The organism is Pseudomonas sp. LBUM1664, assembly GCF_059695895.1.
Genome location: NZ_CP166791.1, coordinates 1 through 57671, shown reverse-complemented (window position 1 = coordinate 57671; position 57671 = coordinate 1). Strand labels below are relative to the sequence as shown.

Annotated in this window: 52 protein-coding genes (1 of these 52 running past the window's edge); 25 read left to right on the top strand and 27 right to left on the bottom strand. The window is 60.0% G+C overall.

From position 1 onward, the window contains the following. The 6 genes from ACA047_RS00260 to ACA047_RS00235 all read left to right on the top strand — a co-directional run. Positions 1-1047: the 3' portion of a M16 family metallopeptidase gene (locus ACA047_RS00260; RefSeq protein ID WP_497355615.1), read on the top strand. The gene continues 327 nt to the left of window position 1, outside the view; the window shows 1047 of its 1374 coding nt (coding positions 328-1374); the start codon falls outside the window, past its left edge; its stop codon occupies positions 1045-1047. Positions 1048-1240: 193 nt separating this feature from the next. Continuing rightward, complete coding sequence (locus tag ACA047_RS00255) at positions 1241-2269, top strand: DUF5924 family protein (protein WP_497355613.1); 1029 nt, start codon at positions 1241-1243, stop codon at positions 2267-2269. Between the two features lie 53 nt (positions 2270-2322). Next, on the top strand, positions 2323-3471 hold the full coding sequence (locus ACA047_RS00250; RefSeq protein ID WP_497355612.1) for an ABC transporter permease: 1149 nt from the start codon (positions 2323-2325) through the stop codon (positions 3469-3471). Continuing rightward, a complete protein-coding gene (locus ACA047_RS00245; protein ID WP_497355610.1) occupies positions 3465-4271 on the top strand; it encodes an ABC transporter ATP-binding protein in 807 nt (268 codons plus the stop codon). The genes ACA047_RS00250 and ACA047_RS00245 overlap by 7 nt, the downstream gene beginning before the upstream one ends. A gap of 1 nt (position 4272) precedes the next feature. Then, positions 4273-5211 carry an MlaD family protein gene (locus ACA047_RS00240; RefSeq protein WP_497355608.1) on the top strand — a complete coding sequence of 313 codons (939 nt, stop codon included), beginning with the start codon at positions 4273-4275 and terminating at the stop codon, positions 5209-5211. Continuing rightward, the gene (locus tag ACA047_RS00235; protein WP_497355606.1) at positions 5208-5843 is read left to right on the top strand and encodes an ABC-type transport auxiliary lipoprotein family protein; all 636 of its coding nucleotides are present in this window, start codon (positions 5208-5210) and stop codon (positions 5841-5843) included. The genes ACA047_RS00240 and ACA047_RS00235 overlap by 4 nt, the downstream gene beginning before the upstream one ends. Before the next feature lie 40 nt (positions 5844-5883). Here ACA047_RS00235 and ACA047_RS00230 read toward each other — a convergent pair whose 3' ends face one another. From ACA047_RS00230 to ACA047_RS00210, 5 genes are all read right to left on the bottom strand, one after another. Then, positions 5884-7113 (bottom strand): nucleoside recognition domain-containing protein, encoded by a 1230-nt coding sequence (locus tag ACA047_RS00230; protein ID WP_497355604.1) that lies wholly within the window; start codon positions 7111-7113, stop codon positions 5884-5886. A 153-nt stretch (positions 7114-7266) separates the two neighbouring features. Further along, entirely contained in the window at positions 7267-8598 is a 1332-nt protein-coding gene (gltP, locus tag ACA047_RS00225) for a glutamate/aspartate:proton symporter GltP (protein ID WP_497355603.1), read from the bottom strand. A gap of 701 nt (positions 8599-9299) precedes the next feature. Beyond that, a complete protein-coding gene (locus ACA047_RS00220; protein WP_497355602.1) occupies positions 9300-9764 on the bottom strand; it encodes an inhibitor of vertebrate lysozyme family protein in 465 nt (154 codons plus the stop codon). 2 nt (positions 9765-9766) lie between these two features. Continuing rightward, positions 9767-9931 carry a DUF1328 domain-containing protein gene (locus ACA047_RS00215; protein WP_003177151.1) on the bottom strand — a complete coding sequence of 55 codons (165 nt, stop codon included), beginning with the start codon at positions 9929-9931 and terminating at the stop codon, positions 9767-9769. A 78-nt stretch (positions 9932-10009) separates the two neighbouring features. Further along, the gene (locus ACA047_RS00210; protein ID WP_497355600.1) at positions 10010-10297 is read right to left on the bottom strand and encodes a hypothetical protein; all 288 of its coding nucleotides are present in this window, start codon (positions 10295-10297) and stop codon (positions 10010-10012) included. Positions 10298-10732: 435 nt separating this feature from the next. Here ACA047_RS00210 and algB point away from each other — a divergent pair, with 435 nt between their 5' ends. After that, on the top strand, positions 10733-12079 hold the full coding sequence (gene algB / locus ACA047_RS00205) for a sigma-54-dependent response regulator transcription factor AlgB (RefSeq protein WP_497355598.1): 1347 nt from the start codon (positions 10733-10735) through the stop codon (positions 12077-12079). Between the two features lie 10 nt (positions 12080-12089). Next, entirely contained in the window at positions 12090-13880 is a 1791-nt protein-coding gene (locus ACA047_RS00200) for an ATP-binding protein (RefSeq protein ID WP_497355596.1), read from the top strand. A 6-nt stretch (positions 13881-13886) separates the two neighbouring features. Here ACA047_RS00200 and ACA047_RS00195 read toward each other — a convergent pair whose 3' ends face one another. The 7 genes from ACA047_RS00195 to ACA047_RS00165 all read right to left on the bottom strand — a co-directional run bounded on the left by ACA047_RS00195 (position 13887) and on the right by ACA047_RS00165 (position 21206). Then, a complete protein-coding gene (locus ACA047_RS00195) occupies positions 13887-15500 on the bottom strand; it encodes an EAL domain-containing protein (protein ID WP_497355594.1) in 1614 nt (537 codons plus the stop codon). 75 nt (positions 15501-15575) lie between these two features. After that, positions 15576-16355: an N-acetylmuramoyl-L-alanine amidase gene (locus ACA047_RS00190; protein WP_497355592.1), complete on the bottom strand. Its 780-nt coding sequence runs from the start codon at positions 16353-16355 to the stop codon at positions 15576-15578. A 103-nt stretch (positions 16356-16458) separates the two neighbouring features. After that, positions 16459-18525 carry a GGDEF domain-containing protein gene (locus ACA047_RS00185; protein ID WP_497355590.1) on the bottom strand — a complete coding sequence of 689 codons (2067 nt, stop codon included), beginning with the start codon at positions 18523-18525 and terminating at the stop codon, positions 16459-16461. Further along, entirely contained in the window at positions 18522-19400 is an 879-nt protein-coding gene (locus ACA047_RS00180; protein WP_497355588.1) for an endonuclease/exonuclease/phosphatase family protein, read from the bottom strand. The genes ACA047_RS00185 and ACA047_RS00180 overlap by 4 nt, the downstream gene beginning before the upstream one ends. Before the next feature lie 14 nt (positions 19401-19414). Continuing rightward, complete coding sequence (locus ACA047_RS00175) at positions 19415-20059, bottom strand: thiol:disulfide interchange protein DsbA/DsbL (protein ID WP_497355586.1); 645 nt, start codon at positions 20057-20059, stop codon at positions 19415-19417. 198 nt (positions 20060-20257) lie between these two features. Further along, complete coding sequence (locus tag ACA047_RS00170; RefSeq protein ID WP_497355584.1) at positions 20258-20869, bottom strand: c-type cytochrome; 612 nt, start codon at positions 20867-20869, stop codon at positions 20258-20260. Between the two features lie 46 nt (positions 20870-20915). Then, on the bottom strand, positions 20916-21206 hold the full coding sequence (locus ACA047_RS00165; RefSeq protein ID WP_003196231.1) for a c-type cytochrome: 291 nt from the start codon (positions 21204-21206) through the stop codon (positions 20916-20918). A 191-nt stretch (positions 21207-21397) separates the two neighbouring features. Here ACA047_RS00165 and yihA point away from each other — a divergent pair, with 191 nt between their 5' ends. Further along, positions 21398-22039: a ribosome biogenesis GTP-binding protein YihA/YsxC gene (gene yihA / locus ACA047_RS00160; RefSeq protein ID WP_497360596.1), complete on the top strand. Its 642-nt coding sequence runs from the start codon at positions 21398-21400 to the stop codon at positions 22037-22039. A gap of 281 nt (positions 22040-22320) precedes the next feature. On the opposite strand, the gene polA is transcribed toward yihA, so the two are convergent. Further along, complete coding sequence (gene polA, locus ACA047_RS00155) at positions 22321-25089, bottom strand: DNA polymerase I (protein WP_497355582.1); 2769 nt, start codon at positions 25087-25089, stop codon at positions 22321-22323. A gap of 74 nt (positions 25090-25163) precedes the next feature. Between polA and ACA047_RS00150 the strand changes: the two genes are divergently transcribed. Further along, the gene (locus ACA047_RS00150; protein WP_497355580.1) at positions 25164-25451 is read left to right on the top strand and encodes a DUF2782 domain-containing protein; all 288 of its coding nucleotides are present in this window, start codon (positions 25164-25166) and stop codon (positions 25449-25451) included. A 62-nt stretch (positions 25452-25513) separates the two neighbouring features. Then, complete coding sequence (locus ACA047_RS00145) at positions 25514-26464, top strand: homoserine kinase (RefSeq protein ID WP_497355578.1); 951 nt, start codon at positions 25514-25516, stop codon at positions 26462-26464. Positions 26465-26560: 96 nt separating this feature from the next. Here ACA047_RS00145 and znuA read toward each other — a convergent pair whose 3' ends face one another. Then, positions 26561-27490: a zinc ABC transporter substrate-binding protein ZnuA gene (gene znuA, locus ACA047_RS00140; protein ID WP_497355576.1), complete on the bottom strand. Its 930-nt coding sequence runs from the start codon at positions 27488-27490 to the stop codon at positions 26561-26563. Positions 27491-27556: 66 nt separating this feature from the next. Here znuA and zur point away from each other — a divergent pair, with 66 nt between their 5' ends. Genes zur through ACA047_RS00120 form a run of 4 tightly spaced genes read left to right on the top strand, consistent with a single transcriptional unit; the run spans position 27557 to position 30353 of the window. Then, entirely contained in the window at positions 27557-28039 is a 483-nt protein-coding gene (zur, locus tag ACA047_RS00135; protein ID WP_497355574.1) for a zinc uptake transcriptional repressor Zur, read from the top strand. Then, on the top strand, positions 28039-28821 hold the full coding sequence (gene znuC / locus ACA047_RS00130) for a zinc ABC transporter ATP-binding protein ZnuC (RefSeq protein ID WP_497355572.1): 783 nt from the start codon (positions 28039-28041) through the stop codon (positions 28819-28821). Before zur ends, znuC begins: the two co-directional genes overlap by 1 nt. Beyond that, positions 28814-29602, top strand: a complete 789-nt coding sequence (gene znuB, locus ACA047_RS00125) for a zinc ABC transporter permease subunit ZnuB (protein ID WP_497355570.1) — start codon at positions 28814-28816, stop codon at positions 29600-29602. The genes znuC and znuB overlap by 8 nt, the downstream gene beginning before the upstream one ends. 37 nt (positions 29603-29639) lie before the next feature. Continuing rightward, complete coding sequence (locus ACA047_RS00120; RefSeq protein WP_497355568.1) at positions 29640-30353, top strand: PA5502 family lipoprotein; 714 nt, start codon at positions 29640-29642, stop codon at positions 30351-30353. Positions 30354-30460: 107 nt separating this feature from the next. On the opposite strand, the gene katE is transcribed toward ACA047_RS00120, so the two are convergent. The 3 genes from katE to ACA047_RS00105 form a co-directional block, all read right to left on the bottom strand. Beyond that, a complete protein-coding gene (gene katE / locus ACA047_RS00115; RefSeq protein ID WP_497360594.1) occupies positions 30461-32602 on the bottom strand; it encodes a catalase HPII in 2142 nt (713 codons plus the stop codon). A gap of 141 nt (positions 32603-32743) precedes the next feature. Beyond that, positions 32744-33343 (bottom strand): NADPH-dependent F420 reductase, encoded by a 600-nt coding sequence (locus tag ACA047_RS00110; protein WP_497355566.1) that lies wholly within the window; start codon positions 33341-33343, stop codon positions 32744-32746. Positions 33344-33415: 72 nt separating this feature from the next. Continuing rightward, positions 33416-34150: an SDR family NAD(P)-dependent oxidoreductase gene (locus ACA047_RS00105; RefSeq protein WP_497355564.1), complete on the bottom strand. Its 735-nt coding sequence runs from the start codon at positions 34148-34150 to the stop codon at positions 33416-33418. A 113-nt stretch (positions 34151-34263) separates the two neighbouring features. On the opposite strand from ACA047_RS00105, the gene ACA047_RS00100 reads away from it, so the two are divergent. The 5 genes from ACA047_RS00100 (at position 34264) to ACA047_RS00080 (ending at position 38624) form a co-directional block, all read left to right on the top strand. Beyond that, positions 34264-34683 carry a winged helix-turn-helix transcriptional regulator gene (locus ACA047_RS00100; protein WP_497355562.1) on the top strand — a complete coding sequence of 140 codons (420 nt, stop codon included), beginning with the start codon at positions 34264-34266 and terminating at the stop codon, positions 34681-34683. 106 nt (positions 34684-34789) lie between these two features. Beyond that, positions 34790-35797, top strand: coding sequence for a methionine ABC transporter ATP-binding protein (locus tag ACA047_RS00095; RefSeq protein ID WP_497355560.1), 1008 nt, complete (start codon positions 34790-34792; stop codon positions 35795-35797). Continuing rightward, positions 35797-36471: a methionine ABC transporter permease gene (locus ACA047_RS00090; RefSeq protein WP_497355558.1), complete on the top strand. Its 675-nt coding sequence runs from the start codon at positions 35797-35799 to the stop codon at positions 36469-36471. Before ACA047_RS00095 ends, ACA047_RS00090 begins: the two co-directional genes overlap by 1 nt. A 78-nt stretch (positions 36472-36549) precedes the next feature. Further along, entirely contained in the window at positions 36550-37320 is a 771-nt protein-coding gene (locus ACA047_RS00085) for a MetQ/NlpA family ABC transporter substrate-binding protein (RefSeq protein WP_497355556.1), read from the top strand. 179 nt (positions 37321-37499) lie between these two features. Continuing rightward, positions 37500-38624 (top strand): GGDEF domain-containing protein, encoded by a 1125-nt coding sequence (locus ACA047_RS00080; protein WP_497355554.1) that lies wholly within the window; start codon positions 37500-37502, stop codon positions 38622-38624. Between the two features lie 133 nt (positions 38625-38757). Here ACA047_RS00080 and ACA047_RS00075 read toward each other — a convergent pair whose 3' ends face one another. The 4 genes from ACA047_RS00075 to tag all read right to left on the bottom strand — a co-directional run bounded on the left by ACA047_RS00075 (position 38758) and on the right by tag (position 42506). Then, entirely contained in the window at positions 38758-39546 is a 789-nt protein-coding gene (locus tag ACA047_RS00075; protein ID WP_497355552.1) for an SDR family NAD(P)-dependent oxidoreductase, read from the bottom strand. A 491-nt stretch (positions 39547-40037) separates the two neighbouring features. After that, a complete protein-coding gene (locus tag ACA047_RS00070; protein WP_497355550.1) occupies positions 40038-40388 on the bottom strand; it encodes a DUF6124 family protein in 351 nt (116 codons plus the stop codon). 629 nt (positions 40389-41017) lie between these two features. Next, the gene (locus tag ACA047_RS00065; protein ID WP_497355548.1) at positions 41018-41905 is read right to left on the bottom strand and encodes a lysophospholipid acyltransferase; all 888 of its coding nucleotides are present in this window, start codon (positions 41903-41905) and stop codon (positions 41018-41020) included. Between the two features lie 43 nt (positions 41906-41948). Continuing rightward, positions 41949-42506, bottom strand: coding sequence for a DNA-3-methyladenine glycosylase I (gene tag / locus ACA047_RS00060; protein WP_497355546.1), 558 nt, complete (start codon positions 42504-42506; stop codon positions 41949-41951). An 81-nt stretch (positions 42507-42587) separates the two neighbouring features. Here tag and glyQ point away from each other — a divergent pair, with 81 nt between their 5' ends. From glyQ to ACA047_RS00040, 4 genes are all read left to right on the top strand, one after another. Beyond that, the gene (glyQ, locus tag ACA047_RS00055) at positions 42588-43541 is read left to right on the top strand and encodes a glycine--tRNA ligase subunit alpha (RefSeq protein ID WP_003177094.1); all 954 of its coding nucleotides are present in this window, start codon (positions 42588-42590) and stop codon (positions 43539-43541) included. Continuing rightward, positions 43538-45592 carry a glycine--tRNA ligase subunit beta gene (gene glyS / locus ACA047_RS00050; RefSeq protein WP_497355543.1) on the top strand — a complete coding sequence of 685 codons (2055 nt, stop codon included), beginning with the start codon at positions 43538-43540 and terminating at the stop codon, positions 45590-45592. Before glyQ ends, glyS begins: the two co-directional genes overlap by 4 nt. 3 nt (positions 45593-45595) lie before the next feature. Beyond that, complete coding sequence (gene gmhB, locus ACA047_RS00045) at positions 45596-46129, top strand: D-glycero-beta-D-manno-heptose 1,7-bisphosphate 7-phosphatase (protein ID WP_497355541.1); 534 nt, start codon at positions 45596-45598, stop codon at positions 46127-46129. 80 nt (positions 46130-46209) lie between these two features. Continuing rightward, entirely contained in the window at positions 46210-46989 is a 780-nt protein-coding gene (locus ACA047_RS00040) for a lysophospholipid acyltransferase family protein (RefSeq protein WP_497355539.1), read from the top strand. 181 nt (positions 46990-47170) lie between these two features. Here ACA047_RS00040 and ACA047_RS00035 read toward each other — a convergent pair whose 3' ends face one another. Next, positions 47171-48685, bottom strand: a complete 1515-nt coding sequence (locus tag ACA047_RS00035; protein WP_497355537.1) for a sensor histidine kinase — start codon at positions 48683-48685, stop codon at positions 47171-47173. A 273-nt stretch (positions 48686-48958) separates the two neighbouring features. On the opposite strand from ACA047_RS00035, the gene ACA047_RS00030 reads away from it, so the two are divergent. Beyond that, positions 48959-49693 carry a response regulator transcription factor gene (locus ACA047_RS00030; protein ID WP_497355535.1) on the top strand — a complete coding sequence of 245 codons (735 nt, stop codon included), beginning with the start codon at positions 48959-48961 and terminating at the stop codon, positions 49691-49693. 63 nt (positions 49694-49756) lie between these two features. Here ACA047_RS00030 and gabP read toward each other — a convergent pair whose 3' ends face one another. From gabP to dnaA, 5 genes are all read right to left on the bottom strand, one after another. Further along, positions 49757-51151, bottom strand: coding sequence for a GABA permease (gabP, locus tag ACA047_RS00025; RefSeq protein WP_497355533.1), 1395 nt, complete (start codon positions 51149-51151; stop codon positions 49757-49759). A gap of 300 nt (positions 51152-51451) precedes the next feature. Next, the gene (gene gyrB / locus ACA047_RS00020; protein ID WP_497355531.1) at positions 51452-53869 is read right to left on the bottom strand and encodes a DNA topoisomerase (ATP-hydrolyzing) subunit B; all 2418 of its coding nucleotides are present in this window, start codon (positions 53867-53869) and stop codon (positions 51452-51454) included. 5 nt (positions 53870-53874) lie between these two features. After that, positions 53875-54978, bottom strand: a complete 1104-nt coding sequence (recF, locus tag ACA047_RS00015) for a DNA replication/repair protein RecF (RefSeq protein WP_497355529.1) — start codon at positions 54976-54978, stop codon at positions 53875-53877. Positions 54979-54998: 20 nt separating this feature from the next. Further along, the gene (dnaN, locus tag ACA047_RS00010; RefSeq protein WP_497355527.1) at positions 54999-56102 is read right to left on the bottom strand and encodes a DNA polymerase III subunit beta; all 1104 of its coding nucleotides are present in this window, start codon (positions 56100-56102) and stop codon (positions 54999-55001) included. A gap of 39 nt (positions 56103-56141) precedes the next feature. Beyond that, positions 56142-57671: a chromosomal replication initiator protein DnaA gene (gene dnaA / locus ACA047_RS00005; protein WP_497355525.1), complete on the bottom strand. Its 1530-nt coding sequence runs from the start codon at positions 57669-57671 to the stop codon at positions 56142-56144.

Here is a 57671-nt window from a genome sequence, read left to right as displayed (position 1 = left end):
ATCGAGGCGCCGGCGAGCAATCAACGCAAGGTCCTGGACCTGCTGCTGGCGCTGTTGACCCGCACCCACATCGACGCCAAAGCCCTGGACGCGGCCAAACGGGTGGTCGAGCGCGAGGACGGCGGCCACTACACCCACCTGCAACGCTGGCTCGACCGTCAGGACCTGAGCCACAAGGCCAGTAATCAACTGGCGGTGGAGTTGGGCCTGCGCTGCACGGAACGGGCCGAGGTCGAGCGCCTCACCCTCGCCCGGATCGAGCAAGTGCGCAACGCCTGGTACGCGCCGAACAACATGACGCTGATCGTGGTCGGCGATCTCGACCGATTACTGCCGGCCTATCTGGAACGCACCTTTGGCGAGCTCGAACCGGTCGAGCCCACTGCTCACGAGGCGCTGCCGCAGATCCGCTACAGCGCGGTCACCAAGCGCAATCTGGTTCGCGGTTTGGTCGGCAATGGCGCCAAGCTTCATTGGCTGTTCCCGGAGCCGATGCTGGAACAGCAACACGACGAAACCTTCGACCTGCTCAAGGATTATCTGGACTGGGCGCTTTATCGCCAGCTGCGCCTGGCCCGCAGCCTGTCCTATGGGCCGTGGGTGGAGCGGGAAGTGTTCGGCGGCGTCGGCTTCTTCAGCCTGAACGCGGACCTGGCCCGCGAAGACCTGCCGCAAGCCGAACAAGCCCTCGAAGAATTGCGTAAGGCATTGCTCAAGGATGGCTTGGACCCCGAGAGTTTCGTGCGCATCAAACGAGCAGCCATCGCGCATCAGTCCTGGGCCGTTCAAGGTAACAGCGCACTGGCCGATTACTACTGGGGAGCCCTTGGCGATTACGAAGACGGCCGCTTCGCCAACCCGGCCGTCCGCTTGCAAGGGGTAAGCCTGGAACAGGCCAACCAGGCCCTGCGCGAACTGCTCAAAGACCCCGGCTACCTGCGCATCGAGAAACCGTTGTTCAGCGATGATGGACTCATGTGGGGGCTGGGCGGTTTGCTGGCGTTGCTACTGGTATTGGCAGGCTGGCATTTACACCGCAGGGCGTAGGAGCTGCCGAATGCAACGAGGCTGCGATCTTTCCCCAGACAATTGAATCTCAAGCGAAAGATCGCAGCCATCGGCAGCACAGGACATACACAGCCCAGGGGGATAACCCCCTCGCCACAAGAGCGCTCGTCACACCGTTGTCCTGACGATACTCTGTCAAGGATATTTCCTACGACTTACTGTGAACTGCCGAATGCCGAACCTGACTCATTACATCCAGCGCATCCTTGAATTGATGAAGCGCTATCCAGGGGTCATTGCGCTCGGTGGTTTCATCTCGGGGGTCGGCAGTTTCATGCTGGTGGACCGCCAGCAGGGCCTGGCGACCTGGATCGCCATCATGATGCTGGTGAGCTGGCTGTGGTTGATGGTGGAAAACAGCATGACCCGGCTGTTTACCCGGATCTTCAAACGGGAAATACCCCAGCCGCTGTTGCGTTACGCCACGCAAATGATTCACCAGGAAAGCCTGTTTTTCGTTCTGCCGTTCTTCTTCATCACCACCACCTGGAACAGCAGCCAACTGATTTTCACCGGACTGCTCGGTGCGGCGGCGCTGGTCTCGATCACTGATCCGCTGTACTACAAATGGCTGGCGCCCCGGCGCTGGGCGTTCCTGGCGTTGCATACGCTGACGCTGTTCGCGGCCCTGCTCACCGCGTTGCCGGTCATCCTGCACCTGACCACAGACCAGAGCTACAAGCTGGCAATAGTCACTGCCATGCTCTTGTCGTTCCCGAGCCTGGCCTCGATTTTTCCGATCCGCACCGTGCGCAACGCGCTGGCCATTTTGTGCATCACCTTGGGGATTGGCGCCGCCGGCTGGGTGCTGCGCTCCTGGGTGCCACCGGCCACGCTGTGGATGACCGAAGTGGCGATCAGCACTCAACTGGAGGACCGCACGCCGGGCGCCAGCCTGAAAGAAGTCAGCGCTGCCCAGATCCGCAGCAACGGTTTGTACGCCTACACCGCCATCAACGCGCCGCGCGGGCTCGATGAGCGGATCTATCACGTCTGGCAGTTCAACGGCAAAGAAGTCGACCGTATCGCCCTAGACATTCATGGTGGACGCAAGGAAGGCTATCGCGCCTGGACCCACAAGCAGAACTTCCCGGACGACCCGACGGGCAAATGGCAGGTACGGGTGCTGACGGAAAATGGCCAGATGATTGGCGTTTTGCGTTTCAATGTGAGCGCTGCCGCTACGCCTGAAGCAAAATAAGTGTGGTCGTGCTATCAGGTAGCACTGTTTGAAGCCGAACGAGCATGGCGCTTATGACCCCTAGCACCCACATTGGCAGTGCCCGACTGGATACGTCTCGCTCTCCGGCGCAGCTATGGGTCAGCGGCGACTGGACGCTGGCCCATTACACACAGCTCAAGCGCGTGATCGATTCGCTGCGCGGCCAGCACGACGAACACACCCTGATCGACCTCAACGGCCTCGCTGCCCTCGACACCGCCGGGGCCTCGTTGCTGGTAGAACTGCTGGGCTCCGAGCGGCTGGGCAAGACCGCCGAACACCCCGATTGCCAGTTGCCGGCCGCCGAGCGAGCGCTGTTGCAGACGGTCTATTGCTCGCTGACGGACTTCTGCGTACCGGTCAAGGAGCCGGCAGTGAGCGTCGTGACTCAGCTGCTGACGCGCATCGGCCGCGCCGTGGAGAGGGTCTGGCAGGACACCCTGCAATTGCTGGGTTTTGTCGGCTTGATCCTGGAAACCCTGGCCCGAGGCTTGTTTCACCCCAAACGCTGGCGCATAACACCGATGGTCGTTCACATCGAACAGACCGGCCTGGACGCGGCCCCTATCGTCGCCTTGCTGACTTTCCTGGTGGGCGCTGTGGTGGCCTTTCTCGGGGCGACAGTGCTGGCCGATTTCGGCGCCAGCATTTACACCGTAGACCTGGTGGCGTTCTCGTTTCTGCGCGAATTCGGCGTGTTGCTGACGGCGATCCTCATGGCCGGTCGCACCGCCAGCGCGTTCACTGCGCAAATCGGCTCCATGAAAGCCAACGAAGAAATCGACGCGATCCGTACCCTTGGCCTCGATCCCATCGAGTTGCTGGTGCTGCCGCGAGTGCTGGCGCTGTTGGTGTCGCTGCCGATGCTGACCTTTGTGGCCATGCTCTCGGGCATTGTCGGTGGCGGTGTCGTATGCGCCCTGTCGCTGGATATTTCCCCTGCCATGTTCCTGACGCTGTTGCAGTCGGACATCGGCGTGCAGCATTTCGTGGTGGGGATGGTCAAGGCGCCGATCTTTGCCTTTCTGATCGCTGCCGTGGGTTGCCTGGAAGGCTTCAAGGTCAGTGGCAGCGCCGAATCGGTCGGGGCTCACACCACATCCAGCGTCGTGCAGTCGATTTTCGTGGTGATTGTGCTCGATGCCGTGGCCGCGCTGTTTTTCATGGAGATCCAATGGTGAGCCGACCCTCCCCACCACCCACCGAGGCGGTGATTCAAGTGCGTGGCCTGTGTAACCGCTTTGGCCGACAGAGCGTGCATGAAAACCTCGACCTGGACGTGTACAAGGGCGAAATTCTCGCCGTGGTCGGCGGCTCCGGCAGTGGCAAATCAGTGCTGTTGCGCAGCATCGTCGGTTTGCGCCGGCCCAGCGAGGGTTCAGTGCGGGTGTTCGGCCAGGATTTGCCGAGCCTGACCCAGGCGCAACGCTCGCAGGTGGAGCGTCGCTTTGGCGTGCTGTTTCAGAAAGGCGCGCTGTTTTCTTCCCTGACCGTGACAGAAAATGTTGCCCTGCCACTGATCGAACACGCCGGGCTCAGCCGTGCCGATGCCGAGCATCTGGCCGCGGTGAAACTGGCGTTGGCCGGGCTACCGCTATCGGCCGCGGACAAATACCCCGCCTCGCTGTCCGGCGGCATGATCAAGCGAGCAGCCTTGGCCCGGGCGCTGGCCCTGGACCCGGACATCCTGTTTCTCGACGAACCCACCGCCGGCCTCGATCCTATCGGGGCAGCGGCGTTCGACCAATTGATCCTGACGCTGCGCGATGCCCTGGGCTTGAGCGTGTTCCTGGTCACCCATGACCTGGACACCCTCTACACCATCACCGACCGGGTGGCGGTGCTGTCCCAGAAAAAAGTGCTGGTGGCCGATGTCATCGACAAGGTGTCGGAAACCGACGATGCCTGGATTCACGAATACTTCCATGGCCCTCGCGGCCGCGCGGCGTTATCGGCCGCTACACAGTTCAACGAGGTCTGACATGGAAACCCGAGCCCATCATGTATTGATCGGCCTGTTCACCGTGGTCATGGTGGTCGGCGCCCTGCTGTTTGGTCTGTGGCTGACCAAGTCCAACGTGGACAGCGAGTTCAAGGATTACGAAGTGGTGTTCAACGAGGCCGTCAGCGGGTTGTCCAGGGGCAGCGCGGTGGAGTACAGCGGCATCAAGGTCGGCGATGTGGTCAATCTGCGTCTGGACCCGAACGACCCACGTCGGGTACTGGCGCGGGTGCGCTTGAGCGGTGAAACACCGGTCAAGCAGGACACTCAGGCCAAACTGGCGCTGACCGGTATCACCGGTTCCTCGATTATCCAGCTCAGCGGCGGCACCCCCCAAAGCCCGCCGCTGACAGGACACGGTGGTGAACCGCCGGTGATTATCGCCGCCCCCTCGCCTATCGCCCGCTTGCTGAACAACAGCAATGACTTAATGACCAACATCAACCTGCTGCTGCACAACGCCAATGAAGTGTTTTCCCCGGACAACGTCCAGCGCCTGAGCAAAACCCTTGAACACTTGGAGCAAACCACCGGAGTCATTGCCGAGCAGCGCGGCGACATTCGCCAGGCCATGCAACAACTGGCGTCCATCGGCAAACAGGCCAGCGCCACCCTTGAACAGACGACGGCATTGATGCGCAACGCCAATGGCTTGCTCAACGATCAAGGCAAGCTGGCATTGGGCAGCGCCGGGCAGGCCATGCAGTCCCTGGCCCGCAGCACGGCGACCCTGGACAAACTGCTCAACGACAACCGCGACTCGCTGAATAACGGCATGCAGGGGCTCAATGCCCTGGCGCCTGCGGTGCGTGAGCTGCGGGAAACCCTGAGCGCATTGCGCGGTATTTCCCGGCGACTGGAGGCAAACCCCAGCGGCTATTTGCTGGGCACTGACAAGAACAAGGAGTTCACGCCATGAAGCCGTGTAATCGATTGGCCCGCGCTATCCTCTTGCTGGCAGGATTAATCCTGATGGGCGGTTGCTCGATTCTGCCCGAAACCGAACCCTCGAATGTCTATCGCCTGCCCGCCGCTCAGGTGCCGGCCTCCCCTGGCGCGCCGGTGAGCTGGTCATTGCGCCTGGCCAGCCCACAGGCCAGCGAGGTGCTCAACAGCCCGAAAATCGCGGTCATTCCCCAAGGCAATATGCTCAGCAGTTACGCCGCCTCACGCTGGAGCGACCCGGCACCGGTGTTGTTGCGCAACCGCTTGCTCGATGGCTTCACCCAGGATGGACGCGTCGGGTTGTTGAGTGTCACCGACAGCAACTTGCAGGCTGACCTGGAGTTGGACGGCCAATTGCAGGCCTTCCAGACCGAATACCAAGGCGCCGCGGCCAGCGTGGTGATTCGCCTGGATGCGCTGCTGGTACGAGGGTTCGACCAACGCGTACTCGCCAGTCGCCGTTTTGAAGTGCGCCAGCCGTTAAGCGACGTGAAGGTGCCGGCCGTGGTGGACGGTTTTGGCCAGGCCGCTGATCGACTGACGGCCGAAGTGGTGAACTGGACGGTGGAGCAAGGCCAGCGCTTCGCAACGCCGGCCCACCCCTGAAGACCCGCCCGGTCAAATCGGGGGGCCAGGGGATTTGGGTTCAGCCAAAGAACCAGTAACAAACCCCGATCGCCCCCAGGACGCCGGCCAGTTCCGCCAGCAGTGCGCAGCCCACCGCATGCCGCGCCCGCTGGATGCCCACGGCGCCGAAGTACACCGCCAGCACATAAAAAGTGGTTTCGGTGCTGCCCTGGACGGTCGCTGCCACCAGGGCCGGAAAGCTGTCCACCCCGGAAGTCTTCATGGTTTCGATCAGCATCGCCCGGGCGGCGCTGCCGGAGAACGGCTTGACCATGGCGGTCGGCAAAGCATCGACGAAACGCGTGTCCCAGCCGGCCCATTGCACCAAGTGCCGAATACCGTCCAGGCCGAAATCCAGCGCCCCCGAGGCGCGTAGCACACCGACGGCGCACAGCATCGCCACCAGGTATGGCAGCAGGTTCTTGGCAACGTCGAAACCCTCCTTGGCGCCTTCGACGAACGCTTCATACACCTTGACCTTGCGCAGTGCGCCTATCACCAGGAACAGGATGATCAAGCCGAACAGCGTCAAGTTGCCGAGGATCGACGACAGGCCCGCCAGTGCCGTGGCCGAGAGCGTCGCCAACAGCGCCATGAAGCCGCCCAGGGCCAACGCACCCGGAATCAGATAAGCCAGCACCACCGGGTCCCACAGACGCAGGCGCTGCATGAAGGCCACCGACAGCAGCCCTACCAGGGTCGAGCAACTGGTGGCGAGCAGGATCGGCAGGAACACCAGGGTCGGGTCCGGCGCGCCTTGCTGGGCGCGGTACATGAAGATTGTCACCGGCAGCAGTGTCAGCGACGAAGCGTTGAGCACCAGGAAGAGGATCTGCGCATTGCTGGCGATGGTCGGGCTGGGGTTCAAATCCTGCAGGGCGCGCATGGCCTTCAGGCCGATGGGGGTGGCAGCGTTGTCCAACCCCAGGCCATTGGCAGCGAAGTTGAGGGTAATCAGGCCGATAGCCGGATGGCCCGCCGGCACTTCTGGCATCAGCCGCAAAAACAACGGGCCCAGAGCCTTGGCCAACCAATCGACGATACCGGCCTTTTCGGCGATCCGCAGAAACCCCAACCACAAGGTCAAGGTGCCGAACAGCAGGACCATCACCTCCACCGACAACTTGGCCATGGCGAAAATGCTTTCCACCATCGCGGCGAAGATCCCGGTGTTACCGCCGACCAGCCACTGCGCCAGCGCCGACACGGCTGCCACGATAAAGAAGCTAAGCCACAGGCCATTGAGCATCGGTTAAATCCCCCGGAAGATGCCGCGAATGATAACGGGGCTGGCAGAAACGACAAACCCCGGATTTCTCCGGGGTTTGTTTGTTGCTCCAAGAGATCACAAAGATCCTTGTGGGAGCCGAGCTTGCTCGCGATGGCGGCCTCAAGGCATTTATCAATGGCTGGACGTTTCACCCGCCGGCAGCGGCTCTTTGCTGCGCCAGTGCGGCAGGGAGTTCCAGTAGCGCTGGCCCTTGGCATCGTCGTACATGCCTTCCCAACGGGCAATGACCAGCACGGCCAAGGCGTTGCCGATGACGTTCAGCGCGGTACGGGCCATGTCCATGATGCGGTCGACACCGGCGATGAAGGCCAAACCTTCCAGCGGAATGCCAACACTGCCCAAGGTGGCCAGCAGCACCACGAACGACACGCCCGGTACGCCGGCGATGCCTTTGGAGGTCACCATCAAGGTCAGGACCAGCAACAATTGCTGGCTGATGGACAGATCGATGCCATACAACTGGGCGATGAAAATCGCCGCGATGCTCTGGTACAGGGTCGAGCCGTCGAGGTTGAACGAATAACCGGTGGGCACCACGAAGCTGCAAATCGCCTTCGGTGCGCCGTAGGCTTCCATCTTCTCGATCACACGCGGCAGCACGGTCTCGGAACTGGCGGTGGAGTAAGCCAGTACCAGCTCATCCTTGAAGATGCGCATCAGCTTGAGCACTGAGAAGCCGAACAGGCGCGCGATCAGCCCCAGCACCACGAAGGCGAAGAAGAGGATGGCCACGTAAACCAGGATCACCAGTTTCGCCAGCGGCAGCAGGGACGCGAAACCGAAGTTGGCGACCGTCACCGCGATCAGTGCGAAAACGCCGATCGGGGCGTACTGCATGATCATGTGGGTGACTTTGAACATGCTTTCCGACACGCCCTGGAACATTTTCACCAGCGGTTCGCGCAGGTCCGATTGCAGGCTGGACAGACCCAGGCCGAACAGTACAGAGAAGAAAATGATCGGCAGCATCTCGCCACGAGCAACCGCTGCGAAGATGTTCGACGGGATCAGATTGAGAATGGTCTGCACGAACGCATGTTCATGCTGGACTTCGGCGGCCGTGGCCTGGTACTTGGAGATGTCTACCGTCCCCAGGGTGCTCATGTCGATACCGTTGCCTGGCTGGAAGAAGTTGGCCAGCACTAAACCGACGACAATGGCGATGGTGGTGACGATTTCGAAGTAAAGAATGGTCTTGAGGCCGATACGCCCGAGCTTCTTGGCATCTCCGACACCGGCAATGCCGACGATCAGCGAAGAAATCACGATCGGGATCACGATCATCTTGATCAGACGGATAAAGATATCGCCCGCCGGTTGCAGCACGTTGCTGATCCACCAGGCCTTCTCGGCACTGAAATGGTTAAGCAGCGCTCCAAGTGCAATCCCGAGCACCAGACCGATGAGGATCTGCCAGGCGAGGCTTAGTTTTGCCTTCTTCATATCATTACCCTTACTTCAATTGGACTTGGGCAGTTGCACGAATGAACGCCGAGGGCGATACGAATTCGTGCCTCTGCCCCCGTATAAGGTCACCCCGAGCGCGCGCTGGCGGCTTACTGGCAGGCGAAAAAAGGCGCAACTATTGCGACGCGAGGTGGGCTCGTCTAATGCCGTAAACGCCTACCCTATGCCGAATCGGCATGAGGTTTTCCAAGCCAAACGCGCATCCCAACCGGTTCGAATGCGACATTTTAGCAGGCATAAGTGCCGTCAGCCGGCCATTTCAGCGTAGTTTTGCTTTTTGGGCAAGCTTGGGAAACCGATGAAACGGGGACGAATCCAGGCGTGGTCCAGAGAAGAGATAGCGCAGGCGTTCTCCGATATACGGTCCTGTGCAGGGAATGCAATAGATTGGGGACGGGGATAAGTCGGTTCGACCGCTTGGCTACAGCGTGCGAGGAACAAGCCGCTCTGGCACAAGCCTTTTGAAGTACAAGCCCTACGCAAGTTCGCCAAGCCTTCGTGACTTTGCGAACTTGCGTCGCAGCTTTTACCTGACCCGGCCCTTTCGCAGGCACCCCCTGTGCCCGTAGGTCACTCCGACTCTAACAGTCAGAACGTCCCGGCCCCCTGGTCATGCATCGGCCCTCCTCGGGCTGTGCAGAAGAGAAAAGCAGGGCTGCTTTTCTCGTTTTCAGCGCTCAATACCAGTTGGGATCTTTCTTGAGCTGCTCCATTAACAGTTTTTGCATACCTTCATCGGGTTTGCCGAGGAAACGGTAGTCCGCGTGACGGGTCGGCGACTTGTCGGCCGGCAGTCCGGCGGGGACCTCAACCAACATGGCGTAAGCCTCATCCTTATCAAAACTGAACGCGACGATCAGGCGTTTGTTGCGGCACGTCGCTTGGGTTTCGCACAACGGCCCAACCAGATACTTATCGCCATCTTCCACTACAGCGTTCATCTGTTGCGAATCGCCTGACAGGTTCATCACCCATTCCGGCAGGCGTTCTTCCTTTTTCACGACGTGCTGCCAGGTCTCGCGGTACTGCGGGTCAGCCTCAAGCAACTGGTTGGCCCGCATTTGTCCGTCATTGGCAGCCATCGCGATGGTACTGCCGCCCAGCAATAGGGCGGCGACCAGTCCTTTAAATGAAACGCTCATGGTCAGCCTCGACCGCGACGGCCAAAGAAGAACGAAGCAATGAACATCACCAGGAATACGACAAAGAGAATCTTGGCGATACCCGTGGCAGTGCCTGCGATACCACCAAAGCCCAGTACGGCGGCGATGATGGCAATGATCAGGAAAGTAATTGCCCAACTCAACATGGTGATTCTCCTTACGCTTTTCTATTTAGTTTGGATCTGACGGTGATGGTGCGGTGCGCCAGGCACCCGCTCATCGGGTTAAAACACCCAGCGCTGCTGACGGGGCATGTCGGTCATGGGCTGAGCCTGATCGACGTCCATCATTCGCATCGAAGCAGAAGCTTCAGCAATGCTGCTGACAGCGCTGAAATGGGTCTGAGGGGCGCGATGAATCGTCACCTGTTGCGCCTCGGGCTGTTGGCCCTGGTACCAGAGAAGCAATTGCTGGCCCGCCACAAGGGTGATCAGCAGCGCTACAACTGCCCACAAACCCTGCTGAATAGGCAGGGAGGAGATCCGAAACCGGGCGGTACTTTGACGATTCATCCTGGAATTCCTCCCCACCCGAGTGGTGATCTGGTTGAGGCGCTATCACGCCACGTTGATCAGACTATTGCAGCCGGCATGCCAGAAACCGTTTCAGAAAAAACTATTTAAAATCAAATAGTTATCATGTCTACATGAAACACCGAGGGCGCATCCTGCACGATGGCCCTGCTGGGAGTCGTGCGTAATGCACGAACGGAGGGAAGGGGACGTTAGATTTTTTTTGAATTGCCCACTGCCACCGAATGTCGGAATGGGCGTAGTGAACCGTCTGACGCGGGCCAACAATAAAAAAAGGAAATCAAATCAATCTTTTAGGAGTCAGAAGTCCACACGGGCCCTCTCGGTGGTTAATATCCCCTCAGAATTGACCATGCAACTTGCCCGATTTTTCTGACACTAACCAACATCATTCATTAAAGGAGCGTAGGAAAAATGGAATCCGCCACTGAGAACCAAGGCCGCATTCTGCTGGTAGACGATGAGTCCGCCATCCTGCGTACGTTCCGTTACTGCCTGGAAGACGAAGGCTATACCGTCGCTACCGCCAACAGCGCCGCCCAGGCCGATACCCTGCTGCAACGGCAGGTGTTCGACCTGTGTTTTCTCGACCTGCGCCTGGGAGAGGACAACGGTCTCGATGTCCTGGCACAGATGCGTATTCAGGCACCGTGGATGCGAGTCGTGATCGTCACGGCGCACTCGGCCGTGGACACCGCCGTCGACGCGATCCAGGCCGGCGCCGCCGATTATCTGGTCAAGCCTTGCAGTCCGGATCAATTGCGCCTGGCGACCGCCAAGCAACTGGAAGTGCGTCAGCTGTCGGCCAGGCTGGAAGCCCTCGAAGGGGAAGTGCGCAAACCCAAGGACGGCCTCGATTCCCACAGCCCGGCGATGAAGGTTGTTCTTGAAACCGCCCGCCAGGTCGCCAGCACCGACGCCAACATCCTGATCCTCGGCGAGTCCGGCACCGGTAAGGGTGAGTTGGCCCGGGCCATCCATGGTTGGAGCAAGCGCGCTAAAAAGTCTTGCGTCACCATCAACTGCCCGTCGCTGACCGCTGAATTGATGGAAAGCGAACTGTTCGGCCACAGCCGTGGCGCGTTCACCGGCGCCAGCGAGAGCACCCTGGGACGGGTCAACCAGGCCGACGGCGGAACGCTGTTTCTCGACGAGATTGGCGATTTTCCCCTCACATTACAGCCAAAGCTGCTGAGATTTATTCAGGACAAGGAATACGAACGAGTCGGTGACCCGGTCACCCGCCGTGCCGATGTACGCATTCTCGCGGCCACTAACCTCAACCTCGAAGACATGGTGCGCGACGGGCGTTTTCGTGAAGACCTGCTGTATCGCCTGAATGTCATTACCCTGCATCTACCGCCACTGCGCGAGCGCACTGAAGACATCCTGACCTTGGCCGACCGCTTCCTGGCGCGCTTCGTCAAGGAATACGCCCGCCCAGCCCGTGGCTTTAGCGACGAGGCTCGCGAAGCGCTGCTAGGCTATCGCTGGCCAGGCAATATCCGGGAACTGCGTAACGTGGTCGAGCGCGCCAGCATTATCTGCCCTCAGGAAAAAGTCGAAATCAGTCACTTGGGGATGGCCGAGCAGCCGATCAACAATGCGCCGCGAATCGGCGCCGCACTGAGCCTCGATGAATTGGAGAAGGCCCACATCGGCGCGGTGCTGGCCACGGCCGACACCTTGGACCAGGCGGCCAAGACCTTGGGTATCGATGCGTCCACGCTGTATCGCAAACGCAAGCAGTACAACCTGTGAGCGGTACCTTATGAAACTGGCGATGAAGCTGCGCACACGACTGTTTCTCAGTATCTCGGCCCTGATCACCGTGGCGTTGCTGGGGTTGGTGCTCGGCCTGGTCAGCGTCATGCAGATGGCCAACACCCAGGAACAATCGGTACGCGACAACTTCATCCTGCTGGACCTGGGCCTCAAGCTGCGCCAGACCCTTGGCGACCAGCTGATCATCATGCTCGACGACCAGCCCGACCTGGCTGCGCTGGAAGCGTCCAAGCAGCAATACCTGGCGTTGATCGAAGAGGGCATTGCCCACGAACCGGGGCTGAATGATTCGGCAATCAGCTTCAGCAAGGCCAAAGCCGACTATATGGAGTTTCTGCAAGCCTTTGCAGCGTCTCGCCAGCAGCCGGCCCAGCTCACAGGCATCCAGGACCTCACCGAAAAATTCAACGTGCTGCGCAATGGCCTGATCGAAGGGTACCGGCACGCCTTGAATAACATCAGCGAAACCCAGAACCGCGCCCGCGAACGCGCACTGTTGATTTCCGGACTGCTGGGGCTGGTCGGACTGGCGGTGCTAATCATCGGTTTCATCACAGCCCATGGTATCGCCCGGCGATTCGGAGCCCCGATCGAGGCGCTGGCGGCCGCGGCGGATAACATCGGCCAAGGCAATTTTGAGGTGACGTTACCGATTTCCTCCGCCGCCGAGTTGAATCTGCTGACCCGCCGGTTCGGCATCATGGCCCAGGCCTTGCGTGAGCATCAGGCCACCAACGTCGATGAACTGCTCGCAGGCCAGCAACGCTTGCAAGCGGTGCTCGACAGCATCGACGACGGCTTGCTGATGATCGACCGCCAAGGCCGCCTGGAACACCTCAACCCAGTGGCCCAGCGTCAATTGGGCTGGGATGAAGAGCGCCTGGGCCTGGGATTGGGTGAGGCACTGGGACGCCTTGAACTGGATGAAGAACTGCAACTGGTGCTTCGCGGTGGAACACAGGACCGGGCACCGGACGATCTGAGCATCGAGGTGGATGGAGAGTCACGCTTGCTGACTTACAGCCTCACGCCCGTCTGCCATACCCAAGGGCATATCCTCGGGGCCGTAATGGTGTTGCACGACGTCACCGAACAGCGCGCTTTCGAACGCGTACGCAGTGAGTTCGTGTTGCGCGCTTCCCACGAGCTGCGCACACCGGTGACGGGCATGCACATGGCATTCGGCCTGTTGCAGGAGCGCCTGCATTTCTCAAAAGAGTCCCGCGAGGCCGACCTGCTCAACACCGTCACTGAAGAAATGCAGCGCCTGATGCAGCTCATCAATGACCTGCTGAACTTCTCTCGCTACCAGAACGGCCTGCAAAAGCTGACCCTGGCGCCTTGTTCCATCGAAGATTTGCTGGAAGCAGCCCGGCTGCGGTTTGCCGACCAGGCCCAGGCCCAGGGTATCGAATTGCTCGTGGCGATCCAGGGCCCACTGCCGCGCTTGCATGCTGACGAGGCGCAGCTGGACCGAGTACTGGATAACCTCATCGACAATGCCATGCGTCACACCGGCGACGACGGCCAGATCCGCCTGCAGGCCCGGCGCCACGGCGAGCGGGTGATCATCAGCGTCGAAGACAACGGTGAAGGCATTGCCTATGGCCAACAGGGAAGGATCTTCGAACCTTTCGTCCAGGTCGGACGCAAGAAGGGCGGCGCGGGTCTCGGCTTGGCGCTGTGCAAGGAGATCGTCCAGCTACACGGTGGGCGCATGGGCGTTTATTCCAGGCCGGGGCAGGGCACGCAGTTCTATATGGCGCTGGCGGTCTGAGACGACTCAGGCTTCGTCGTCCCGGCGTCTGCCGAGCAGGCGCCGCCCGCGCGTGATCAGTTCGATGAGCTGCACCGCACTGAGCGCATGAGCAAATAGCCAACCCTGGCCGAACTTCACCCCTTCACTGCTCAGGTATAACGCCTGGGCTTCATGCTCGATGCCTTCGGCAATCACCTTGAGCTGCAACGCGTGGGCCATGCGAATGATGTGCGGGGCCACGCCGCTGCTGGCGGCATCGTGGCCGAGAGCGTCGATGAAAGCCTTGTCGATTTTCAGGCAGTCCACCGGCAGGGTTTGTAGGTACGCCAGGCTGCAATAGCCGGTGCCGAAATCGTCGATCAGAACCTGATGCCCGACGTCGCGCAGCGATTGCAGGTTATCCCGGGCGACCAAGACATCGACCAGCCCGCGCTCGGTCACTTCAAAGGCAATCTGGCGCGCCGACACCCGATGCAGCGCCAGCAGGCGGGCGATCACTTCGCCAATGCGCGGCACCATCACATCACACGCCGCCAGGTTCACCGAGATGTACAAATGTGGATTGGCCCGCAATAGCTGGCCCAACTGGTCAAACAGCCGCTGCAGCACGAAATCAGTGATCTGGCGGATCTGTCCGGTGTTCTCGGCCATCGGTATGAACAGGTCCGGGCTGGTCAGGGTGCCATCCGGTCGTCGCCAGCGCAGCAAGGCTTCAGCACCGACGCAGTTGCGGCTGCGCAGATCGAAGATCGGCTGGTACAGCACCTGTAACTCACCGCGATGGATAGCCCCGTGCAGCTCAGCGTCCATGGACTGACGCTGGCGCGCCAGCAGAAATACCTGGAACCCAATCCCCAGGCCCAATACCAGGCTGACGGGCAGCATCCACCAGGCATTGGCCGGAATGTGAAAACCGTTGCGCTGAGCGATCAGCACCAGTTGATATTCCGGGCTGTCGGTTAGCATCCGATAGATCAGCTGGGTCTTCGTCACCTGCAAGGCATTGTGGCTTTTTGCTGACCAGGGCTCCGTCGGTGGCCAATATTGGTCAATCCCCAGCACGGGAATGGCTCGCTCACCGTTATTCAAGACCACCAGCAAGCTGCTGCCCGGCGGCAAGTCGACCACATCGGTCAAATGCCCGCGAGAGGTGGCGACCCGAAAGTTGCCGCTTCCCAGCATTAACACGGCGCGGTTTTCGTCGGGTTCAGTGGTGGTGTTGAGCCAGTAACTGTAGATTGGCCCCCGGATGTCAGGCGGGCGGGTCACCGACAATCCGCTCTGGCGTGGACGATTGGAGCAGACGCCGCTGCTATCGATATACGCCGCCTCGTAGACGAAGCGGTAGTTGAAGCTGACCTGGCGCAATGTCGCGATCATGTCATCGCCGCACCCACGCAACGGCTGGTTTTGCAGGTCGTCGAGGCTTTCGCGCAGTTGCCCGAAGAGTTGCTCCAGCCGATGTAGAAAGCGCTCGCCCTGAGCATTCATCTGGTCGCTTTCGCGCTGCTGGATCTGCTGCGCCACCACGCACAGACTCCCCGCCAGCAACAACACCGTACTCAAGGCAGCCGCCATCATCGCCAGGAAAAGGGGGCGATGGAGCCAGCTGTGCAGGGTGTCGCGAGCAACCGTCATCGTTGGTAATCCGAAAGTTACCAATGAGTTATAGCTTCTGATTTGGATTTAGCCCTAACAGTCGGACGGGCGTCATTATTTTGTCTGGTTGAGCACCTGCAGAATCGCCGCGCTTTGCGCATCCGGCGTGCCATCGAACCGGGTCGGCCGGTAGTGCATCTGGAAGGCGGCCAGCACATGGTGGGTAGCCACATCCCATTCGCCGGTCTGAGGCGTCGGGTAACCGAAGCGGGCCAGCTCGGCCTGGAACCAACCGGCGCCCGGCAACTGCGCCGCGAAGATGGCCTGCTGCCGCGCCACGGCCCGTTCGTCTGGCCAGATCCCCAGGCCCGCCTCTGCCAGGCGCTTCCAGGGGAACAGCGGCCCCGGATCAAGTTTGCGCAGGGGGGCGATGTCGCTGTGGCCGATGATGTTGCTCGGGCTAATCGCGTTGCGCCGGGTGATGTCCTTGAGTAATACGATCAAGGCTTGGACCTGAGCTTCGCTGTAGGGATACCAGAGGCGCCCGGTGGGCGTATCGACGAAGCCTGGATTGACGATTTCAATGCCGATGGAGCTGGAGTTGAGCCAGGTCCGGCCCTGCCATTCACTTTCCCCGGCGTGCCAGGCGCGCCGGTTTTCATCCACCAGTTTATAAATGGTCGCGTTTTTATCGTCGCCAATCAGGTAATGGGCGCTGACTTCACCATGGGTCAGCAGAGCCAGGGAGCGATCCAGGGAAGCAGAGGTGTAGTGCACCACCACGAATTGGATACGGTTGTCCTGATTGACTGAAGGGTGACTGGTATCGAGTCGAGGCCCGCTGACGCAACCGGCCAGGACAAGTAAAGAGACAATGAGCGGGAGAAATTTCATGGCGGAATGCATTACGCGCTGGAAGTAATGCAACAGTGTAACGTATCGCCTTGGGATGATCTGGCCCACATCCCAATATTAAACAAAATGGAACAATTGGGGCTCAACCCAATTGCACTTGGTTACGCCCGGCATTTTTGGCTCTATATAACGCCTGATCGGCTCTTTTAAGCACCGAGTCGCTGTGTTCACCTGGTTTGAAGGCCGTCATGCCCATGGACACCGTGATCGTTACCGGTTCGCCCTTGAAGTGGAACGGACAAGCTTCGATGGCTTCGCGCAGGGCCTCGGCCAGCTTAGCGCCCGCCGTGAGGGGAGTATCGGGCACCAGCAGGACAAATTCCTCGCCACCGAAGCGGGCAATGAAATCATTGCCACGCAGGCGCCTGCGCAGCACCGAGGCGATAATTTTCAACACCCGGTCGCCGGCCAGGTGACCGTAGTTATCATTGATTCGCTTGAAGTGATCGAGGTCGAGCATGGCCAGTAGCAGGCTGTTGCCATGCTGCTGCCACTGGGCGACTTCATGCTCGAGGCGCTCGGACCAGGCGGCGCGGTTCGGTAACCCGGTCAGTGGATCGATGAGCGCTTTTTGCCGCTGCTCCTCAAGATTATCGCGCACGACCTGGGCATCCTGCTCCATCAGCGCGACGCGCTCGGCCAGGCTTTTCAGGCGAGCCGAGACTTCCTGCTCGCGCTGATCACGCTGTTTCTGATGCTGGTCCATCGTGCCGAGCAGGCCCTCGAGGTGATTCTCCAGCACTTGCTTGAGGCCCTCCAGGTCATCGGCTTCCTGCATGCTGCTCTGCATGCCATCCACCTGTTCGCGTATCTGGGTGTCCATTTCCCTGGAGGCCGACAGATTATCGGCGTGGTCTTCACTGGCGGCCCGCAGACTGCTTTGAAATGACTCAAGCCGATCGTTGAGCCGCTGCAGGTAGGCTTCGAATTCGTGCTGGCCGCTGTCGGTGATCGCCAGCATGAGCACGGCAAGATCGTCGAGAATTGGCAGCAACTCGTACCAGTTCAAGCCATTTTTCAGGCGTTCACGCATGGCCTCGGCTTGGGGACGATGACGTTCGGGCAGGGTCAGGTCGCCCAGCAGGCCCAACAGGGTGTCTTCGATATGCCGGGCCACCGAGCTGTAGGAAGGCTCCGGTGAGTCGGGCAGGGCGTAGTGGGCATCATCCGGTTCGGCGGGCAGCGGATCAACGGTGACTAGGGCCTCGGCTAGCTCTGTAGGGGGTAGCGGTGCTTCAGGCAGGGTCGGTGATGGTTCCTGCGGCAACAGCTCGTCGGGATTCTCAAGCTTGGGCACCGGTACGGTGGGCTCATCGAGGATCGGTACCGGCTCGATTGTTTCGCCCAGCTCGACGACAGGTTGAGCGGCTTCGGATACGGCTTTCGAAACGGGCGTTGGTGCAGGCTCGTCCATCGGCGGAATGAAGGCGACCGGTTCGGGCGTCGCCTCCAATGCGGGGGATTGCTCCGTTTTCTCTACCGATGGTGGCGGTGCCGGTACCGGTGCCGGTGCGACGGCTACTGCATCGGGTGCCGATGGTACGGGTGCCGGCAGGGCTGTTTCTGATACGGGTGCCGCGCGGCCCTGAGCAGGTTCTTGGGGCTGGGGCGGTGCCTCGTCGTGACCATGGCCGCCGAACAACCGCTGCAGCAGGCCGGGGCGATTCGCTTCGGCGGGCGCTTCCAGTGCACTCAGCGCCTTGCCCTGCAAGCCGCTCAATTCGCTGAGCAGCAACGGAATCTCCCGGGTCTGGCCAACCCGGGCTTCCAGCTGCTTGGAAAATTTCTTCAGGTGCCGGCTGACTTCCTTCGGCAGCGACAAGGATTGCAACTGAGCGACCAGGGCGGTCAATGCGGCGCTCGTCTGTTCGACCCGAGTCTCGCGGCGCTGCTCGGAATCGAGTACGGCTTTCTCCAGGCGCGGCAACAAGGAGGCGAGGGGGCCATCCATGTCATCGGTGCGCACCGCCTCGCGCATCTCTTTCATGCATTGATCAACGGCCTGATCAGTGCCCTCGGCGGCCAGGGTGCTGCGCACCAGGCCACGACGCAGCAAGTCGAGCCGAGCATCCCAGCGGCGCTCAAGCTTTTCCTGCTGTTCGATACTTTTGAGGTACTTCTCTCTCCAGCGTTCGGCGTCGTCGCTCATTCATCGGATCCGCTAGGGGCAGGACTCAGCGCGGGGAATGCATCAGCCGTAAGCGAACCAGGCAAACGAATTTCGACCGCGACCGGCAGGTGATCGGAAATGGGCTGGGCCAACACCTCGACGCGTTCGAGGGTCAGGGTCGGGCTCAGCAGAATATGGTCCAGGCAGCGCTGGGGGCGCCAGCTGGGGAACGTCGCTTCGAGTTGCGGAGCGAGCAGACCCAGATCGCGCAGGGGCGAGGTCTGCAGCAAGTCACTGGCGTGGGTGTTCATGTCGCCCATCAGCACCTGATGCTTGTATCCGCCGATCAGCTCGCGGATATAGGCCAGCTGCATCGTTCGGGTACGAGCCCCAAGGGCCAGGTGCATCATGACCACCACCAACGCCTCCGGACCTTCGCCAAAACGCACCAGGATCGCCCCACGCCCCTTTGGGCCCGGCAACGGATGGTCTTCGATCGCCCACGGCCGCAGGCGACTCAACACACCGTTGCTGTGCTGGCCGAGACGTCCGAGGTTGCGATTGAGTTGTTGGTACCAGTAGGGAAAAGCGCCCAACTGGGCCAAGTGTTCCACCTGATTGACGTAGCCTGACCTCAGGCTCCCGCCGTCGGCCTCTTGCAGGGCCACCAGGTCGAAATCTTTCAGCAGGTCGCCGATTTTCTGCAGGTTACCGGCTCGCCCGGTGTGCGGCAGCAAATGTTGCCAGCCACGGGTCAGGTAATGCCGGTAACGCTCGGTGCTGATGCCCACCTGGATATTGAAGCTGAGCAGGCGCAGACGGTTATCGGCAGGCAGGCCCGCGGGCGTGACATGATGCTCGTTGACCCGCGGTTCATGCAGGCCAACGATGCGTTCGGAGCTCCAGCGGGCCATGGGCGAGGGCGCGCTTAGTTGGAAGCGGCCTTGGTTGCCGCTCGCTCTTTGACGATCAGCTGGTCAGCCAATTGCAGTGCTTGCTCGGCACCGCCGGCGGAGCCGATATCAAAGCGGTATTTGCCGTTGACGATCATCGTAGGCACGCCGGAGATTTCATATTTCTTTGCAAGCTCTTTGGCCTTGTTGATCTGACCCTTGATGGCGAAGGAGTCGAAGGTAGCCAGGAATTTCTCCTTGTCTACGCCCTGGGTCGCCAGGAAGTCCGCCATGTCATTTTTATCAATCAGCTTTTTGTGTTCTTTCTGAATCGCGTTGAAAACCGCCGCGTGAACCTTGTGCTCGACGCCCATGGCTTCGAGGGTCAGGAACATCTGGCCGTGGGCGTCCCATGGGCCGCCGAACATGGCGGGGATACGTACGAAGTTCACATCAGAAGGCAGCTTCTCGACCCATGGGTTGATGACCGGCTCGAAAGCGTAGCAATGCGGGCAGCCATACCAGAACAGTTCCACCACTTCGATCTTGCCAGGCTCTGCCACCGGAACGGGGTTGCTCAATTCGACGTAGGGAGGCTTCGATTCCTCGGCGTTGGCTTGAGCGGCCATGCCGAACAGGCTGGCGGCGACGAGCGCGGCGCTGATGATCAGATTACGCATGCTTTACTCCTGGACAATAAGGTGGCCTCGCGAGGCGTGTCTTTCAGACAGGCCATGGCGGGTTCTAGTTCGCTAGTGTAACGGCAGCGGCCACAAAAAAGGGCGGCCAAAGCCACCCTTTTGATGCTTGCATCGACAGATTAATCAAGCGTTAACGTTGCAAGAGATGTACATCCCCCGCAACGTCGGCCAAAGGCCTCAGTGCAGGCCCTGGATGTAGCTGGCCACCGCAGCGATATCTTCGTCGCTCAGGTTTTTAGCGATGCTCTGCATAGGCTTGGTGTCGCCATCGTTGATCCGGCCACCGTCTTCTTTTCTGAAGTCGGTCAATTGCTTGCCGATGTACTGAGCGTGCTGGCCGCCCAGGTGCGGGAAGCCGGCGGCTGCGTTGCCCTTGCCGTCAGGCGAGTGGCAGCCGGTGCAGGCTGGCAGGCCTTTGGCCAGGTTGCCGCCGCGAAACAGTGCTTCACCGCGTGCAACAAGCTTTGGATCGGCAGCGCCGACGCTGCCCTTCTGGCTGGCGAAATAAGCCGCGATGTCCGCCAGGTCCTGATCGCTCAGGTTGGTCAGCAGGCCGGTCATTTCCAGTACCGTGCGCTTGCCGTCCTTGATGTCGTGCAGTTGCTTGTTCAGATAACGCTCGCCCTGACCTGCCAGTTTCGGAAAGTTTGGCGCCATGCTGTTGCCATCCGGACCATGGCAGGCCCCACATACGGCGGCTTTCGCCTGACCGGCGGCGGCATCGCCAGCGGCGTGGGCTACACCGGATATCCCCAAGGTCAACAGCAGACTCACGATCAATTTGTTCATCAGCTAATCCAACTACGGCTAAGGGTTAAAGAGTTATGGACCGGGTTTACTCGCTCATCCACTGGATGATGGCTCGGTAATCCTCGGCACTGCAGTCCATGCACAAACCACGCGGCGGCATCGCCTTGAAACCCTGGGTCACGTGTTGCACCAGCGTCTCCATACCTTTCGCCAACCTCGGCGTCCAAGCTTCCTGATCGCCCTTGCGGGGCGCCATGGGGAGTTGGCCGGAATGACAGGCACCACAAACACGGTTGTACACAGCTTCCGGATCCTGTGTAGCCTGAGCGCTGTAAAGCGGCATCAAGACACCGGCAGCTAGCAGCCATTTCGTCATAAAACGACCTTTTCAGGGTTGAGAGCGAGCTGCGTTCTAGTGCGCAATTTCGGTCGGTCGCTCCCGTGAGCTTCATCCTACGCTGGGACAAAGCGCACACAAAATCTGCGGCATTATATACTGGCGTCACTGAAACGGAAACGACACAGCTTGCCGCGTCCATTCCCGACGCCGCCCACATCGGAAATCCCATGCAACTGAAGAACCCCATCCTTGGCCTGTGCCAACAGTCCACCTTCATGCTCAGCGCCGCCAAAGTCGATCAATGCCCCGACGACGAAGGCTTCGAAGTGGCTTTTGCCGGGCGTTCCAATGCCGGCAAATCCAGCGCGCTGAACACCTTGACCCATGCAAGCCTGGCACGCACCTCGAAAACCCCGGGCCGCACACAGCTCTTGAACTTCTTTAAGCTAGACGATGAACGCCGTTTGGTCGACCTGCCCGGTTACGGCTACGCCAAGGTGCCGATTCCACTCAAACAACACTGGCAGCGCCATCTGGAAGCCTATCTGGGCAGCCGCGAGAGTCTCAAAGGTTTGATTCTGATGATGGACATCCGCCATCCGATGACCGATTTCGACCTGCTGATGCTCGACTGGGCCGTCGCCAGCGGCATGCCGATGCACATTTTGCTGACCAAGGCGGACAAGCTCACTTACGGCGCGGCAAAAAATAGCTTGCTCAAAGTGCAGGCGGAAATTCGCAAAGGGTGGGGCGACGCAATCACCATCCAGTTGTTCTCGGCACCCAAGCGCATGGGCCTGGAAGAGGCCTACACGGTGCTGGCCGGTTGGATGGAATTGGCAGACAAGGGCGCCGACGAGGCCGAATAAGCCAAATCGCGGGCAAAAAAAACCCCGGACTTCGTATGGGGAGGGGGAAGTTCGGGGTCCAAGTTCCGGACCGCTAGGGCGGGGTCCAGATATCTGCCAACACTTAACACAACATAGGAGCATTGAAGGGCTTCACCAGCCATTCAAAATCTCTGAGTAGCAGTTCACGGGTTTAGTTCAGATTATTTTTGGAAATAACCCTAGGAATTTTCCGAACTAAAACCGCGCTTTGAATTTTGCTGCGGCATCAGACCGCAGCAAAATGCGACTTTGCCGACGGCTCAGTGCGCCTCATCCCAGTTATTTCCCACACCCACTTCCACCAGAAGCGGCACATCCAGCGTGGCGGCGGCGCTCATGTGCTGGCGAATTTCCTCGCGCACTTGATCGACCAGGTCTTCGCGTACCTCCAGCACCAATTCGTCGTGTACCTGCAAAATGACCTTGGCATCCAGCCCTGACGCGGTCAGCCAGCGATCCACGGCCACCATGGCTTTCTTGATGATGTCGGCGGCCGTGCCTTGCATCGGCGCGTTGATGGCCGTGCGTTCAGCCCCTTTGCGCAAGGCCGGGTTTTTCGCATTGATGTCCGGCAGGTACAGCCGACGACCGAAAATGGTTTCGACGAAACCTTGCTCGGCGGCCTGGGCGCGGGTGCGCTCCATGTACGCCAGCACACCTGGGTAGCGGGCGAAGTAGCGCTCGATGTACGCCTGGGACTGCTTGCGATCGACGCCGATCTGCTTGGCCAGGCCAAACGCACTCATGCCGTAGATCAAGCCGAAGTTGATCGCCTTGGCGCTGCGGCGCTGGTCATGGGTGACGGCCTGCAGCTCGACGCCGAAAACCTCGGCGGCCGTGGCCCGGTGCACATCCAGGTCATTGCGAAACGCATGGAGCAAGCCTTCGTCCTTGGCCAGGTGCGCCATGATCCGCAGTTCGATCTGCGAGTAGTCCGCCGCCAGCAGCTTGTAGCCTTTTGGCGCGATGAATGCCTGACGAATCCGCCGGCCTTCGGCGGTGCGAATCGGAATGTTCTGCAGGTTCGGATCGATGGACGACAGTCGTCCGGTGGCTGCGACGGCTTGCTGATAATTGGTATGGACACGCCCTGTGCGGCTGTTGATCTGCTCTGGCAGGCGATCGGTGTAAGTGCTCTTGAGCTTGCTCAACGAGCGGTACTGCATCAGCACCTTGGGCAGCGGATAATCCTGCTCGGCCAGTTCGGCGAGCACCGCTTCGGCGGTAGATGCCTGGCCCTTGGCGGTTTTGCTGAGTACCGGCAAGCCGAGTTTTTCGTACAGGATCACGCCCAATTGCTTGGGCGAGCCCAGGTTGAATTCCTCACCGGCGATGGCAAATGCCTCACGCTCCAGGGCCACCAGTTTCTCGCCCAACTCGACACTCTGCACGCCCAGCAGCTTGGCATCGACCAACGCACCCTGGCGCTCGATGCGCGCCAGGACGGGCATCAGTGGCATTTCGATGTCGTTGAGCACTTTGCCCAGGCTTGGTGTGGCGGCCAGTTTTTCCTGCAAGGCCAGGTGCAAGCGAAAGGTCACGTCTGCGTCTTCGGCGGCGTATGGACCAGCCAGTTCCAGGGAGATTTGATCGAAAGTCAGCTGTTTGACGCCTTTACCAGCAATTTCCTGAATATCGGTCTTGCTTTGCCCCAGATACTTGAGCGCCAGGCTGTCCATGTCGTGACGGGTCGCCGTGGAGTCCAGCACGTAGGACTCAAGCATAGTGTCGAAGGCGATGCCTTGAACAAAGATGCCGTTGTTCTGATCACCGCCGATGGCGCAGTTGGCCAGGATATTGGTTTCGAACTTGGCGTGTTGGCCGACTTTGAGCTTGTTCGGGTTTTCCAGCAGCGGCTTGAGGGCCTTGAGCACCGTGTCGCGGTCCAGCTGGTCCGGCACGCCCATGTAGGAATGGGTCAGTGGGATGTAGGCCGCTTCGTTAGCGGCAACGGCGAACGACAATCCCACCAATTGCGAGTGCTGGGCATCGCCACCGTTGGTTTCTGTGACGAAAGCAAACAGCGGCGCTTTGTCCAGTTTGGCCAGCCACGCGTCTAAGCGTGCCTGGTCGAGGATGAGCTCATACTTGGCCTCGGCAACGCCGGGCTGTTCATCGGTGACTTCGACGATCTCCTGGCCAGCACGCTTGGCATCCCGCTGGTTGTCTTCGAACCAGCTTTTGAATTCCAGCAGGGTGTACAGCTCGGCGAGTTTCTCGTGATCCGGCGCGCCCATTTGCAGGTCGTCGAGGCCGACATCCAGTGGCACGTCAGTCTTGATGGTCGCCAGCTCGTAGGAAAGTAGGGCCATTTCCTTGTGTTCTTCAAGCTTGGCGGCCAGGGTCTTGGCACCACGGATCGGCAGCGTGGCAACGATATCCAGTTGCGCATACAGCTCGGTCAGGCCGCCATTGACGCCCACCAGCAAGCCGGAAGCCGTCTTCGGCCCGATCCCCGGAACGCCCGGGATGTTGTCGGATGAATCGCCCATCAACGCCAGATAATCGATGATCTGCTCCGGAGCGACGCCAAACTTCTCCTTCACGCCAGCCACGTCCAGCGCGCTACCGGTCATGGTATTGACCAAGGTAATGTGCCCGTCGACCAGTTGCGCCATGTCCTTGTCGCCGGTGGAGATCACCACCGGGCGATCGGCCGCCGCGCTACTGCGGGCCAGCGTGCCGATCACGTCATCGGCTTCGACGTTGTCCACGCACAACAGCGGGAAGCCCAGGGCCTTGACGCTGGCATGCAGCGGCTCGATCTGCACGCGCATGTCGTCGGGCATGCTCGGGCGGTTGGCCTTGTATTCGGCGTACAGCGCGTCGCGAAAAGTCCCACCCTTGGCGTCGAACACCACGGCGAACGGGCTGTCCGGATACTGCTTGCGCAGGCTCTTGAGCATGTTCAGTACGCCCTTGACCGCACCGGTCGGCAGGCCTTTGGAGGTGGTCAGCGGTGGCAGCGCATGAAAGGCGCGGTACAGATAAGAAGAACCGTCCACCAGGACGAGGGGAGCTTGGCTCATGAGCAGGATCAACCTTTTCGGCGGGTCCGGCGCTAGAATAGCGGGACCGTTGACGACAAAGGGACAAGGTTATCATGAGCACACTCAATCGCCTGTTGCTGGCTGGCTTGTTTGCAATCACCCCGGTGGCCGTCATGGCGGCGGATGACGCCCCCTCGGCGGACCCGGACGTCACCATCCGCACCGAAGGTGATAAAACCATCCAGGAGTATCGGCAAAACGGCTTTTTGTATGCGATCAAGGTCACGCCCAAGAACGGCAAGCCTTATTTCCTGGTACGTGCCGACGGTACCGATGCAAACTTCATCCGCTCGGATCAGCCGGATATGCTGATTCCATCGTGGAAAATCTTTGAGTGGTAATACCGCCACTCTCGACTTAAACCGGCGCTCGCTGAAGGGCGCCCGTACTGGCAGTTTTAACCATGTCTGTGTTCACTCCCCTGGCTCGGCCCGAGCTGGAAACCTTTCTCGCCCCTTATGGGCTCGGCCGCCTGCTTGATTTCCAGGGGATCGCCGCCGGCAGCGAAAACACCAATTTCTTTATCAGCCTGGAGCAGGGCGAATTTGTCCTGACCCTGGTCGAGCGCGGCCCGGTCCAGGAAATGCCGTTCTTCATCGAACTGCTGGACGTGCTGCATGACGCCGACCTGCCGGTGCCATACGCCTTGCGTACCACCGACGGCGTGGCCCTGCGGGAGCTGGCGGGCAAACCGGCGCTGTTGCAACCGCGCCTGGCGGGCAAACACATCAAGCAGGCCAACGCGCAGCATTGCGCTCAGGTCGGGGAGTTGCTGGCGCACCTGCACCTGGCGACCCAAGACCATATGATCAAGCGCAAGACCGATCGCGGGCTGGACTGGATGCAGGAGGAGGGCGCCAAGCTGCTCTCGCACCTCGATGCCGAGCCCCGTCGGCTGCTTGAGGCTGCGCTGGATGAGATCACACAGCAGAAGGTAAAAATTCTGGCACTGCCCCGCGCCAACATCCACGCGGATCTGTTCCGCGACAATGCGATGTTCGAGGGTACGCACCTGACCGGGTTGATCGACTTCTACAACGCCTGCTCCGGGCCGACGCTGTATGACGTCGCCATTGCCTTGAATGACTGGTGTTCGGATGACGACGGTGTGCTCGACGGACCTAGGGCCCGGGCGTTGTTGGGGGCTTATGCGTCGCTGCGACCGTTCACCGCCGCCGAGGCCGAGTTATGGCCAACCATGCTGCGCGTGGCGTGCGTGCGGTTCTGGCTGTCACGGTTGATCGCCGCCGAATCCTTCGCCGGGCAGGATGTGTTGATCCACGATCCGATGGAGTTCCAGCAGCGCCTGGCGCAGCGGCAGAAAGTCAGCACGTTGTTGCCGTTCGCCTTTTAAAACAGCATCGCGGGCAAGCCTTGCTCCCACAGGAATAAGCGACTTTTTCTGTGGGAGCAAGGCTTGCCCGCGATGGAGCCGCCGCCAATCCAAGCGTTACAGCGACTCCAGACACCCCGCCAGATCATTCCCCAGCTTCTCCAACACCTGCTCATACCCTTGCGCCGTCGCAGGGGTATAGCCGCCCAACGCATCCAGCTCCGCCAGCTTCACCGGCAACCCGGCCACCAGGGTTTCGGCCAGGCGCGGGCGCAGGGGCGGTTCGCTGAAGACGCAGGTCTTGCCCACAGCCTGCAAGCGCGTGCGCATTGCCGCCACATGCTGGGCGCCGGGCTGGACTTCGGCAGCCACGGCGAACACCCCGGCGTGCTTGAGGCCATAGGTGTCTTCGAAATAGTCGAACGCTTCGTGGAACACGAAATACGGCTTGCCCACGACCCCGGCCAGACGAGCCTTCAGGCGCGTGTCCAGGGCGTCGAGACGCTGGTTGAAGCCTTTGAGATTGCTTTGATAGCGGGCGGCGTTGGCCGGATCGGCCGCGCTCAGGTCAGCAGCCATTTTGGCGGCAATCACCCGCGCATTGGTTGGCGAGAGCCATAGGTGGGCATCGACAGTGCCGGGGCGATGGTCGTGATCGTGCTCGTCGCCGTCATGGTCATCCTCGGCGTGGGACTGACTGTCCTGGGCAAAGTGGCGCAGCTTGAGCCCCGGCAAATCCTGTATCGCGACGGAAGGCAGCGTACGACCGTTCAGCACGCGCGGCAGGAAACTTTCCATGTCGGGGCCAATCCAGTAGAGCAGATCCACCGACTGCACCTTCCGTACGTCGGATGGCCGCAAGGCGTAGTGATGAGGCGATGCGCCAGGTGGCAGCAACACCTCGGGAACGGCCACGCCGTCCTGCACCGCGGCGGCAATCAGCTGCAACGGCTTGATGCTGGTGAGTACTTTTACTTCGGCCTGGGCCGGGCCGATCAGTAGAAAACTTGCGACAAAAACGACAAAGAGCGAAAAAATTCGGGACACGATGACCACTCGAAGAGGCGATAACAGGTAACATAATAACGTCTCTCACTAAACTCGTCGCTGCCCATGCCTATTACACCCCTTGCCAGTCGTCCCCATGATCACTCCCACTGCGTGCACAGCGCGCTGTCGGAGGCCGATGCCATCTGCGCGCGCCAAGGGTTGCGCCTGACAGCCTTGCGTCGTCGCGTGCTGGAACTGGTCTGGCAAAGTCACAAGCCACTGGGCGCCTACGACATTCTGGCAGTGCTCAGTGAGCAGGATGGCCGGCGCGCCGCACCGCCGACGGTCTATCGCGCGCTGGATTTCCTGCTGGAAAACGGCCTGGTGCATCGCATCTCGTCGCTGAACGCCTTCGTCGGCTGCAACCATCCGGAGCACGCCCATCAGGGCCAGTTTCTGATCTGCCGCCAATGCCACGCCGCCATTGAGCTGGAGCAGAAATCCATCAGCGATGCCATCATCGCCAGTGCCAAAGACGTGGGTTTCGTGGTCGACAGCCAGACCGTCGAAGTGGTCGGTCTCTGCTCCGGCTGCCAGGGGGCCTGATGAGCAACGCGCTGATCCGCCTCGAGCAGGTGGCTGTGACGTTCGCCGGGCAGAACGTGCTGGATAACATTCAGCTGAGTGTCGAGCCGGGGCAGATCGTCACCCTGATCGGCCCCAACGGCGCCGGCAAGACGACCCTGGTGCGCGCCGTGCTGGGTTTGCTCAAGCCGGACAGCGGCAGCGTCTGGCGCAAACCGAAGCTGCGCGTTGGTTACATGCCGCAAAAACTCCATGTAGACCCGACGCTGCCGCTGTCGGTATTGCGCTTTTTGCGCCTGGTGCCTGGCGTGGATCGCGAGCGGGCCTTGGCGGCGCTCAACGAAGTCGGTGCCGAACAGGTGATCGACAGCCCGGTGCAAAGCGTTTCCGGTGGCGAAATGCAGCGCGTGCTGCTGGCCCGCGCCCTGCTGCGCGAGCCTGAATTGCTGGTGCTCGACGAGCCTGTGCAAGGGGTCGATGTGGCCGGCCAGGCCGAACTGTACAGCCTCATCACTCGCCTGCGCGACCGTTACCGTTGCGGCGTGCTGATGGTGTCCCACGACCTTCACCTGGTCATGAGCACCACCGACCAGGTGGTTTGTCTCAACCGTCACGTCTGCTGTTACGGGCATCCGGAGCAGGTCAGCGGCGATCCGGCCTTCGTCGAGCTGTTCGGAAAGAACGCACAAAGCCTGGCGATTTATCACCACCATCATGACCACGCCCACGACCTGCATGGTGCGGTGGTCAGCGATTCATCTGTTTCTACCCATGTTCATGGAGATGGCTGCAAGCATGGCTGATTTTCTGTTGTACGCCCTGCTCGCAGGCCTGGCTCTTGCGCTGGTGGCCGGCCCCCTCGGCTCGTTTGTGGTCTGGCGGCGCATGGCCTATTTCGGCGACACCTTGTCCCACGCAGCGTTGCTGGGCGTGGCGCTGGGGTTTCTGCTGGACGTCAGCCCTGCGGTGGCGGTGACCGTCGGCTGCCTGTTGCTGGCGGTGCTGCTGGTGACGTTGCAACAGCGCCAACCGTTGGCGTCCGACACGCTGCTGGGCATTCTGGCCCCCAGTACCCTGTCCCTCGGGCTGGTGGTACTAAGCTTCATGCATGACGTGCGGATTGATCTGATGGCCTACCTGTTCGGCGATCTGTTGGCCATCAGCCCGATGGATCTGTCGTGGATCCTGGGCGGCAGTGCGGCGGTCCTGCTGGTGCTGGTGGCGCTCTGGCGCCCATTGCTGGCCGTTACCGTGCACGAGGAACTGGCGCGAGTCGAAGGCCTGCCCGTGGTGGGTTTGCGTTTGGCGCTGATGCTGCTGATGGCGGTGGTGATTGCCGTGGCGATGAAAATCGTCGGTGTGTTGCTGATTACTTCATTGTTGATCATCCCGGCGGCGGCGGCACAGCGGCACGCCCGCTCACCCGAGCAAATGGCCGTGGGCGCAAGCCTGCTGGGCATGCTCGCGGTGTGTGGCGGGCTGGCGCTGTCATGGTTCAAAGACACCCCGGCCGGCCCATCGATCGTGGTCAGCGCCGCCGCGCTGTTTCTGCTGAGTTTTGTCCTGCCTCGTCGAGGGGTGTAGACTTGCTCGCTTTTTGCGCAAATAGAGAGTCGCAGGAATGAAGCCGTTCGCCTCCCGTTATCTGCTCCTTGTCGCATTTTCCCTGCTACTGGGCGCTTGCCAAAGTTCGCCGCCGGTCACCGAAGCCCCCGATGCACGCGGGCCGGCCCTCGCGCAGCTTGAACAGAGCCTGGCCGGCAATGAGCTGGCCACCGCTGAAGATCAGCTGGCCGCCTTGCAGGCCCAGTCGCCCGAAGATCCGTCGCTGGAACCCTTCCAACGGCAACTGGCCGAGGCGTATTTGCGCCGCAGCCAGATCGATCTGCAAAAAGGCGATGTAAACGCCGCCGCCACCGCCCTGAGCCGTGCCAGAGCCCTGATGCCCAAGGCACCGGCGCTCACCGGCGAGGTCAACAGCGCAATTGCCGCGGCCCGCAAGTCCGACTTGGACAAAGCCGAGGCCGCCCTTAAGGCCGCCGAAGCCAAACCGGTCGCCAAAGTGATCGACCCGAGCGCCGAAAGCACAACCGTTTCGCTCAATCTCGGCGATATTCAGCAAATGCGTCGACAACTGGATGCCATCGCCGCTGACGTGGTGAATTATCAATGCGACGTCAGCATCCAGGCACCGCGCACCGACGATTATCCTTGGCTGGCAACGCTGCTGACCAAACGGGTTAAAAAGCTTGATCCTGGGTTTGACTTGAAACTGCAAAAGCAGATTTTGCGCAGCGTGCCGGCGCAGATGGTGCTGACTCCTCGCAAGCCCTAAAAGCATCGCGGGCAAGCCTTGCTCCCACAGGTTAATTCGATCTCCTGTGGGAGCAAGGCTTACCCGCGATGACGTACTACCAGCAATGAAGCTCTTTCAGACAACCATCAAGCCGGAATCGCCTTGGCCTTGGGCTCCCGCGCCCACACCCGATGCTGAGCAATCGCGTCGAAGAACACCGCAAAATTGCTGGCATCCGCGTCAGCAATCAGCCCCGCATCCGCCTCCAATTTCAGCAACACCAGCAATTGCCGTGCTTCACCATTGAGCGCGATGGCCTTCAGGTGCTTGTAGGCCTCCAGCACGTAATGCAACGCCACGCCGTCGCCACTCAAGGCCTTGATCGACTCAGCGCCGCCCGGTACGAACACCGCGTCAAAGGCAATCGACGGCAGCCCTTCCATGGACGCATCCACCGGTAGCGTTTGCCCAGCGGCGGTGGTGACCGGCGCGGAAGTCGGCCCCAGCACTTTGGCGTGGGCGCCCTTGGCCTTCAGGGCCTGCTTGAGTGCATCGATGACCGCGCCATCGACGCCGTTGGCCACCAGCACCGCCACTTTCCGCGTCTTGATGTCCCCGGACAACAGGTTCGCCTGGCTCAAGGCCGGGGATTGCTCCAGCGAAGGCTTCGGTACATCGACAGTGCCAGCGGTTGGCGCCGGCAAACCGAGGTTTTTCGCCACCCGCGCCGCCAGTTCCAGATCAATGTTGGCCAGAATCTCGTTGACCTGCCGCGCCCGGATGAACTCACGCTCTACTTTGCCCAGTTCAAAGCTATAAGCCGCGATGATGTGCTCCTGCTCGTGAGGGCTCATGCTCTTGTAGAACAGCCGCGCCTGGGAGAAGTGGTCGCCAAACGATTCACTGCGTTGGCGGATCTTGTGGGCATCGATGCGCTCTGGGTAGCTTTCAAAACCGCCGTCCTGCGGGCCAGGCGGGGTTTCCTTCGGCCAGCCACCGTCGATGGAGTTCGGCTCGTAGGACGTACGCCCCTTGTCGATGGTGGTGCGGTGCATGGCGTCACGCTGGCCGTTGTGCACCGGGGTGATCGCACGGTTGATCGGCAGCTCATGAAAATTCGGCCCACCGAGTCGGCTGATTTGCGTATCGGTGTAGGAAAACAGCCGGCCTTGCAGCAACGGGTCGTTGGAGAAATCAATGCCCGGCACGATGTGCCCAGGGCAGAACGCGATTTGCTCGACCTCGGCGAAGAAGTTGTCCGGGTTGCGGTTCAGCACCATTTTGCCCAAGGGCGTGATGGGAACGAGTTCCTCAGGAATGATTTTGGTCGGGTCGAGCAGGTCGAAGTCGAATTTATGCTCGTCTTCCTCGGCGACGATCTGTACGCCGAATTCCCATTCCGGGTAGTCCCCCATCTCGATCGACTCCCAGAGGTCGCGACGGTGGTAGTCGGTATCTTTCCCGGCGAGCTTCTGGGCTTCGTCCCACACTAATGAACAAGTGCCGACTGTAGGGCGCCAGTGAAATTTGACGAAGCTGCTGACGCCTTCGGCGTTGATCATGCGAAAGGTGTGCACCCCAAAGCCTTGCATGGCCCGCAGGCTTTTTGGAATGGCCCTGTCGGACATCGCCCAAATCACCATGTGAGCCGATTCGGGCACCAGCGAGACAAAATCCCAGAAGGTGTCGTGGGCCGAGCCGCCGGTAGGAATTTCGTTATGGGGTTCGGGTTTCACCGCGTGGACGAAGTCTGGAAACTTAATCGCGTCCTGGATGAAAAACACCGGCATGTTGTTGCCCACCAGGTCGAAGTTGCCTTCATCGGTGAAGAACTTCACCGCAAAGCCACGAACGTCCCGCACGGTATCGCCGGAACCGCGTGGCCCCTGCACCGTGGAAAAACGCACGAACACCGGGGTTTTCTTACTCGGGTCTTGTAGGAAACCAGCCTTGGTTAACGCCGAATGCGCTTCATAGGCCTGAAAGTAGCCATGGGCGCCGGTACCGCGGGCGTGAACGATGCGCTCGGGAATGCGCTCATGGTCAAAATGCGTGATTTTTTCCCGCATGATGAAATCTTCCAGCAGCGAAGGCCCGCGGGGCCCGGCTCGAAGGGTATTCTGGTTGTCGGCGATCTTCACACCCTGGTTGGTGCGCAAGGCCTGTTCGGTGGCGTCGGAGCGAAACTGTTCCAGGCTCTCAAGCTTGGCATTGGTGTTACCGCGATCCAGGGTATCGGTCCCGGCCAGTTGGCTGGGGGTAGAGGTGGGCTTGTCGGTACTCATCAGGCATGACTCCTCGTTGCGGTCCCGCCGTAGCCAGGACTTGGACGTTCGATGCACCAAGCACGGACCTGGGCATTTTCGAGTGGCTTAATGAGTGACCGATGCCGTTTCGCTGTGTTCCTTTTTTATGGGATTTACGATTCATCAGTCGAACTTGACCAAGTCCTTAAAGATCAGTTGACCCCAGCTATTCCCGCGCGCCTGCACAAGCAGTCCACCTTCCGAAAGCCCGCCAAGTTTGATCGGCGAGAAACCGAGATTTTCCGCTAGCGCACCAATCTGCGCTGCGGCGTCGTCATCGTCGCTCGCCAGGAACACGACTCGCCTGCCACCCTGTACGGCCGGATCTTGGTCAAGCACGGCAGCGACCAAATGGTTGAAGCCCTTAACCAGTCTTGCACCCGTGAAGGCCTGCGCGACGACCTTGGAAGAAGGCTGTCCTCCCAGTTCCTCAGGGGACACGCCGTAGGCATTGGTCACATCGACGATGGTCTTGCCCTTCCAGGTCGGCAGCTCCTTCGCGACATCCCGGTGCGACTCGTAACGGACAGCCAAAAAGACGATGTCCGCCTTGACGGCTTGCGCCAGTGTTTTGGGAATGATCTGGGGTCCGATCGCGGCCGCAGCGGGTGCAAAGCTTTGCGGGTCGCGGGTGGTTGCAACGGATACTTCGATGCCGCTTCGGGCAAACGCCTTGGCAAGCGCCTGGCCGAGCTTGCCGAAGCCGATAATTGCGTAGCTCATATATTTTCCTCAGGTTTACCACGCCCTACGGGCTCCGAATATCGACTGGAGCGACCGGCCGGGCGTAGGGAGTCAGATTTGCGCCAGGCCGCCGTCGACGGCGACTTCGCTGGCGGTCATGAAGCTGCTGTCCTGCGACGCGAGAAAGGCGGCCACTGCTCCGATCTCCACCGGCTCGGCCATGCGCTGGAGCGGATTCATCGAGGCGAAGACCTTCATGCCTTCCTCGCCTAGCGCTTGCTTCGCGAGTTCGGTCGCCGTCGGCCCGGGCGACAGCACGTTTACCCGAATGCCGGAGCCCTTCAGGTCCTGCGCCCAGGTCCGCGCGAGGTTGCGCACGGCCGCCTTGCTTGCGCTGTAGACGCTGAATGCCGGGGCGCCCGTGGCGCCGGCGCTCGATCCGGTCAGGATGATCGAACCGCCCTGGCCCATCAGCGGCAGCGCCTTCTGAACCGTGAAGATCAAACCCTTCACGTTGGTGTCGAAGGCTTCGTCAATGTGCTCGGCGGTGATCTCGCCGAGCGCAAGCGGGCTTCCCGCCCCAGCATTGGCAAAGACGATGTCGAGGGTTCCGCGCTCGGCCTTCACGGCTGCGTAGAGTCGGTCGAGGTCGGCCAGATCGGAGACCGAGCCCTTCACCGCGCGGGCATTGGGGCCGAGGTCAGCCACAGCAGCGTCGAGCGCTTCCTGCCGGCGGCCGAAGATGAAGACAAAGGCACCTTCCTCGATGAAGCGCTTTGCCGCGGCGAAGCCGATGCCGGTAGCGCCACCAGTAATCACGGCGGTCTTTCCATTTAGTCTGGTCATGTCGTGCATCCTTCGTTGGAGTAGTACGCAAGCAGGGAACTGCTTACTTGAGGACGAGGATGCAGCTCTGATAACCTAAGGACAAGTATGCACCTTTTGGTAAGTATCAAAAAATGACGACGACTTCTGAAATCTGCGGCACCGGCTGCGGGCTCAACGCCACGCTGCGCATCATCTCGGGCAAGTGGAAACCGCTGGTCCTGTTTTTCCTGCGCGACGGCTCAAAGCGCTATGGCGAGCTCAAGCGTTTGATCCCGGGCGTCAGCGACAAGGTGCTGATCCAGCAATTGAAGGATCTGGAAGCCGATCACGTGCTGGCGCGCACCGACTACAAAGAGGTGCCCCCGCGCGTGGACTACACGCTGACCCCGCTCGGCCGCAGCCTGGCTGACGCGATCGTCCCGCTGTGCATCTGGGGAACCGAGAACGCGGCGCAAATGGCAAGCATCTTCGCCAAGCGCGACACTTTGCCCCAGCAGGATGCTGAAGAACCGCTGAGTCGTGGTATCGCTGATCGCGTTATTGCCAAATGAAAGGTTCAATCGCAAATAAATGCTAAGAACCTCTATACGGACAGGCTAAAATGCGCGCCCGGCTAACCGCTGACCCTTTTCCAACGCGCCCCACAAGGTTCGCTACGTGATCGAGTTTCAAAACGTTTACAAAACCTACCGGGTCGCCGGTAGGGATATCCCCGCCCTGCACCCGACCAGTCTGACGATTGAGAACGGTCAGGTCTTTGGCCTGATTGGCCATTCCGGTGCAGGAAAAAGTACCCTGCTGCGCCTGATCAATCGCCTGGAAGAATCCAGCGGCGGCAAGATCATCGTCGACGGCGAGGAAGTCACCGCCCTGGACGCCAGCGGCCTGCGGCGCTTCCGTCAGCAGGTCGGGATGATTTTCCAGCACTTCAACCTGCTGGCATCCAAGACCGTGGCCGACAACGTGGCGCTACCGCTGACGTTGGCGGGTGAATTGTCCCGCAGCGAAATTGACCGGCGAGTCGCCGAGTTGCTGGCGCGGGTAGGGCTGTCCGACCACGCCAGGAAATACCCGGCGCAGTTGTCCGGTGGCCAAAAGCAGCGCGTCGGCATCGCCCGCGCCCTGGCGACCAAACCCAAAATTTTGCTGTGCGACGAAGCTACCAGTGCCCTGGACCCGCAGACCACCGCGTCGGTGTTGCAACTGCTGGCGGAGATCAACCGCGAGCTGAAGCTGACCATCGTGCTGATTACCCATGAAATGGACGTGATCCGCCGCGTCTGCGATGAAGTGGCGGTGATGGACGCCGGCGTGATTGTCGAGCAAGGGCCGGTGGCGCAGGTGTTCCTGCACCCCAAGCACCCGACCACCAAGCGTTTCGTCCAGGAAGACGAGCAGATCGATGACAGCGAACAGCGCGACGATTTTGCTCACGTGCCGGGTCGCATCGTGCGCCTGACGTTCCAGGGCGAATCGACCTACGCGCCATTGCTCGGAACCGTCGCCCGGGAAACCGGTGTGGACTACAGCATTCTGGCCGGCCGTATCGACCGCATCAAAGACACCCCCTACGGGCAACTGACCCTGGCCGTCACCGGCGGTGACATGGAGGCGGCGTTCGCCCGCTTCACCGCAGCCGATGTCCACATGGAGGTGCTGCGCTGATGGAACTGTTGAATTCATTCTTCGCGAATATCGACTGGCTGGAAATCTGGCTGGCGACCGGCGACACCCTGCTGATGCTCTTCGGTTCGCTGTTGTTCACCGTGCTGCTCGGCCTGCCGCTGGGCGTGTTGCTGTTTCTGTGCAGCCCGCGCCAGTTGCTCGAGGCCCGGGGCGTCTATGCGCTGCTGTCGCTGGCGGTGAACATCTTGCGCTCGTTGCCATTCATCATTCTGTTGATCGTGATGATTCCGTTCACGGTGTTGATCACCGGCACGTCCTTGGGCGTGGCTGGGGCGATTCCACCGCTGGTGGTCGGCGCAACACCGTTCTTCGCCCGCCTGGTGGAAACCGCCTTGCGCGAAGTCGATCGCGGCATTATCGAAGCGACCCAGGCCATGGGTGCGACCACCCGGCAGATCATCGTCAACGCCTTGCTGCCGGAAGCCCGTCCGGGCATTTTTGCTGCGATTACGGTGACAGCGATTACGCTGGTGTCCTACACGGCCATGGCCGGTGTGGTCGGTGCCGGTGGTTTGGGCGACCTGGCGATCCGTTTCGGTTACCAGCGTTTCCAGACCGATGTGATGGTGGTCACGGTGGTGTTGCTGCTGGTGCTGGTTCAGGTCCTGCAAACCGTGGGTGACAAGCTGGTTGTGCATTTCTCTAGAAAATAAAGTCTTACACCAATAAACCATGAGCCGGCCATTCGCTGGCAGGCGCCGAGAGCAGGCGCCGCACAAGGAGTTAGCTGAATGAAGAAATTACTGGTTGCCTTCGCTGCCGCTGCAGCATTTTCCGCTCACGCCGACACCCTGACCGTCGCGGCAACGCCGGTCCCGCACGCGGAAATCCTCGAATTCGTCAAACCGGCACTGGCCAAAGAAGGCGTGGACCTTCAGGTCAAGGTCTTCACCGATTACATCCAGCCGAACGTGCAAGTCGCGGAAAAGCGCCTGGACGCCAACTTCTTCCAGCACCAGCCGTACCTGGATGAGTTCAACAAGGCCAAAGGCACGCACCTGGTGAGCGTGGCCGGCGTACACCTGGAACCCCTGGGCGCGTATTCCAGCAAGTACAAGACACTGGCAGAAGTGCCGGGCGGTGCCAACGTGGTAATCCCCAACGACGCCACCAACGGCGGCCGTGCGCTGTTGCTGCTGGCAAAGAACGGGGTGATCACGCTGAAGGATTCGAACAACATCCTGTCGACCACCAAGGACATCACCGATAACCCGAGAGACCTGAAATTCCGGGAGCTGGAAGCTGCGACCATTCCGCGCGTGCTGACTCAGGTTGATCTGGCGTTGATCAATACCAACTACGCGTTGGAGGCCAAGCTTGATCCGTCCAAGGATGCGCTGGTGATCGAAGGCAGCGACTCGCCGTATGTAAACATCCTGGTGGCCCGTGAGGATGACAAGGACAGTGAGGCGATGAAGAAGCTGGTTGCGGCGCTGCACAGCCCGGAAGTGAAGGCTTTCATTCTTGAGAAGTACAAAGGCGCGGTGTTGCCGGCGTTCTGATTTGACCCGCACTATAAAAAACGGGGCTTCATGTAAATGCAGCCCCGTTTTTTTATGCTCGAAGGCAAGGCAATTCTCCAAGGGGCTTTGCGAAGGGCCACAAACGTAATTCGGTTGTTTGCGTTGGTGGCAGGGTGCCACAATCGCTTTTTTAGCTGCGTCATGATCAGGTGGATCACATGGATGGCCCAAGATCTCGGAATGGCCAGGACTTTGTATTAGCCGAACAGGTGCGAACTGACCGATTGCAGCAACTATTCCGCCAATCCGTTTCGGCGGTTTTTGGTAGCTACCTCGCGGCCATCATGCTGTGTTGGCTGTGCTGGGATCGTTTTGAACACAGCGTCATTTTCTGGTGGCTGGCCATACTGACCGGCTCGACGCTGTTGCGCATTTCGATGTTCGTTGTCTATTTTCGCGGCGACGAAAGTGAACGTACGCCTCAGCGCTGGGAGCGCAAATACTGGATCACGCTCGTGTTATCCGCCAGCATCTGGGGGGGAGGCGTATTCGCTGTCATGCCCGCAGACGATCTTTTGTCGCAGGCGTTGGTCATGCTCTTTGCGGTCGGGATGTCCGTCAGCGCGGTGTCCTGCTACTCGGCCTACCGCGATATGACACTCGTCTCCATTGGCTTGGTCCTGTTGCCGTGCACCGCCTGGCTGCTGTTTCAACCGTCCTCGATTCAAGTCGGCATGGCACTCTCGATCTTGGTGTTCGCATCATTTGCTGCCCGCGCAACACGCAAAATGTCTACGGCACTGGAAACCGCCTTTCGATTAACCCGCGAAATGGAACAGGCGAACAGCATTTCAACCCGTGCAGCACAAACCGATGAACTGACCGGCCTGAAGAGTCGACGCGCTTTTTTCGAGCATGCCCAACAGCTCTACAACGACTGTAAAACCAACCAGTTAGGGTTGTGCGCCGTCATGTTGGACATGGACCACTTCAAGCACATCAACGACACCTACGGCCATCAAGTGGGGGATCAGGTTTTGCGCCAAATGGGCGTGGTCATCAGTTCATCCTTTCGTGCAACGGATATCCACGGCCGGCTAGGCGGAGAAGAATTTGCGGTTTTGCTCCCGGATACCTCCCTTGAGGTCGCCATTGAGATTGCAGAAGAGCTTATCCATACGATTGCCGGGTTGATGATCGAGCCTGTTCATCGCATAACCGCCAGCCTCGGCGTGGCGTCGACGGAGGCTGGTCATAAGGATCTTCACAGCTTGATGAACAATGCGGATAAGGCACTGTATCGGGCGAAGGCGTTGGGGCGTAATCAAGTTGCTGTTGCTTAGCGCATAAACAGAGCCCCGTGTTGCCCGGCAATTCGTGGCGAGGGAGCTTGCTCCCGCTCGGCGGCGCAGCCGGCGTAAATCGGCCGACGCGGTCTGCCTGCAAGCACGCTCCCACTTTTAGCGACGCACACTGCTAAACGATGCTGTCCACCACACCGCCATCGACGCGCAGCGCCGCACCGGTAGTGGCCGAGGCTTGCTCCGAGCAGGCATAAATGATCATGTTGGCGACTTCCTCGACGCGCGCCGCGCGCTGGATGATCGAGGTGCTACGGTGCAGATTGACGAAATCTGCCGCCACCTTTTCCAGGCTTTCCCCGGTGCGCTCGACCTCTGGCTGGAGCATCTGGGCAACGCCCTCGGAAAGCGTCGGCCCAGGCAGCACGGAGTTCACCGTAACGCCCGTGCCGGCGAGGCGCTTGGCCAGGCCGCGAGCAATTGAAAGCTGGGCGGTCTTGGTGAAACCGTAGTGGATCATGTCGGCGGGAATGTTCACGCCGGATTCCGACGAGACAAAAACAATCCGCCCCCAACCGCGCTCGACCATGGCCGGCGCGTAGGCCCGGGAAACCCGCACGCCCGACATCACATTGGTTTCGAAGAAGCGCTGCCATTCGCTGTCCGGTGTCTCGAAAAAGTCTTCCAGCTTGAAAATACCCAGGTTGTTGACGACCACATCGAAGCGCGGGTACTTGGCGATCAGCGCCTGGCAACCCGGCGCGTTGCTGAGATCGCCAACAAAGCCATCGGCCCTTGAAGCAAGGTCGCCCAAGCGCTGCAACGCGTCCTCCACGCTGCCCTCGCTGCGACCGTTGACGACCACGTGGGCGCCGGCTTCCAGGAAGCCTTTGACTGTCGCAAAACCGATACCGCTGGTGGACCCGGTGACTAAGACGTGGCGTCCGGTGAAGTCGATGTTCATGGGAGTGACTCCTTGATTAATGGATCAGGGGGACTGTGCGATATCTGGTTGGACGATAGTTCGACGGGTTTAGGGGTTGGTTTTCGAGGGGTTTGAATAGTCAATCACCCAATGTTTTTGATATCGCAGGGGGTTAAGCATGGACGCGATTGGGGGTTTGCGCCTCTTTGTGGGCATTGTTGAGATGGGCAGCCTGAGAGGTGTGGGGCGCGAGCAAGGGGGAGGGGGTTTTCTGTCCACGGTAAATAAATCTGTCCCCTTTTAGCTTTTGTAAATAAATCTGTCCCCTTTTAGCTCTTTGTGTGGTCGACCATATAAATGAAAGCTAACGCCGCAAAGGATGGCTATTGGCGCAAGCTACCCCTCGCAATCCACGGTCGCCATAGGTCTGCCCCCCTTCATGCGATGGTTAAGAGCAGCGGCTGTCAGATGAAATAAAGCAAACCCGACGTAAGGTACCGGGTTTGTTTTATTGGGAGGGGTTTTACCCGCTATCCCGGATCGACGTTATCCAGCACCCGATTCGCCAACAATGAACTCAGTTCGATCAGTTGCTGAATCCCGAGGGCAACGTGGCGGCGGGAGCCTTCCAGTTCGAAGGCCAGGTCATTGACCATCGCGTCGGCTGAGGCCAGGGTTTCGCTGAGGTTGGCCAGGAGGCTTTCGTTGTCGATGTCTTTTACGATGGTGAATATCTGGCCTGGTTGGGGGGTGTCTTCAGGCTTTTTCTTTGGCGACAGGTAGAAATCCAGAGCTCGATTGGCGGCTTCGTCGAGCTTTTTGGTTTTGGTGCGCGGGGGAGCTTGGTCCGCCTCTGGCGGATTCGGGGTAGGCTTGAACATGTGCTAAGTCCTTAGGTGAAGCCGAAACCCTTTAGCTACTAAACAGAAGGGTGGCAGCTGTACGCAGGTTAGTAGACCGGGGACTCAGCAAAGCCGGCGCGCCCGAGGGCGCCCTGCGCACAACCGCCATCAAATACAGGCATGGAATACCTGACTGATTAGGCCATTGCACCTCACTAAGTACCACGGGCTACTAAACCCGACCACTGATGGGCAGTGGCAGGGAAACGATAGAGCCCGGGGGCAAGGCGCACAAGCGGGCGGATTCTGGCGTAGTTGTAGGCAATGGCGCAAGGATGTGTGGGTTGGTGGAAGGGTTGTGGGGGGAGGATAAACAGGGGTTCGTTTTGTGCTGGAATTTGGAGGTTGGGGGGTGTTTTTGTTTGGTGGTGGGGCTGTTGTGAAGCGGGTGATGGGGGTTGTCTGGAAGTGTGGGTCAGGCTGGTTGGGGGCTGCTGCGCAGCCCAGCGGGAGCAAGCTCCCTCGCCACGGGTTCCGTATGGGCCAGGGAGATTGAAGTTGTGGCGAGGAGTTTGGGGTTGCTGCGCAACCCAGCGGGGATAAATCCCCTCGCCACAATTAGGACTCTTGCCACAATTAAGGTCCTTGCCAGAATTGATTCCTTGACCTCAGTACCACCGCGCCTCGCCCGGCGGGCGTTTTTTGAAGCGTTTCATGCTCCACATGTATTGGCTTGGGTAGGCGCGCACGTAACGCTCTACCACTTGGCTCATGGCGGCGCAGGCGGTTTCGGTGTCGGTGCTGTACATCGCCTCGGGGGCGGCTTCGAGGATGACTTTGTAGCCGGAGCCGTCGGGCAGGCGCAGGGCGTGGAGGAATACGCCGACCGCTTTGCCGCCAGCCAGCATGTTGGGTACGAACTTGCTGGTCAGGGCCTGGGTGGCGAAGAAGGGCACGAAGATGCCGGCGGATTCGGCCGGTTCCGGGTCGGCGGGGATGCCCACCTGGCCGCCCTTGCGCACCTCTTTGATGACGCTGAGGATGCCTTCTTTGGTGGACGCGGCGACTTTGTTGCCCAGCTGCACGCGCTGTTTGCGCAGCAATTCATCCACCGCCTTGAGCTTGGGCGGGCGGTAGAAAATGATCGGTTTGCACTGGCTGCAATAGAAGTGGTTGAGCACTTCCCAGTTGCCCAGGTGACTGGTGATGCCCACCACGCCTTTGCCGGAGGCCAGCGCCTCTTTCAACACGTCCAGGCCTTCGACTTCGCGCACCAGGTCGATGGAGCGCTGGGCCGGCCAGATCCAGGCGCAGGCGCTTTCGGTGAGGGATTTGCCGATGTCCTTGAGGCTTTGGCCCACCAGGCGCTCGCGCTCGGCCGGGTCCATCTCGGGAAAACATTTGGCGAGGTTGATCCGCACCACGTCGCGGGAACGATTCGGCAGTTTCCACATGAGCCAGCCAATGGCCGCACCCACCGCTTGCACCGCGCGCCAGGGCAGCAGCGCAAACAACCGCAGAGCGCCGACCAGCAAGGCGCCTTTCAACTTATCCACAGGTCACTCCTGAATTCATGGGCCGTGTTGCGAGCCGGCTATTCTAACCGCCGTTTGCCAACTCGGCGTAGCGGTCGCAGTCCAGGGTGTGGTCCATGACCATCCCCGAGGCCTGCATCAACGCGTAGCAAATGGTCGGCCCGACGAAGGTGAACCCGGCTTTTTTCAAACCCTTGCTCATCGAAACGGCCTGGGGCGTGATGGCCGGCACTTCGGTGCGGTCCTTGAAATGGTTGATGACCGGTTTGTCGCCCACGAACGACCAGAGGAACGCCACCGGATCTTCCAGGGCCAGCCAAGCCTGGGCATTGCGGCGGGCCGCCTTGAGTTTGAGGCGGTTGCGGATGATGCCGGGGTCGAGCATCAGGTCATCGATTTCCGCATCGCTCATCTGCGCCACGCGCTGCACGTCAAAGCCGTACAGCACTTGCCGGTAGCGCTCGCGTTTGCGCAAAACGGTGATCCAGGACAGCCCGGCCTGGAACCCTTCGAGCAAAAGCAACTCGAACAAACCCTGCGCATCGCGCAGCGGCGTGCCCCACTCCTGGTCGTGATAAGCCATGTACAAAGGATCTTCGGAACACCAAAAGCAGCGTGGCATAAGGCTCCAGGGGGCGTGCGCACGAACGAATCGGGTATACTCCCGCTCTTTAAATCGCAGCCCAAGAAACAGGTGAATTTCGTGAGCCAGCCTACGCCAGCCGTGCGTACCTTCCAAGACTTGATCCTCGCCCTCCAGCAATACTGGGCCGAGCAAGGTTGCGTGGTACTTCAGCCCTACGATATGGAAGTAGGCGCCGGCACCTTCCACACCGCCACGTTTTTGCGTGCCATCGGCCCAGAAACCTGGAACGCCGCTTATGTGCAGCCCAGTCGCCGCCCGACTGACGGCCGCTACGGCGAAAACCCGAACCGTCTGCAGCATTACTACCAGTTCCAGGTCGTCCTGAAGCCGAACCCGGAAAACTTCCAGGAGCTGTACCTGGGCTCCCTCAAGCACGTGGGCCTCGACCCGCTGGTGCACGACATTCGTTTCGTCGAAGACAACTGGGAATCGCCGACCCTGGGCGCCTGGGGCCTGGGCTGGGAAGTCTGGCTCAATGGCATGGAAGTCACTCAGTTCACCTACTTCCAGCAGGCGGGCGGCATCGAGTGCTACCCAGTGACCGGCGAAATCACCTACGGCCTGGAACGCCTGGCCATGTACCTGCAAGGCGTGGATTCGGTCTATGACCTGGTGTGGGCCGACGGCCCGTTCGGCAAAGTGACCTATGGCGATGTGTTCCACCAGAACGAAGTGGAGCAGTCGACCTACAACTTCGAACACGCCAACGTCGAGAAGCTGTTCGAACTGTTCGATTTCTATGAAAGCGAAGCCAAGCGCCTGATCGAGCTGGACCAGCCGCTGCCGCTGCCGAGCTATGAAATGGTGTTGAAGGCGTCCCATACCTTCAACCTGCTGGATGCACGCCGGGCGATTTCCGTGACCGCGCGCCAGCAATACATCCTGCGTGTACGCACCCTGGCGCGTTCCGTTGCGCAAGCCTACCTGCTGGCCCGTGCCAAGCTGGGCTTCCCGATGGCGACCCCGGACCTGCGTGATGAAGTGTTGGCTAAGCTGGAGGCTGCACAATGAGTGCTCAAGATTTTCTGGTTGAACTGGGCACCGAAGAACTGCCACCCAAAGCCCTGAATACCCTGGCCGATGCGTTCCTGGCCGGTATCGACAAAGGCCTGCAAGCCGCCGGTCTGAGCTACGAAGCCAAGCAGGTGTACGCCGCGCCGCGCCGCCTGGCCGTGCTGATCACCGCCCTGGCGACCCAGCAGCCGGACCGCAGCATCAACCTCGACGGCCCGCCACGCCAGGCCGCGTTCGATGCCGACGGCAACCCGACCCAGGCCGCCCTGGGCTTCGCCAAGAAGTGCGGCGTGGACCTGAGCGAAATCGACCAGAGCGGGCCGAAGCTGCGCTACAGCCAGAGCATCAAGGGCAAGCCGACCGCGAGCCTGTTGCCGACCATCGTCGAAGACTCCCTGAATGACTTGCCGATTCCCAAGCGCATGCGCTGGGCCGCGCGCAAGGAAGAGTTCGTGCGCCCGACCCAATGGCTGGTGATGTTGCTCGGTGACCAGGTGATCGATTGCACGATCCTGGCCCAGAAGGCCGGTCGCGATTCCCGTGGGCACCGTTTCCATCATCCGCAAAACGTGCGCATCACCGCGCCGGCCAACTACCTGGCCGACCTGCGTGCCGCCTACGTGCTGGCCGACGCCAACGAGCGCCGTGAGCTGATCAGCAAGCGCACCGAAGAGCTGGCTACCTTGCAAGAAGGCACCGCCATCGTGCCTGCGAGCCTGCTGGACGAAGTGACTGCCCTGGTGGAATGGCCGGTGCCGCTGGTGTGCTCGTTCGAGGAACGTTTCCTTGAAGTGCCGCAAGAAGCGCTGATCACCACCATGCAGGACAACCAGAAGTATTTCTGCCTGCTGGACGCCGAAGGCAAGTTGCTGCCGCGCTTCATCACGGTCGCCAACATCGAAAGCAAGGACCCGCAGCAGATCATCGCTGGTAACGAAAAAGTCGTTCGCCCGCGCCTGACCGACGCCGAGTTCTTCTTCAAGCAAGACAAGAAACAGCCCCTGGAAAGCTTCAACGAGCGCCTGAAAAACGTGGTGTTCCAGGAAAAACTCGGCAGCGTCTACGACAAGGCCGAGCGCGTGTCGAAACTGGCCGCGTTCATTGCCCCGCGCATCGGTGGCGACGCCCAGCGCGCGGCCCGTGCCGGTCTCCTGTCCAAGTGCGACCTGTCGACCGAAATGGTCGGTGAGTTCCCGGAGATGCAAGGCGTTGCCGGTTACTACTACGCCCTCAACGACGGCGAGCCGCAAGACGTGGCCCTGGCATTGAACGAGCAGTACATGCCGCGCGGTGCCGGCGCTGAGCTGCCGACCACCCTGACCGGTGCGGCCGTGGCCATCGCCGACAAACTCGACACCCTGGTCGGTATTTTCGGCATCGGCATGCTGCCCACCGGCAGCAAGGACCCTTACGCCCTGCGTCGCGCGGCGCTGGGTGTGCTGCGGATCCTGATCGACAAGCAGTTGGACCTGGACCTGAACGACGCCGTGGCGTTTGCCGTCAACGCCTTCGGCAGCAAGGTCAAGTCTGCCGGCCTGGCCGATGCGGTGCTGGAGTTCATCTTCGACCGCCTGCGTGCGCGTTATGAAGACGAAGGCGTCGACGTCGCGACCTACCTGTCGGTGCGTGCCCTGAAACCGGGTTCGGCCTTGGACTTCGACCAGCGCGTACAAGCGGTGCAGGCCTTCCGCAAATTGCCGGAAGCCGCAGCGTTGGCGGCTGTGAACAAGCGTGTGTCGAACCTGCTGAGCAAGGCCGAAGGCAACATCGCGGCCACCGTCGAAGCCAAATACTTCGACAACGCCAATGAGTTCTCCCTGTATTCGGCGATCCAGCAGGCAGACCAGGCGGTCCAGCCGATGGCGGCGGCGCGTCAGTACAGCGCCACCCTGGCACGCCTGGCGGCACTGCGTGAACCGGTGGATGCGTTTTTCGAAGCGGTGATGGTCAACGCCGAAGACGCCAATGTACGGGCCAACCGTTATGCGTTGCTGGCACGTCTGCGTGGTTTGTTCCTCGGCGTCGCCGATATTTCGCTGCTGGGGTAAACCTTGAAACTGCTGATTCTCGATCGGGACGGAGTGATCAATCACGACTCCGACGCTTACATCAAATCGGTGGAGGAGTGGTTGCCACTCCCCGGTTCGATCGAAGCCATCGCGCAGTTGAGCAAGGCCGGCTGGACGGTGGCGGTTGCCACCAACCAGTCGGGCATTGCCCGCGGTTACTACGACCTCGCCGCACTCGAGGCCATGCATGAGCGCTTGCGCGCATTGGTGGCCGAGCAGGGCGGTGAAGTCGGGTTGATCGTCTACTGCCCCCATGGCCCGGACGAGGGCTGCGATTGCCGCAAGCCCAAGCCTGGCATGTTGAACACCATTGCCGCTCATTACGATGTGGATCCGGCGGGGGTGTGGTTCGTCGGCGACAGCCTCGGTGACCTGGAGGCGGCCAAGGCCGTCGATTGTCAGCCAGTTTTGGTAAAGACCGGGAAAGGCGAAAAGACTCTGGGCAAGACCCTACCGGTGGGCACCTTGATTTTTGACGACCTGGCGGCGATTGCCGCTGAACTTATCCACAATTAGAGCTCCCAATACACCCTGATCAAGGACTGTTCGGGAAGCGCTTAAACAGGCGGGCATTGCCCGCAACGGTAAACGCCGCTATGTCGATATTGCAGGCCATCAGAACCTTCCTCTTTTACCTGCTGTTGGGCACCAGTTCCTTGTTGTGGTGCTCCCTAAGTTTTTTTATCGCGCCTTTCTTGCCGTTCAAGGCGCGCTACCGTTTCATCAACGTGTACTGGTGCCGTTGCGCACTGTGGCTGAGCAAGGTGTTTCTGGGCATCAGCTATGAAGTCAAAGGCGCCGAGAATGTGCCTGACCGGCCCTGCGTGATCCAGTCCAACCACCAGAGCACCTGGGAGACGTTCTTTCTCTCGGCCTATTTCGAGCCGTTGAGCCAGGTGCTCAAGCGTGAATTGCTGTTCGTACCGTTCTTTGGCTGGGCCATGGCAATGCTGCGCCCGATCGCCATTGATCGCGACAATCCCAAGTTGGCGCTAAAACAAGTGGCGAAGAAGGGTGACGAGCTGCTCAAGGACAACACTTGGGTGCTGATCTTCCCCGAGGGCACTCGTGTTCCTTATGGGACGGTTGGCAAATTCTCCCGCAGCGGTAGCGCCTTGGCGGTGAATGCGGACCTGCCGGTACTGCCGATTGCACACAATGCCGGCAAATTCTGGCCCAAGGCTGGCTGGATGAAAACGCCGGGGGTGATCACCGTGGTGATCGGCGCGCCTATGTATGCCCAAGGGAGCGGGCCGCGCGCCATCGCCGAGCTCAACGACCGTGTACAAGCCTGGAATGAACAGACACAACGGGAAATGGGTTCTCTTCCTCCCGCTCCTGCAGCACCCGCCGCCACGGACAAAGTCGCTGTTTGAGATCTGTGGATAAGCTGTGTACCGTTTCTTCTGAAAGCGTTGCTTTTATGTTGTATGTCTATGTTTTTAATACATATTTCATAAACATATAAAACGCCCGAAAAGGTGCATAAGTTTTTTATAGCACCAAAAGAGATCGCAGTTTTCGGCAGCGCAACCATAGAAGGTTGCGATCTTTCTTTTAATCTTCCAGCAGCGGGAATCGCAAGCTGAAGGTTGTGCCTTGGCCTACTGCACTACGGCATTCGATATGCCCCCCATGGCGGTCCACCACGGCCTTGACCATCGACAATCCCAAGCCGATTCCATCCACCCCATGAGCGGACGAGAACCGTCGATACTGGCTGAACAAATCCGGTAGCTCCTCAGCACTGATGCCTTTGCCCTGATCAATCACGTCACAGGTCAACCAACCCTGCGCACAACGAATCTGCAGCGAAATGCAGGTGTCGGGCGCGCTGTACTTGATGGCATTTTCCAGTAAGTTGAACAGCGCACGGGTCAGCAAAGACTGGTCCGCCCTCACCATGGCCTCTTCATCATCCACTTCGTGCGTCAGCTGAATGCGCTTTAGCTGCGTAATGGGGAGGGCCTGGTCAACAACGTCCATCACCAGCATGGCGAACAACGTCGGCTGGAATTGGTACGCCTCGGATTCGGCCTTGGCCAACTGCACGAAGCCATCAGTCAGGTCCAAGGCACGGCGCACCTGACGCTCGATCTGATCGAACACCGGGTTATCACCCCCAGGCTGATACCGCTGCACATCGAGCAGGGCGAGAATCGCCGAGTGGGGGGCACGCAAATCATGGGACAGGAAACGGAGCATGACGCTGCGCTGCTCTTCGGCTTCACGTTCGGCGCTCAGGTCAGTGAGGCTGAGCAACCAGCCAATCGGCACATCGCCGTCTACTGGCAATAGAGGGGCCCGCTCCAGGCGCAAACTGCGCTCCCGAGTGTCGCGAAACTCCAGCAATGGCAATGTGGATAACCGGTGATGAGCCCCACGCTCCAGCCCTGGATAACCCAGCTGCGAGAGATGCTCCAGCACGTCCCCACCCGCCAGGCCATGGCCGAAAAGGTCACGAGCCTTGCGGTTACCGAGCAACAGCTTGCCCCTGGGGTCGCTGATCATTGTCGCCACGGGCAGGTATTCCAGGCCATCGGCAATGAAACGCCGGGTGTCGCGCGTTCGACTCATGGCTTGCTCCAAGGCCATGATCTGGCCTTGCAAGCGGTCGCTGCCGGTGTAGGGGGCGCGGCGACGTTCCGGGAACACCTTCGGCTCCGCATCCAGGCGCGCCAGTTCCCAACCGAAATAAGCCAGCACCACGCTCAAGCGCCGCCAGTTCCAAATCAGGTAGCCAAACAGAATGCCCAATACACTCGCCATCGGCGACCACCACCAGCCCTGCGCCCCCAGTACGGCGCTGACCAAAAGTGCCAGGCTCATTCCACCCACTGTCGTCCATAACACCAGGTGAGGGCGCAGCAGCAGCAACGTCAACACGCCGGCGACCAGGCACACCGACAACAATGCCGCGCCTGTCCCGTTGTGAGTTGACTGGTTGAATGACAACAGCGCAGTCAGCGGTAACAAAAACAGACTTATCCACAACCACTCCCGCATCAATTGTCGGAACAATTGTTGGACCTGGGTCGGCTCACGACTTTCACGGCGACGCTGGTTGCTCATAAGCACCCTGGCTGAACACAAGGACGGGGGATTTTTTTCATGGGTTATGCGTCAAACCGGCAGGCTGAAAGGCCAAGACTATAACGGACTCGATGGGTGGCGCGCTGCTGCCTTTCCCTCTGTGCCGTGAGCCGGTATTGTCGCAGCCAGCGACAGGGGGAAGTGCACAACAGCCTAACGGCACGCCGCGAGCAGCGCCGTTTCGCAGGCTGATCAACATTGCATCACCGCCTGATGATGTCCGTTACTCCCGAGATCAAGGAATCGCGTCCCATGCGTGTCGCCATACTGGATGATGAACCGGCCGAGCTGCGCCGGGTGGAACAGACACTGCAACAAATTCCCGGCAGGGGTGAGCAAGCCTGGACCCTGCACAGTTTTGAACGAGGCGAAGACCTGTTGCGGCAATTGCGTAGGGAAACCTTCGACTTGTTGATCCTCGACTGGCAATTGCCCGATATCAGCGGGTTGTCGCTACTGCGTTGGACCCGTGAGCATATGGACTCGCCACCGGCCGCCATCATGCTCACCAGCCGCGACGGCGAGCACGACATCGTCCAAGCCCTCAACACGGGTGCCGACGATTATGTGAGCAAACCCTTCCGGCCCAACGAACTCAAGGCCCGGGTCACCGCCGTGCTGCGCCGCCACAACCTGCAGCGCGCCCCAGCCACTGACGTGCTGGTGTTCAATGACCTGGAGTTCGACGACGCCGAGCTGACCGTGACCCGCGCCGGTATTCCCATCAGCCTGACCGAACGGGAATACCGCCTGGCCCGCTGCCTGTTCGCCAACCTGGGCCGCCCCCTGTCCCGGGAGTATTTCTACGAACGCTTCTGGAGCCACGAGGAAATGACCTCGTCGCGCCCGCTCGACACCCATATCTATCGCTTGCGCAACAAGCTCGGATTGACGGCGGATCGGGGTTGGCAGTTGCTGACGATTTACGGGTATGGGTATCGGCTGGAGAGTGTGGCGGCGGGGAGTGAGGCGTCGGTGGCGAGTTAGAAAAACCGGTCAGTATTGGCTGCATCCGTGGTGAGGGAGCAAGCTCCCTCACCACAATGGATATCACCCGATCGTCTGTACCAGGTTTCCTGTTTTTGCGATCCGACGGCGCTGTATCAGCAATCCGCAAGCCACGACCAGGATGCTAAGCAGACCAGTCGCGAGGATCTCCACACGATGAGCCTCCTGGAACAGCATGATGGTCAGGGCTACGACGATGAATACGATCACCGCGTAAGTCAGGCCAGGGAACAGCCACATGCTAAAGGCGACGTTTTCACCGCGAGCCATGCGCTGTTTGCGCATACGCAGTTGCGAAACCGCGATCACCAGGTACACCAGCAACGCGATGGCGCCAGAGCTGGCCAGCAGGAAATCGAACACAGCGGCTGGCGCCACGTAGTTGGCGAACACGGCCAGGAAGGCTGCTGCGGTCGACAGCACCACGGCCCAGTAGGGCGTGCCGCTCTTGTTGGTGCGCTGGGAAATGGCCGGCGCATCACCGCGTTTGCCCAGCGAGAACATCATGCGCGAAGCCGTGTAAAGCGCCGAATTCAGGCAACTGGTGACCGCAACCAGAACCACGATATCGACGATCAGCTTGGCGTTCGGGATACCCATGCGCTCCAGCACGGTCTGGTAGGAACCCACGCTGGCAAGAAGCGGATCGTTCCATGGCACCAGGGCGACGACCATGAAGATGGAGACGAGGTAGAACAAGCCAATCCGCCAGATGACCGAGTTGGTGGCCTTGGAAATCTGTTGCCTAGGGTTCTTCGATTCCGCGGCCGCGATCGTCACGATCTCGGTGCCCATGAATGAAAACATGGTGGTCAAGATCGCTCCCAATACCGCGCCCATGCCGTTTGGCAGGAAGCCCTGGGTGTCAAACAAGTGGGAAACACCGCTGACCTGGCTGCCGGGCAGAAAACCGAGGATCGCCAACGTGCCAAGGCCAATGAAACCGATGATTGCCACAACCTTGACCAGGGCGAACCAGAATTCGAACTCGCCGTAATTCTTCACGCTGAACAGGTTGGTCACTGTCAGCAGCAAGGTGATGACCAAAGTGAAGGCCCAGATCGCCACATTCGGGAACCAGGCATGCAGGATGGTCGCGGCGGCGTTGGCCTCCAGAGGAATAACCAGCACCCAGAACCACCAGTAAAGCCAGCCAATGGTAAAACCGGCCCAGTGACCAATCGCACGATCAGCATAGGTCGAGAAGGAGCCGGTGTCCGGCGAAGCCACGGCCATTTCACCCAGCATCCGCATCACCAACACCACCAGCGCACCCGCCGCAGCATAAGCCAACAGCACAGCTGGACCGGCCGCTGCGATAGCGTGGCCAGAGCCGACGAAAAGACCGGCGCCGATAACGCCGGCGATGGACAGCATCGTCACATGACGGGGCTTAAGCCCTTGCTCCAGATTGTTGGAAGTTTGCGTACTACTCATTGGGACTACCCTTGGTCTTGGATTTATTCGTACCGCCTCGTTTCACCGTTTTTGTAAATTTAAAAAAACGATGTGTTGTTTATTTAACACGCAAATTTTGCGCCAGAAAACCTCTGCCCCCGTTGTTCGGGGCTCTTAGGCGATACCCAACCTATTGAGAATGAACGCTTTGTTCCAAAGTGTTACTGAGCTACCCGGTTATTGAGCTAGAGGCTGGCGTCGTAGTATTTATTTTTCAGGTGTAAAAAAAGGCCAACGCTTGAGCGTTGGCCTTTTTTTGGAGCACGGCGCTGCTGAGGATCAGAAATCCAGGTTAGACACCGCCAACGCATTGCTCTCGATGAAGTCACGACGAGGCTCGACCGCATCACCCATCAGGGTGTTGAAGATCTGGTCCGCGCCAATGGCGTCTTCGATGGTGACTTTCAGCATCCGGCGCGAGCTTGGGTCCATGGTGGTTTCCCACAGCTGATCCGGGTTCATTTCGCCCAGACCTTTGTATCGCTGGATGGTGTGGCGCTTGGTGCTTTCGGCCATCAGCCATTCAAGGGCTTCCTTGAACTCGGTGACGGCTTTCTTGCGCTCGCCGCGCTGGATGTAGGCGCCTTCGTCCAGCAGCGTGCTCAGTTGCGCGCCAAGGGAGACGACGGTCTTGTAGTCGTTGCTGCCGAAGAAGTCGCGGTTGAAGGTGACGTAGTTCGACAGGCCGTGGGAGATCAGTTCGACCTCCGGCAGCCAGACGTTACGTTCACGGTCTTCGCGCAGGCTGGCTTTGTATACCAGGCCAGACTTTTCAACAGTGCGCAGACGAACTTCAAACTGGGCCAACCAATCCTGCATCGCCGCGTGATCGGATAGCTGCTCCAGGCTGACAGCCGGCAGGTAGATGAAGTGCTCAGTCAGCTCCTGTGGATACAGGCGCGACAGACGCTTGAGGGTCTTCATCACCAGGCGGAAGTCGTTGACCAGACGCTCAAGGGCTTCACCGGAAATACCCGGGGCATCCTCGTTCAGGTGCAGGCTCGCGTCTTCCAGGGCCGACTGCGTCATGTACTCTTCCATGGCGTCGTCGTCTTTGATGTATTGCTCTTGCTTGCCTTTCTTGACCTTGTACAGCGGTGGCTGAGCGATGTAGATGTAGCCGCGCTCGATCAGCTCCGGCAACTGACGGAAGAAGAACGTCAGCAGCAGGGTACGGATGTGTGAACCGTCGACGTCAGCATCGGTCATGATGATGATGTTGTGATAACGCAGCTTGTCGATGTTGTACTCATCGCGGCCGATGCCACAACCCAGCGCGGTGATCAGCGTACCGACCTCCTGGGAAGAGATCATCTTGTCGAAGCGCGCCTTCTCGACGTTCAGGATCTTGCCCTTGAGCGGCAGGATGGCCTGGGTCCGGCGGTTGCGTCCCTGCTTGGCGGAACCGCCAGCAGAGTCACCTTCCACGAGGTACAGCTCGGACAGGGCAGGGTCCTTTTCCTGACAGTCGGCCAGTTTGCCCGGCAAGCCAGCGATGTCCAGCGCGCCTTTGCGGCGGGTCATTTCGCGAGCCTTGCGCGCCGCTTCACGGGCACGGGCGGCGTCGATCATCTTGCCGACCACCAGCTTGGCTTCGTTCGGGTTTTCCAACAGGAAGTCGGAGAAGTACTTGCCCATTTCCTGTTCGACCGCGGTCTTCACTTCGGAAGAGACCAACTTGTCTTTGGTCTGGGAGCTGAACTTCGGATCCGGCACTTTCACCGAAATGATCGCCGTCAGGCCTTCGCGGGCATCGTCACCGGTAGTGGCGACTTTATGCTTCTTCGCCAGGCCTTCCTGTTCGATGTAGTTGTTCAGGTTACGGGTCAGCGCCGAACGGAAACCCACCAGGTGAGTACCACCATCGCGCTGCGGAATGTTGTTGGTGAAACACAACAGGTTCTCGTTGAAGCTGTCGTTCCACTGCAGGGCGATTTCCACGCCGATGCCGTCTTCACGCTGGACGTTGAAGTGGAACACCTGGTTAACCGGAGTCTTGTTGGTGTTCAGGTATTCAACGAACGCACGCAGGCCGCCTTCGTACTTGAACAGCTCTTCCTTGCCGCTGCGCTCGTCCTTGAGAACGATGCCGACACCGGAGTTGAGGAAGGACAGCTCACGAATCCGCTTGGCCAGGATATCCCAGCTGAAGTGGATGTTCTTGAAGGTGTTGCTGGAAGCCTTGAAGTGGATCTGGGTACCGGTGCTTTCGCTGTCGCCGACGATAGCCATCGGTGCCTGAGGCACGCCGTGGATGTAGGTCTGTTCCCAGATCTTGCCACTGCGGCGCACCGTGAGAACAAGCTGTTCGGACAAAGCGTTCACGACCGACACACCTACACCGTGCAGACCGCCAGATACCTTATAGGAGTTGTCGTCGAACTTACCGCCAGCGTGGAGGACGGTCATGATGACCTCGGCGGCGGAAACGCCTTCCTCTTTGTGTACGTCTACCGGGATGCCACGGCCGTTGTCGCGAACGGTGATGGACTCATCCGGGTGGATGATGATGCTGATGTCGTCGCAATGGCCGGCGAGGGCTTCGTCGATCGAGTTGTCGACCACTTCGAACACCATGTGGTGCAGACCGCTGCCATCGTCGGTGTCACCAATGTACATACCGGGACGTTTGCGTACGGCATCCAGGCCTTTCAGCACTTTAATGCTCGTTGAGTCGTACGTATTTTCTTCGCTCAATGCCTTCACTCCCGATGGTCGTGGGTCTGGGTGATACGGCCCTGTTCCACGTGGAACAGAGCGACTGGCGTTTCCGTCTGCCAGCCTTCCCTCAATAATTCGTGATCTACACAGGTGATAAAAACCTGGCAGCGTAAGTCTTCCAACAAGCGGCAAAGCGCGCGACGGTGAGCCTCGTCCAGTTCGGACGGCAGGTCATCCACCAGATAAATACACTGACCGCGGCGAGCCTGGCTAACCAGATGCCCTTGGGCAATACGCAAGGCACATACCACCAACTTCTGCTGCCCCCGGGACAAGATGTCCGCGGCGTTATGTGCGCCCAATCTAAGACGCAAGTCAGCGCGTTGTGGTCCAGCCTGGGTATGGCCCATCTGCTGGTCTCGCTGCAGCGAGCCAGCCAGTACGGTGCTCAGTTCCCGGTCCTTGTCCCAGCCTCGGTAATAGCTGAGCGTCAGGCCCTCGAGCTCAACCAGTTCGCTCAAGGTCTGCTCGAAGACCGGTTTCAAGGCTTTGATGTAAGCGCGGCGGTATTCATCGATTTCAGCGCTGGCCTGGCACAGTTCCCTGTCCCAAACCGCTTGCGAAACGGCGTCAAGTGTACCATGTCGCAGCCAAGAGTTTCGCTGGCGCAGCGCCTTCTGCAAGCGCTGCCAAGTCGCCATGAAACGCGGTTCCACGTGGAACACACCCCAATCGAGAAATTGGCGACGAATCTTCGGAGCGCCCTCCAGCAGACGGAAGCTGTCCGGGTTGATCAACTGCAACGGCAGGATCTCCGCCAGCTGCGCGGCGCTGCGGGCGTTCTGCCCGTCGATGCGAATCTGGAACTCGCCTTGCCGGTCCCGTGAAATCCCCAAGGCGCTGTGCCCGCCTTCCGCCAGTTCCACCTGCCCGAACACCGTGCAAGCCAGTTGATCGTACTGGATGACCGGCAACAGGCGGCTACTGCGAAACGAACGGGCAAGCCCCAGCAGGTGGATGGCTTCCAGAACACTGGTTTTGCCGCTGCCGTTGGCGCCGTAAAGGATATTGATTCGGGGGGAAGGGGAGAAGGTCACCGGGTGCAGATTGCGCACCGCGGTGACCGAGACGCGACTTAAGGACATCTAGCTTCTGCTGGGCATGATTACAGACGCATCGGCATGACAACGTAGGCCGAATCGTCGTTATCGGACTCCTGCACCAGCGCACTGCTGTTGGAGTCAGACAGGATCAGACGTACTTGCTCAGTGGTCATCACGCCCAACACGTCGAGCAGATAGCTGACGTTGAAGCCGATTTCCAGGGAGCCGCCGTTGTATTCAACGCCCACTTCTTCTTCCGCTTCTTCCTGCTCCGGGTTATTCGCCTGGATTTTCAGCTGACCGTTGGCCAGTTGCAGACGAATGCCGCGGTACTTCTCGTTGGAAAGAATCGCGGTACGGCTGAAGGCTTCGCGCAGCGCCTGGCGGTCGCCCAATACCAGCTTGTCGCCACCTTTGGGCAGCACACGCTCGTAGTCAGGGAATTTGCCGTCGACCAGCTTCGAAGTGAAGGTGAACTCGCCGGTGGTGGCGCGGATGTGGTGCTGACCCAACACGATGCTGACGTTGCCGTCCGGCTCGGTCAGCAGACGCGCCAGTTCCAGGATACCTTTGCGCGGCACGATCACCTGATGGCGATCCGGCTGACCGATATCGGCCTGCATCGAGCACATGGCCAGACGGTGACCGTCGGTTGCGACAGCGCGGATGATACCGGCGGACACTTCCAGGAGCATGCCGTTGAGGTAATAGCGCACGTCCTGCTGGGCCATGGCGAAGCTGGTGCGTTCGATCAGGCGACGCAATTTGCTTTGCTCGAGGCTGCAGGTCAGCGAGCCCGGACCTTCTTCCACGGTCGGGAAATCGTTGGCCGGCAGGGTCGACAAGGTGAAACGGCTGCGACCGGCCTTGACCACGAGCTTCTGCTCATCGAGCTTGATGTCGATCAGCGCATCGTTGGGCAGGCTTTTGCAGATATCCATCAGCTTGCGCGCCGGCACGGTGATGGACCCCGGATCGGCAGGCTCTTCAAGCTGCACACGACCGACCAGCTCGACTTCCAGGTCGGTACCGGTCAGCGACAACTGCTGGCCTTCGACAACCAGCAGCACGTTGGAAAGTACCGGCAAGGTCTGGCGGCGTTCGACGACGCCTGCGACCAGTTGCAGGGGTTTCAACAGGGCTTCGCGTTGAATGGTGAAATGCATGGTCTAGTCCCTTGCCTTAATAAGCTGCGCTGGTGGTCATCAAGTGGTCAGTGTACGCAGCAGGTTCTTGTAGTCCTCGCGGATGTCCGCGTCGGATTCCTTAAGTTCGTTGATCTTGCGGCAGGCGTGCAACACCGTGGTGTGGTCGCGCCCGCCGAACACATCGCCGATTTCCGGCAGGCTGTGGTTGGTCAGTTCCTTGGACAAGGCCATGGCCACCTGGCGCGGGCGAGCCACCGAACGCGAACGGCGCTTGGACAGAAGATCGGAAATCTTGATTTTGTAGTATTCAGCAACAGTACGCTGAATGTTATCCACAGAAACCAGCTTGTCCTGGAGCGCCAACAGGTCCTTCAACGATTCGCGAATCAGTTCGATGGTGATGTCGCGGCCCATGAAGTGCGAATGAGCGATCACGCGCTTGAGGGCACCTTCAAGCTCACGCACGTTCGAGCGGATACGCTGGGCAATGAAGAACGCCGCGTCGTGAGGCAACTCGACCTTGGCCTGATCGGCCTTCTTCATCAGGATCGCGACCCGGGTTTCCAACTCTGGCGGCTCGACGGCGACCGTCAGACCCCAGCCGAAACGCGACTTGAGGCGCTCTTCAAGGCCTTCGATTTCTTTCGGGTAACGGTCACTGGTGAGAATGACCTGCTGCCCGCCTTCAAGCAATGCGTTGAAGGTGTGGAAAAACTCTTCCTGGGAACGTTCCTTACGGGCGAAGAACTGAATGTCGTCGATCAGCAAGGCATCCACCGAGCGGTAGAAACGCTTGAACTCATTGATCGCGTTCAGTTGCAACGCCTTGACCATGTCAGCCACGAAACGCTCGGAATGCAGGTATACGACCTTGGCATTCGGGTTCTTCTTTAATAGGTGGTTACCCACTGCGTGCATCAAGTGGGTTTTACCCAGGCCTACGCCGCCATAAAGGAAGAGCGGGTTATAGCCATGCTTGGGGTTGTCCGCGACCTGCCAGGCGGCCGCTCGGGCCAGTTGGTTGGACTTACCTTCGACGAAATTCTCGAAGGTAAAGGTGCGGTTCAGATAACTGGTGTGCTTGAGCGCACCTTCAACCTGGACGGTGCGCTGCTCGGCACGCACCGGGGCCTGCTGGGAGCTGGCACCGGCCATTGGGTCGAAGCTGTCCCGGGAAGGCTCTTCGCTGACCTCGGCCACTTTTTGTGCGCTGCGTTTGCTTGGGGTAGGTGCAGGTGCAGATGCCGCCGGGGCCGCATGATTAACCGGCGCCGTAGCGGCCTGGGCCCGGGAGGCCGCCGCCGCCAACGGTGCGTTTGAGGCTGCGCGCGGTGCCGAGCTGCGTTTGCTGCCTATTAATAAGGACAACGCAGGCGCCATGCCATTGCCATGCTCGTCGAGCAGTTCAAGGACTCGGCCCAGGTACTTTTCGTTGACCCAGTCGAGAACGAAACGGTTCGGTGCGTAGACGCGCAACTCGTCGCCTTCGGCTTCGACCTGTAGTGGACGGATCCAAGTGTTGAATTGTTGGGCAGGCAGCTCATCGCGCAAAAGCTCCACGCACTGCTGCCAAAGTTCCACTGACAC

Excerpts from the sequence above, each read along its gene's own strand:
- ACA047_RS00235 (WP_497355606.1), top strand. The coding sequence starts at position 5,208 with ATGAAGCCGTGTAATCGATTGGCCCGCGCTATCCTCTTGCTGGCAGGA.
- ACA047_RS00195 (WP_497355594.1), bottom strand. The coding sequence starts at position 15,500 with ATGACGGTTGCTCGCGACACCCTGCACAGCTGGCTCCATCGCCCCCTT.
- ACA047_RS00215 (WP_003177151.1), bottom strand. The coding sequence starts at position 9,931 with ATGTTGAGTTGGGCAATTACTTTCCTGATCATTGCCATCATCGCCGCC.
- ACA047_RS00040 (WP_497355539.1), top strand. The coding sequence starts at position 46,210 with ATGTCGATATTGCAGGCCATCAGAACCTTCCTCTTTTACCTGCTGTTG.
- ACA047_RS00185 (WP_497355590.1), bottom strand. The coding sequence starts at position 18,525 with ATGAGCGACGACGCCGAACGCTGGAGAGAGAAGTACCTCAAAAGTATC.
- ACA047_RS00090 (WP_497355558.1), top strand. The coding sequence starts at position 35,797 with ATGGAACTGTTGAATTCATTCTTCGCGAATATCGACTGGCTGGAAATC.
- ACA047_RS00075 (WP_497355552.1), bottom strand. The coding sequence starts at position 39,546 with ATGAACATCGACTTCACCGGACGCCACGTCTTAGTCACCGGGTCCACC.
- ACA047_RS00240 (WP_497355608.1), top strand. The coding sequence starts at position 4,273 with ATGGAAACCCGAGCCCATCATGTATTGATCGGCCTGTTCACCGTGGTC.
- recF (WP_497355529.1), bottom strand. The coding sequence starts at position 54,978 with ATGTCCTTAAGTCGCGTCTCGGTCACCGCGGTGCGCAATCTGCACCCG.
- gabP (WP_497355533.1), bottom strand. The coding sequence starts at position 51,151 with ATGAGTAGTACGCAAACTTCCAACAATCTGGAGCAAGGGCTTAAGCCC.
- ACA047_RS00150 (WP_497355580.1), top strand. The coding sequence starts at position 25,164 with ATGAGCACACTCAATCGCCTGTTGCTGGCTGGCTTGTTTGCAATCACC.
- tag (WP_497355546.1), bottom strand. The coding sequence starts at position 42,506 with ATGCCACGCTGCTTTTGGTGTTCCGAAGATCCTTTGTACATGGCTTAT.
- ACA047_RS00250 (WP_497355612.1), top strand. The coding sequence starts at position 2,323 with ATGACCCCTAGCACCCACATTGGCAGTGCCCGACTGGATACGTCTCGC.
- ACA047_RS00100 (WP_497355562.1), top strand. The coding sequence starts at position 34,264 with ATGACGACGACTTCTGAAATCTGCGGCACCGGCTGCGGGCTCAACGCC.
- algB (WP_497355598.1), top strand. The coding sequence starts at position 10,733 with ATGGAATCCGCCACTGAGAACCAAGGCCGCATTCTGCTGGTAGACGAT.
- ACA047_RS00120 (WP_497355568.1), top strand. The coding sequence starts at position 29,640 with ATGAAGCCGTTCGCCTCCCGTTATCTGCTCCTTGTCGCATTTTCCCTG.
- ACA047_RS00255 (WP_497355613.1), top strand. The coding sequence starts at position 1,241 with ATGCCGAACCTGACTCATTACATCCAGCGCATCCTTGAATTGATGAAG.
- ACA047_RS00190 (WP_497355592.1), bottom strand. The coding sequence starts at position 16,355 with ATGAAATTTCTCCCGCTCATTGTCTCTTTACTTGTCCTGGCCGGTTGC.
- ACA047_RS00030 (WP_497355535.1), top strand. The coding sequence starts at position 48,959 with ATGCGTGTCGCCATACTGGATGATGAACCGGCCGAGCTGCGCCGGGTG.
- ACA047_RS00070 (WP_497355550.1), bottom strand. The coding sequence starts at position 40,388 with ATGTTCAAGCCTACCCCGAATCCGCCAGAGGCGGACCAAGCTCCCCCG.
- polA (WP_497355582.1), bottom strand. The coding sequence starts at position 25,089 with ATGAGCCAAGCTCCCCTCGTCCTGGTGGACGGTTCTTCTTATCTGTAC.
- ACA047_RS00105 (WP_497355564.1), bottom strand. The coding sequence starts at position 34,150 with ATGACCAGACTAAATGGAAAGACCGCCGTGATTACTGGTGGCGCTACC.
- ACA047_RS00145 (WP_497355578.1), top strand. The coding sequence starts at position 25,514 with ATGTCTGTGTTCACTCCCCTGGCTCGGCCCGAGCTGGAAACCTTTCTC.
- ACA047_RS00220 (WP_497355602.1), bottom strand. The coding sequence starts at position 9,764 with ATGAGCGTTTCATTTAAAGGACTGGTCGCCGCCCTATTGCTGGGCGGC.
- ACA047_RS00200 (WP_497355596.1), top strand. The coding sequence starts at position 12,090 with ATGAAACTGGCGATGAAGCTGCGCACACGACTGTTTCTCAGTATCTCG.
- ACA047_RS00080 (WP_497355554.1), top strand. The coding sequence starts at position 37,500 with ATGGATGGCCCAAGATCTCGGAATGGCCAGGACTTTGTATTAGCCGAA.
- znuC (WP_497355572.1), top strand. The coding sequence starts at position 28,039 with ATGAGCAACGCGCTGATCCGCCTCGAGCAGGTGGCTGTGACGTTCGCC.
- ACA047_RS00230 (WP_497355604.1), bottom strand. The coding sequence starts at position 7,113 with ATGCTCAATGGCCTGTGGCTTAGCTTCTTTATCGTGGCAGCCGTGTCG.
- ACA047_RS00085 (WP_497355556.1), top strand. The coding sequence starts at position 36,550 with ATGAAGAAATTACTGGTTGCCTTCGCTGCCGCTGCAGCATTTTCCGCT.
- ACA047_RS00175 (WP_497355586.1), bottom strand. The coding sequence starts at position 20,059 with ATGCGTAATCTGATCATCAGCGCCGCGCTCGTCGCCGCCAGCCTGTTC.
- ACA047_RS00165 (WP_003196231.1), bottom strand. The coding sequence starts at position 21,206 with ATGACGAAATGGCTGCTAGCTGCCGGTGTCTTGATGCCGCTTTACAGC.
- gltP (WP_497355603.1), bottom strand. The coding sequence starts at position 8,598 with ATGAAGAAGGCAAAACTAAGCCTCGCCTGGCAGATCCTCATCGGTCTG.
- ACA047_RS00110 (WP_497355566.1), bottom strand. The coding sequence starts at position 33,343 with ATGAGCTACGCAATTATCGGCTTCGGCAAGCTCGGCCAGGCGCTTGCC.
- ACA047_RS00245 (WP_497355610.1), top strand. The coding sequence starts at position 3,465 with ATGGTGAGCCGACCCTCCCCACCACCCACCGAGGCGGTGATTCAAGTG.
- yihA (WP_497360596.1), top strand. The coding sequence starts at position 21,398 with ATGCAACTGAAGAACCCCATCCTTGGCCTGTGCCAACAGTCCACCTTC.
- ACA047_RS00210 (WP_497355600.1), bottom strand. The coding sequence starts at position 10,297 with ATGAATCGTCAAAGTACCGCCCGGTTTCGGATCTCCTCCCTGCCTATT.
- ACA047_RS00170 (WP_497355584.1), bottom strand. The coding sequence starts at position 20,869 with ATGAACAAATTGATCGTGAGTCTGCTGTTGACCTTGGGGATATCCGGT.
- zur (WP_497355574.1), top strand. The coding sequence starts at position 27,557 with ATGCCTATTACACCCCTTGCCAGTCGTCCCCATGATCACTCCCACTGC.
- znuB (WP_497355570.1), top strand. The coding sequence starts at position 28,814 with ATGGCTGATTTTCTGTTGTACGCCCTGCTCGCAGGCCTGGCTCTTGCG.
- glyS (WP_497355543.1), top strand. The coding sequence starts at position 43,538 with ATGAGTGCTCAAGATTTTCTGGTTGAACTGGGCACCGAAGAACTGCCA.
- ACA047_RS00180 (WP_497355588.1), bottom strand. The coding sequence starts at position 19,400 with ATGGCCCGCTGGAGCTCCGAACGCATCGTTGGCCTGCATGAACCGCGG.
- ACA047_RS00035 (WP_497355537.1), bottom strand. The coding sequence starts at position 48,685 with ATGAGCAACCAGCGTCGCCGTGAAAGTCGTGAGCCGACCCAGGTCCAA.
- dnaN (WP_497355527.1), bottom strand. The coding sequence starts at position 56,102 with ATGCATTTCACCATTCAACGCGAAGCCCTGTTGAAACCCCTGCAACTG.